Below are 55,353 nucleotides of genomic sequence, written 5' to 3' on the forward strand. Positions count from 1 at the left end.
GGGGTCCGATCGTGCCTCCGCCCCAGGGTCGTGCAATGGGACCGCCGATCGCCCACGGACCACCAATCACGGACCCACGGATCACGGACCACGGATCACGGACCCGGAACACCACTGAACACGACGAAGCCCCCCGCCCGAAGGCGAGGGGCTCCGTCGTGCGGGTCACTCGTAGAGGACCGCGGCGATCTTGTCGTCGTCGATGTTGTTCTTGTCGTACCAGTAGGAACCGGTGTCGTAGAACTCCTCGACGTCGTCGCCGTTGGCCGCGTCGTAGGCCGCCTGCACGACCTGGGCGCCGATGCCGATCGGGTCCTGCGTGATGGCGCCGGCCATCGTGCCGTCCTTGATGGCGTTGATCTGGGCTGCACCGGAGTCGAAGCCGACGATGGTGATCTTGCCCTTCTCCAGGCCGAGCTCGTTCACGGCGTTCACGACGCCGATGGCCGAGCCCTCGTTGGTGCCGTAGATGCCCTTGAGGTCGGGGTGCGCCGCGATGAGCGTCTTGGCGATGTCGGCCGACTTCAGGTGGTCGCCGTCACCGTACTGGATGTCGACGATCTCGATGTCGGGGTAGTCCGCCTCGATCTTCTCGACGAAGCCGTCGCGACGCTCGACACCCGTCGAGTTGATCTGCGAGTGACCGACGATGGCGACCTCGCCCTCGCCGCCGATCAGCTCGGCCATGTGCTCGGCCGCCAGCGCGCCGGCGACCTTGCTGTCCGTCGCGGAGAGGCTGAGTCCGACGTCGCCGTTGCACGGGGCGTCGAAGTAGACGACGGGGATGTCCTTCGACTTCGCCTGCTCGAGCGGGGCGACGCACGCCTCGGGGTCGAGGGCGGCGTAGGCGATGGCGTCCGGGTTCTTGTCGATCGCGGCGGTCAGCATCTCGAGCTGCTGCGCGATCTCGGTCTCGGCGGCCGGGCCCTCGAAGGTGATCTTGACGCCCAGCTCCTGGGCCTTCTCCTCCGCACCCTTCTTGACGGCCTGCCAGAACTGGTGCTGGAAGCCCTTCGAGACCATGGCGATGTACATCTCGCCGTCGCTGCTGCCGGTGTCGCCGCCCGAGCCCTCTTCGATCACGTCGCCGCCGCCGGCACAGCCGGCGAACACGAGCGCGGATGCGGCCACGAGTGCCGCGAATGCGGTCTTCTTGCCGAATTTCATGGAAACTCCGTTGTTCTGTGTGGGTGCCGGCCAGGACCGGCGGGTGGACATTCGTGGTGCCTGTGCGGAGGGTTCCGCGGGGTCCGGCCGGAGCCGGGGACGGCGGCGGGCACGGGTTTCGCCGCCGCCGTGTCTCAGGTCCGCTGGCGGTTGCGCAGCGAGTCGAGGAAGACGGCCAGCAGGACGACGACGCCGACGACGATGTTCTGCCACTCCGGCTGGATCGACATGATCCGGAGGCCGTTGACCAGGACGCTCATGATGAGCGCACCGATCACGGTGCCGAGGATCGAGCCGCGGCCGCCGAGCAGCGAGGTGCCGCCGATGATCACAGCCGCGATGGCCTGCAGCTCGTAGCCCGTGCCGATCTGCGGCTGGGCCGAGTCGAGGCGGGCGGCGATCACGATGCCGGCGATGCCGGTGAAGGCGCCGGCGAACATGTAGATGAGGATCGTCCAGCGGCGCGTGTTGACGCCGGAGAGGCGCGTGGCCTCCTCGTTCGATCCGATCGCGAACGTGTACCGCCCGAGGAGCGTCTTCGACAGCACGAGCCAGGCGACGATCGCGAGGGCCGCGGTGATGAGCACCGCGTTCGGGATGCCGGGGATGAGCACGCCGAGCGCGATCTTCTTGAAGTCGGGAGCCGAGGTCGAGAAGTAGATCGGCGCGACGTTCGAGATGACGAGGGCGAGGCCGCCGGCGATCATCATCATGGCCAGCGTCGCGATGAACGGCGGCAACCGCAGGAAGGTGATGTTGACGCCGTTCACCAGACCCATGAGCACACCGGTCGCGATGCCGCCGAGTACGCCGACCCACACGGGCAGGCCCAGGTTGGTGATGAGCACACCCGTCATCACGGCGCAGAGCGCCATGCCGGTGCCGATCGACAGATCGATGCCGCCGGTGATGATGACGAACGTCGTGCCGAGGGCGAGGATGCCGATGACCGCGGTGGACAGCAGCACCGTGGCGATGTTGCTGAAGGTGAAGAAGTTCGGGCTGGCGATCGAGAAGAAGATGACCAGGACGATCAGGGTGCCGAACGCGAGCGACTGCTGGAACTGCCGCTTGAGGAACCCGGCGACGTCGCGCTTGTCGGTGTCCTCGTTGACGGCCGTCTGGATGATCGTCGTCGTCGACGATCCGGACTGCTGTGGGGTGCTCATCAGTCTTCCTCCCCGTGGGCTGCGAGTTGCATGATCTTCTCCTGGCTGGCTTCCTCGTTGCGGAGCGTCCCGGTGATGCGGCCGTTCGCGAACACAGCGATGCGGTTCGCGACCCGGAGGATCTCGGGGAGCTCCGACGAGATGACGATGATGGACTTGCCCGCGTCGGCGAGCTGCTGCATGAGGCGGTAGATCTCCTCCTTCGCACCGACGTCGATGCCTCGCGTCGGCTCGTCGAAGATGAGGATGTCGCAGTCGCGCATCAGCCACCGGGCGATGACGACCTTCTGCTGGTTCCCTCCGGAGAGGAGCTTGACGACCTGGTTGACCGAGGGGGTCTTCACCCGCAGCTGCTGGACGTATTCCTTGGTGCGGTTCTTCGCCTTGCTGTCGCCCATCCAGCCGATGCCGTTGGCGTAGGAGCCGAGCGACGCGAGCACGGTGTTGAAGGTCACGTCCTGCTCGAGCATGAGGCCGAGCAGCTTGCGATCCTCGGAGAGGTAGCCGACGCCGTGCTTGACCGCGTCCGCGGGCTGCGCGATGCGGACGGTGCGCCCGCCGATCGTGATCGTGCCGCCGTCGCGGTGGTCGGCGCCGATCACGGCCCGTGCGGTCTCGGTGCGTCCGGCGCCCATGAGGCCGGCGAATCCGAGGATCTCGCCCTTGTGCAGCTGGAACGACACGTCCTTGAGGAGCTTCCGCGTGGAGAGCCCCTGCACGTCGAGCACGATGGGGTCGTTGAGATGCTCCCGCGCCTGCGGACGCGTGCCCTCGTCGATCACGCGGCCGACCATCATCTCGATGATCGTCGGAATCGTGATCTCGGACTTGTCGAGTGATCCGATGTATGTGCCGTCGCGGAGCACGGTCACGCGGTCGGCGAGGCGGCGCAACTCGTCCATGCGGTGCGAGATGTAGACGATGCCGGTGCCCCGCGCCTTGAGCTGCTCGATGAGGACGAAGAGGGTCTCGACCTCGCTGTCGGTGAGGGCCGACGTCGGCTCGTCCATGATGAGGACCTTGGCGTTGAAGGACAGCGCCTTGGCGATCTCGACCATCTGCTGCTCGGCCACCGTCAGCTCTCCCACGCGCTGGCGGGGGTCGAGGTGGATGTCCAAACGCTGCAGCAGCTCGGCCGTCTGCCGGTTGAGCTTCCGCTCCGACAGGAACGGGCCCGTCGTGGGCTCGCGGCCGACGTAGATGTTCTGCGCGACCGTGAGGTCGGGCATCAGGTTGAGCTCCTGGTGGATGATCGTGATCCCCAGCTCCTGCGCCTGCAGCGGGCTGGTGAGCTCGACCTCCTGCCCCTCGAACGTGATCGTGCCCTCGTCCTTGGTGTAGATCCCGGAGAGGATCTTCATCAGGGTGGATTTGCCGGCACCGTTCTCACCCACGAGGACGAGCACCTCGCCGGCGCGCACCTCGAGATGCACGTCCTTCAGCGCCTGGACACCGGGGAATCCCTTGCTGATCCCCTCGACCCTCAGGATGGGTCCACTCATGCGCTCACCTGCTTCCTTGAAGGTTCTGTCGCGATTTCGGCGGACCGTTCCGCCGTAAACATCGGATCAATTCTGCGTCCTGCACCCGGGTCAGTGCAAGTTGTATCTAAATGTATCTAACGATCGGCGGCGGGGGAAGACCTGTAATAACATCTTGATCTCGAAGCGCCCGCGGGTCTCAGTGGAGACGGATGGAATCGACCGCCACGAGCTTGTCGCGGATGTAGGCGTTCGCGTGCGCCCCGAGTTCGTCGTTGTCCGTCCAGAGGTTGCGCCAGATGCCGAGCATGCGGCTGAGGTCAGGCGCGACCACGGCCGAGGAGAACGACTCGAACACGATGGGGCCGTCGTAGCCGATGCGTCCGAGCGCCTTGAAGAACGTGTCGAAGTCGACCGTCCCGGTGCCGAGATAGCCGCGGTGGCTCTCGCCGATGTGCACGTACCGCAGGGCCGGGGCCGCATCGAGCACCGGCCCGAACATATCCGACTCCTCGATGTTCATGTGGTACGTGTCCAGGTGGATGCCGAGGTTCGGACGGTCGACCTCAGCGAGGTACGCCAGCGCCTGCCGCGCGGTGTTCAGCACGTTGGTCTCGTAGCGGTTGACGACCTCGAGGGAGACGGAGACTCCCCGGTCGGCGGCGTGGTCCGCCACTCGGGCGATCGTCCGACGGCTCGAGGCGAGACCCTCGGGCGTGACCGGATCCATGTACTTCTTCATCGCGCTGTAGATCACGCCGCAGAAGTGCGTGCCCCCGAGCTCGGCGAGCACGTCGACCGCGCGGAGCAGGAGCGCCTCGCCCGCGGCCACCACGGCGGGGTCACCGCTGGTGATGTCGGTCTCGTCGGAGAGCCCGAGCGAGGCGCTGACCGCGAGTCCATGCTCCGCGAGGGCGGCCTTCGCGGCGGCGACGTCGAACGAGAACGGATCCATCAGCGGGAACTCGATGAGGTCGAAGCCCGCCTGCTTCGTCTTCTCGACCGCGAGCCGGATGCCGTCCGCGTCGAAGGTCCCCGTCCAGACGAGTCCGTGGCAGCCGATGTTCATGAGCGCTCCTCCGGCGGGTGTCCGGCACCGTCGCCGCGCGGACTTGGCACGTTACAAGTCCGGTGTGCGAGTCACGCTACGTCGCCGTCGACCGGGGTGTCAAGAACTTTCTTGGCACGTTACAAGTCCTCCGCTAGCCTGGGCCTCATCCGGCCGCACACCGACGGCCCCACCGTCGAAGGAGACCCATGTCCGCGAGCGTGAAGGACGTCGCGGCTCTCGCGGGGGTCTCGGCATCGACCGTGTCGAACTACCTCAATCACCCGCACGTCCTCGGCGCCGCCAGCCGCGAGCGGGTGCGCGCCGCGATCGCCGAGCTCGGCTTCGTGCCGAACGAGTCGGCTCGCCAGCTCCGCGCGGGATCGAGCAAGGCCCTCGCCCTCATCCTCCTCGACGCCTGGCTGCCGTACTTCAACGACCTCTCCCGCGGCGTCGACGACGTGGCGCGGGAGGGCGGCTGGTCGCTCTTCTTCAGCGACAGCGCCCGCGACGTCGCCCGCGAGGAGCAGAACATCGACATGTTCGAGGCCCACCGGGTGCAGGGCATCATCATCTATCCGCGCGGCGATGTCGTGCCGCGGCTGGAACAGCTCGCGACTCGCGGGATCCGCTCGGTGGTCGTCGGCCCCATCCGGGATTCGCCCTCCGTCGCCGCGGTCACCTTCGACGACCGCGGCGGCGGACGGCTGGCCGGCGAGCACCTGCTCTCCCTCGGCCGTCGCCGCATCCTGTTCCTCGGAGCCCCGACGGTGAGCCAGTCGAACGATCGTCTCGCCGGGCTGCGCGACGCGGTGGCGGGGACCGACGCCCGCATTTCCGTCCTCGACGTCGAACACCTCACGACCGAAGACGGCCTCCGGGCCGGGGCGCACCTGACGGATCTCCCGGCGGAAGAGCGCCCCGACGCGGTCTTCGCCGCGAACGACGGAGTGGCCCTCGGTGTGCTCACGCCGCTGCTCCGCCACGGCATCCGCGTGCCGGAGGAGATCGCGCTCGTCGGGTTCGACGACATCGCCGCCGCGCACCAGGGCGTGGTGCCGCTGACGAGCGTCCGGCAGCCCGGCTACGAGATCGGCCGCGCCGCCGGGGCCGCGCTGCTGCAGCTCCTCGCCGATCCGACCGCCGCGCCTCCGGCGCCGACGCCGTTCCCGGCCGAGCTCATCGTGCGGGAGTCCACCGTCGGGCGGTGAACCCGGCGTTCACAACTCAGGAGAAGAGCGCGGCTCCGCGTCGGAACGGCCCGTCCAGCCGCTTTCGCCGACGCAGCTCCTGAGTTGTGAACGGAGTCAGGCCGAGGGGTGGCCGACCACGCCCTTCCGGAGCAGTGCGTTGCCGTACTTGCGCGTCTCCCCCGTGCGCACCATCAGGTACGCCTCCTTCGCGACCTCGTAGTACGCGAAGCGCTCGACGAAGCGCGTGGTGTCGAGCTCCGTACCCGCCGCGGCCATGAGCTCGCGTTGCACATCCAGCACCTCGCCGTCGGCCGAGGTCATCAGGTCGATGCCGGGCGCGTCGTCGAGTGGCAGCACGCTGCGGATCGCGGCCACGACCTCCGGCGTCGTGGTCCCGGGAAGGTCGACCACCCGTGCGCCCAGTCCCCACGCCGGGAAGTGCGCGTCGGCGACGACCACCGCGTCGGAGTGCCCCATCCGGTCGAGATGCAGCAGCAGCTCCCCGGTCAGCAGCGGGTGGATTCCTTCGAGCACGGCGGCTCCTCTCGATCGGGGGGTCAGGACGCGGGGATCAGGCCCTCGGCGGCGAGGTTCTCCCACAGCGCGGAGGGGATCTGCAGCGAAGCGTACTCGGCGTTCTGCCTGAGCTGGGCCGGACGGCTGCCCCCGACGACCACCGAGCGCACCACGTCAGACTGCAGCGGGAACCGGATCGCCGCGGCCGGCAGGGGCACATCGTGATCGGCGCACACCGCGGCGATGCGCACGAGGCGGTCCCACAGCTCGTCGGGGAGCTGCCCGTACTCGTAGCGGCCATCGCGTCGCGGCTCGTTCGAGGCGAGCAGGCCGGAGTTGAACACCGACGCCGCGACGATCCCGGTCCCGGTCTCGCGGCACGCGGGCAGCACGTCGACCGCGGCGGGCTGCTCCAGCAGCGTGTACCGACCGGCCACCATCACGAGGTCGAGGTCGGCCGAACGCACCGATGCCGCGAGGGCGTCCGACACCATCGAGCCGATGCCGATCGCGGTCACCTCATCGTCGGCGCGCAACTGCTCCAGGGCGGGAAGGGCCTCGGCGAGCGCGAGGTCGAGGTCGTGCCGCTCCGGGTCGTGCAGGTAGAGGAGGTCGATGCGCTCGATGCCCAGGCGCTCGCGCGACTCCTCCAGGCTCGCCCGGATGCCGTCCGCCGAGAAGTCCCACACGCGCTGGAGGTCGTCCGGCACGTGGAAGTCGTTCGCGGTGTCGAGGCCGCCGGCGTGGTCGGGGTTCGGGCGCAGCAGACGGCCGACCTTGGTCGAGAGCACGTACTCGTCGCGCGGCTTGGTCTGCAGGAAGGCTCCGAGTCGGCGCTCGGACAGCCCGAGGCCGTAGTGCGGAGCGGTGTCGTAGAAGCGGATGCCGCTCTCCCACGCCGCGTCCAGCACCGCCCACGCGTCGTCGTCGGACAGCTCACGGAAGAGGTTGCCGACGTTCGCGGCACCGTAGCCGAGGGTCGGGACGGTCAGGCGCTCAGGCGTGGACATGCGCACCCGTCCAGGTGTACTCCGCGATGCTGTCGGCCTTCATCTCCATGCCCGTACCCGGCGCGGTCGGAGCCATGTAGGAGCCGCCCTGGATGTCGGTCGGCACGACGAAGTGCTCGTGCAGGTGGTCGACGAACTCGATCAGGCGGCCCTCGCGGGTCCCGGAGACGGCGACGAAGTCGAACATCGACAGGTGCTGCACGGCCTCGCACAGCCCCACGCCGCCGGCGTGCGGGCACACCGGCACGTCGAACTTCGCCGCGAGCAGCAGGTTGGCGATGTTCTCGTTCACTCCCGCGACGCGGACGGCGTCGATCTGCATGACCGAGATCGCGTCGGCCTGCAGGAGCTGCTTGAAGATCATCCGGTTCTGTGCGTGCTCCCCCGTGGCGACGCGGATGGGAGCGACGCCGCGGGCGATCTCGGCGTGCCCGAGGATGTCGTCGGGGCTGGTGGGCTCCTCGATCCATGCGGGGTGGAACTCGGCGAGCGCGTTCACCCACTCGATCGCCTCGGAGACCTCCCAGCGCTGGTTCGCGTCGATCGCGATGGGGAAGTCCGGGCCGCACACCTCCCGGGCCTTCCGGAAGCGGCGGATGTCGTCGTCGAGGTCGGCGCCGACCTTGAGCTTGATCTGCGTGAACCCGTCGGCCATGGCCTCGCGGGCGAGGCGCTCGAGCTTCTCGTCGGAGTAGCCCAGCCAGCCGGGGCTGGTCGTGTAGCCGGGGTAGCCGGTGGCGAGGAGCTGCTGCTCGCGCTCGGCCCGCCCGGGCTCCGCCGCGCGCAGGATCTCCAGCGCCTCCTCGCGGGTGAGGGCGTTGGTGAGGTAGCGGAAGTCGACGAGGTCGACGAGCTCCTCCGGGGCCATCCGGGCGAGGAGCTGCCAGAGCGGCAGGCCCGCGCGCTTGGCCTTGATGTCCCACAGCGCGTTGATGACGGCGCCGATGGCCATGTGCATGACGCCCTTCTCCGGCCCCAGCCAGCGGAGCTGCGAGTCGCCGATGATCTCGCGGAACGTGCCGCCCATGTCATCGAGCAGCGGTTCGATCTCCCGCCCGACGAGGTGTCCGGCGAGCGCGTCGATGGCCGCGACCTGCACGTCGTTGCCGCGGCCGATCGTGAAGACGAAGGCGTGCCCCTCGATGCCGTCGCCGGCGTCCGTGCGGACGATGACGTACGCGGCGGAGTAGTCGGGGTCCGGGTTCATCGCGTCGGAGCCGTCGAGGCTCAGCGACGTGGGGAAGCGGATGTCGGTGGTGTCGAGGGCGACGATACGGCTCACGGGGTTCCTCTCCATGCGCGGGTCGTTCTTCCGCGCGGATCTCTTGGAGTGTAAACATCCGATGTCTATACTGTCAACGAGACCGGCCGCTGAGCAGCGGCCTCCCGAACGATCAGGAGAATCATGAAGTTCGCGCGGCTCGGCACCCCGGGGGCGGAGATCCCCGTCCTCCTGGAGGGTGACCGCTACCTCGACCTCCGCCCGGTGACATCCGATGTCAACGGCGACTTCCTTGCGGGAGACTTCGTCGCCCGCGTCGCCGCCGCCCGCGACGCCGGGGAGCTCCCCGAGCTGCCGGACGCCGCGACGATGCGCATCGGCGCCCCGATCGCCCGCCCGAGCGCGGTGATCTGCATCGGGATGAACTACGCCGCGCACGCCGCGGAGTCGGGGTCGGAGCCGCCGACCATCCCCATCATCTTCCTCAAGACGCCCAACACGGTCGTCGGCCCCAACGACGCGGTGACGATCCCGCGCGGGAGCGAGAAGACCGACTGGGAGGTCGAGCTCGGCATCGTCATCGGCGCCCGCACCGCCTACCTCGACTCCCCGGAGGAGTCGATGGCGCACGTGGCCGGCTTCGTCGCCGCGAACGACGTGTCGGAACGGGACTTCCAGATGGCGGTGTCCGGCGGGCAGTGGTCGAAGGGCAAGATCGCCTTCGGCTTCAATCCCACGGGTCCCTGGCTGGTCACCCCGGACGAGGTGGACCATCAGGCGCTCGGCCTCCGCAGCTTCGTGAACGGCGAGCCGCGGCAGGACTCGAACACGAGCGACATGATCTTCACGGTCGAGCAGATCGTGCACCACCTGTCGCAGTACGTGACGCTCGAGCCCGGTGACCTGATCCTCACCGGCACCCCGCAGGGCGTGGCCCTGTCCGGCACGTACCCCTACCTGGCCGCGGGCGACGTGGTGGAGATCGAGATCGACAGCCTCGGACGCCAGCGCCAGGACTTCATCGCATGGGAGGCAGAGAAGTGACCCTTCGAACTCAGGGAACCGACGCGGAAGGCCTCGTGGCCATCGTCACCGGAGGAGCCTCCGGCATCGGCGCGGCGATCGCCGACCGTCTGCACGAGGACGGCGTCATCGTCGCGGTCCTCGATCGTGACACCACGCACGCCGACGAGCGGTTCGCCGCGTTCACCGCCGACGTCTCCGACCGCGCGAGCGTGGACGCCGCCGTCGCCGCCGTCGCCGAGCGCTTCGGCCGCATCGACATCGTCGTCAACAACGCCGGCGTCGGCGCACAGGGCGACATCGCCGCGAACGACGACGACGAGTGGGCCCGCGTCCTCTCCATCAACGTCACGGGCATCGCTCGGGTGACCTCGGCGGCGCTCCCCTGGTTGCGGACGTCCCCCGCCGCCGCCGTATGCAACACGGCCTCGATCGCCTCGACCACCGGACTCCCGCAGCGGGCGCTGTACTCCGCATCGAAGGGAGCCGTGTCGGCGCTGACCCGCGCGATGGCCGCCGATCATCTGCGCGAGGGCATCCGCGTCAATGCGGTCAACCCCGGCACGGCGGACACCCCCTGGGTCGGACGACTGCTCGACTCCGCGGCCGACCCCGCCGCCGAGCGGGCCGCGTTGGAGGCACGGCAGCCCCACGGACGACTCGTGAGCCCCGACGAGGTCGCCGCCGCGGTGGCCTACCTCGTGAGCCCCGCCGCGGGCTCCACCACGGGCACCTTCATCGAGGTCGACGGGGGGATGGCGCAGCTCCGCCTCCGCCCCGAGTGACTCGGTCTTCTCCGACGGCCCGGTGTCTCCCCGCGAGGCCCCGGGCCGTTCTCGTCCCGTCCCGCCCCGTCCCACCCCAGCCGGGATCAATTCCGCTCCCTCCTCCCGCCCCGCACGCCCCTTTCTCATCCTGCACGCCGCCTCGCCGCGCGGGCGGGATCAGAATCGCCCCCCGACGCCGCGGCCGCGGACCGTTTCCCATCCCGCACGCCACGAGGCGCCCGGAGGGACGAGCGTGAGCGGTACGGTACCCATCCGGCCGGGATCAAAAGCGGGCCTGGACGGGGCTCCGAAGGTGGCATATTGCACTCGCCCCGCGTAAGGGGGGGGGAGGGGGACTAGAGGGAGTAGAAGGAGGTGGCGGTGGCGTGGAAGAGGGCGTCGTGATCGATGCCGCGGGACGTGGCCCAGGCCGCCACGGCGTCGGCCCAGCGGCTGCGTGCGGACGGCTGATACACCGGAGAGCCGTCGGCGGAAGCGCGGGGATCGTCCGGCACCGCGGGGCCGACCGCCGACACGGGCCAGTCGCTCCCCCACATCAGGCGCTCGGGACCGAAGACGTCGGCCGCGATGTCGAGGAAGGGTTCGAGCTGCGCGAGGCTCCAGTCCCCTCCGGCCTCCGCGGGCAGTCCGGACACCTTGCAGAACACCCCGGGGTGTCGCGCCAGCTCGGCGAGGTCGCGCTCCCACTCCACAGAGGGCGTGCGCGGAGCAGAAGCCGTCCCGACCTCCGGCTTGCCGAGGTGATCGAGCACGATCCGCAGCTCGGGGATCGCGCCGGACAGTCGTGCGACGTCGGGGAGCTGCGCGGCACGCACGCACGCGTCGAAGGTCCACCCGTGCGCCGCGACCTCGCGGGCCCCGGAGATGAAGACCGACGAGAGCATCATGCCGTCCGGCTCCCCCTGCAGCAGATGACGCACGCCGACCACGAGGGGCTCCGCGGTGAGGCTCTCCAGGTGCACCGTGGTGTCGGTGCCGCGATCGAGCCGAGCGCCGGCGACGATGCCGACCACCCCGAGTCGTTCCGCCTGCCCTGCCACCCACCGCACCTCCGCGAGGAAGTCGTCCTCGGCGGTCTCGGCCTGCACGAACACGGCCCGCTCCTCCGTGGCCCGCTCCACCCGCGCATGCTCGAACTCGCCGGCAGCGAAGCGCCGCGCGAGCGGTCCCTCGAGCCACGTGTACCCGAGGGCCTCCGGGTCCCACAGGTGCAGGTGCGAGTCGAGGATGCGCATGCCCCCATCCTGCCGCAGACATCGGATGTTGTGCGAGGATGAGCGCCATGGCAGTGACGGACGAGGCGATCGAGAAGATCAAGGCGATGATCGTGTCGGGCGAACTGGCCCCCGGCGATCGCCTGCCCCCGGAGAAGGAGCTCTCCGAGCGCCTCGGCCTCTCCCGCAACTCGATGCGCGAAGCGGTCAAGGCGCTGGAGGTCATCCGCGTGCTCGACGTCCGTCGTGGTGACGGCACCTATGTCACGAGCCTGGAGCCGCACCTGCTGCTGGAGGCGATCGCGTTCGTCGTGGACATGCACGACGACGACTCGATGCTGGAGATGTTCGCCGTCCGCCGGATGCTCGAATCGCAGGCCACCGGGCTCGCGGCGACCCTGGGCACGGACGAGGCGATCGCGGCCCTGCAGGACGAGGTGGAGGCCGTCGACGCCTCCGTCGGCATCGAGGAGCTCGTCGACCACGACATCCGCTTCCACCGCGAGATCGTGGGCATGGCGGGCAACGCCTACCTCGCGAGCCTCATCGAGCACCTGAGCAGCCAGACGGTCCGGGCCCGGGTGTGGCGGGGGCTCACGGAGGGCGGCGCCGTGGAGCGCACCCTGTCGGAGCACCGCGCCATCGCCGACGCCATCGCCCAGCGCGACTCGGCACTGGCCACCTCCCTCGCCACGGCCCACATCGCGGGTGTCGAGCGGTGGTTGCGGCAGGCCGCCTCGGCCTGACCCGTCAGGCGCCGAGACGCTCCATCGCGGCGTCGAACTCGGCCGCCGAGCTGTCGCTGACCTCGTGGAACAGCACCTGGTCGAGCACGCCGGGCGCGGCGGTGAAGTAGGGGACGCCGGCAGCGCGCAGCCCGGTGATGTCATCGGCCGTCCGCAGCGACGCGGCGAGGACGTTGGAGGCGCTGCCCGCGCACATCTCCTGCATCCGGGCGATGAGGGCGTCGCCGTCCATGCCCGCGTCGCGCATGCGCCCGAGGTAGGGCGCGATGTACTGGGCACCGATCGAAGCGCACGCGAGCGCCTGCGCGACGGAGTAGACCGCCGTGACGAGGACCGTGGCCCCGTCACGGATGAGGGCGGAAGCGGCGGCGAACCCGGCTGCGGTCGCGGGCACCTTCACCGCGACGCGGTCGCCGAGCGCGCGGATGCCCTCCGCGTTCCGGAGGAAGGAGGCGGTGTCACCACCCCACGTCTGGAAGAACACCTCCCGAGCGCCCTCCTCGACCCAGCGGGCGTAGAGGTCGGGGATCTCCCCAGCCGTCCGCCCGCCACGCTCGAGGATCGTGGGGTTCGTCGTGACACCGTGCACGACCCCCGCGGAGAGCAGCCGCGCGACACGGTCGGTGTCGGCGCTGTCGACGTACAGGCGGGGCGCGATCGCGGTCATCGGGGTCTCCTCGCGGGCAACCTGTCGTTACAGGTGGGGCTTCGGCTAATGTAATGACAGCTCCCGAACCTTGTCAAAGACCGGGAGTCCCGCGCTGTCGAGGAGGATCAGGAGCGAGATGACACCCGCACACCCCGGCGACCGCTCCGGCGTCGTCATCGTCGGCAGCGTGACGGCCGACGTCACGACCTTCTCCCAGCGGCTCCCGGCCCGCGGCGAGACCATCCTCGGCGACGAGTTCACGCTGATGCTCGGCGGCAAGGGCGCGAACCAGGCCGTCGCGGCGGGACGCTCCGGCGCCCGCACGAGCTTCGTCGGCTGCGTCGGCGACGACCTGTTCCACGACCTCGTGGTGGACGGTCTCACCGCCGCCGGCGTCGACCTCGCGCACCTGCGCACCGTCCCGGGCCCCACCGGAATCGCGCACATCCGCGTCGACGCCTCCGCGCAGAACGACATCGTCATGGTGCCGCTCGCGAACGCCGCTCTGAGCACCGAGCAGATCGACGAGGCCCTCGCAGCGCTCGCCCCCACGACCTCGGTGCTGCTCACCCAGCTCGAGACCCCGTCCGCCCTGACCGCCCACATCACCGCGCGGGGACGCGAGCACGGCATGACCGTGATCCTCGATCCGGCACCGGCGGCGGAGCTGGCAGCGGAGATCTGGCGGAGCATCGACATCGTCACCCCGAACGAGACCGAGGCATCGCTCATCAGCGGCATCCAGGTGACCGACGCCGCCTCCGCCGAACGCGCCGGACACTGGTTCCTGGAGCAGGGTGTGGGCGCCGCGGTCATCACGTTGGCCGGACAGGGGTCGTGCGTCGTCACCGCCGAGGGCGCCACCGTCGTCCCGCCGTTCCCCGTGGAGGCCGTCGACACCACCGCCGCGGGCGACGCCTATGCCGGCTACCTCGGCGCCGCGCTCGCGAGCGGAGCGGCCCTCACCGATGCGGTGCGGCTGGCGACCGCCGCGGGCGCCCTCACCGTCACGAAGCAGGGGGCCTCGCCCAGCCTCCCCCACCGCGCCGACGTCGAGGCCTTCCTCGCCGCGCGCACCGCGGCCCCCGTCGCGAACTGAACCAGGAGCACACGATGCGCAAGACCTCGACCACGATCAACCCCGCGCTCTCCCGCGTCATCAGCGAGACCGGGCACACCGATCTGATCGTCGTGACCGATGCCGGGCTGCCGATCCCGCCGGGCGCCGAGCGCATCGACCTCGCCTACCGTCCCGGCGCCCCCGCCTTCCTCGACGTGCTCGACACGGTGCTCGCGGAGCTCGTCGTCGAGGGCGCGACGGTGTCGGCCGAGGTCGCCGAGAAGAGCCCGGAGGTGCTCGACGCCCTGCGCGAGCGCTTCGCCGATGCGGGGTTCGAGATCGAGCTGGTCCCGCACGTCGAGTTCAAGCGGCGCACGCACGCCGCCCGCGCCTTCGTGCGCTCCGGGGAGTTCACCCCGTACGCGAACGTGATCCTGCACGCGGGGGTGGCGTACTGATGTCCCTCATCGAGGACGCCATCGACCGCCACAGCGCGGCGCCCATGTACGACCAGCTCCGGCAGCTCATCATCGACGGCATCGCCCGCGACGGTCTGCAGCCGGGCGATCCTCTTCCCGGCGAGCACCGGCTGTGCGAGCGCTACGGCATCTCCCGCACGGTCGTTCGGCAGGCGCTGGCGCAGCTCGAGCACGAGGGACTCGTCGAGCGCGTGAAGGGCAAGGGCACGTTCGTCTCCCGCCCGCGCACGAGCGAGAGTCTCGTGCACACACTCGTCGGGCTGTACGACGACGTCGAGCGGCGCGGTGGCCATGTGCACAGCGACGTCCTCCGCCACGAGCAGACCGTCGCGGACGAGGAGGTCGCCCTGGCCCTGGAGGTGCCGGTCGGATCGCCGGTGATCGTGCTGGAGCGGCTGCGACACGTGGACGGCGAGCCCTGGTCGCTCTCGACCACGTGGATGCCCGAGGCGGTGGGGGCGGTGACGCTCGGCGCGGATCTCACCGAGGCGTCGCTGTACCGGCTGCTCGCCGACCACGGCATTATCGCCACGCACGGCGTCCGCTCGGCCGAGGCGACCGTCGCCACGCACGAGCAGGCTCAGCACCTCGGTGTGAGCGCCGGCTCCGCCCTCCTCCGTCTGCGCAGCATCAGCCGCAGTGAGGACGGCGTGCCGATCGAGTACTTCATCGCGTACCACCGCGGAGACCGCTCGCGCTTCGAGTTCCAGCTCCAGCAGGAGCAGTCCCAGGCCTCGTTGATGCACGTGGACGGATCGGGCGGCGCCTCCCCCGCGGGCACGGTGGGCTGACAGCGGCCCCGGTACGCTCGAGGCATGAGCGACTGGACCAGCACCGCGATCGCCCTGCTGGAAGCCGATGCCAACCGCAGCGCCGACACACACCTGCACCTGTTCCCGCTGCCGCCGGAGTGGGGCATCGACCTCTACCTCAAGGACGAGTCGGTGCACCCGACCGGCTCGCTCAAGCACCGCCTCGCGCGCTCCCTCCTCCTCTACGGGCTCGTCAACGGGCGCATCCGTGAGGACACGACCCTCGTGGAGTCCTCGAGCGGATCGACCGCGGTGTCGGAGGCCTACTTCGCCCGCATGCTGGGGCTGAAGTTCATCACCGTCGTGCCCCGGTCGACGGTGCAGGAGAAGATCGACCTCATCGAGTTCTACGGCGGAACCTGCCACTTCGTCGACCGCCCGGAGGACATGTCGTCGGAGGCCCAGCGCCTGGCGGCGGACTGCACCGGGCACTACCTCGACCAGTTCACGTTCGCGGAGCGCGCGACCGACTGGCGCGGCAACAACAACATCGCCGAGAGCGTGTTCAGCCAGCTCGCCCAGGAGCGGCATCCGATCCCCCGCTGGATCGTCACGGGCGCCGGCACCGGCGGCACCAGCGCGACGTTCGGCCGCTATGTGAAGTACCGCCGCCATGACACCCGGATCGCGGTCGTTGACCCCGAGGGCTCGGCCTTCTACGACGGCTGGGCGGGGACGGTCGACCCGCCGGCCGGGCGGCCCAGCCGCATCGAGGGCATCGGGCGGCCGCGGGTGGAGGCCTCGTTCGTGCCGTCCGTGATCGACGAGATGATCCAGGTGCCGGACGCGGGCTCCATCGCCGCGATCCGCCTCCTCCGCGAGCGCACCCTGCACTGGGCGGGCGGCTCCACCGGCACGAACCTCTACGGCGCGTTCCAGCTCATCGCCCGGATGCGTGCCGCCGGCGAGACCGGCAGCGTCGTGACCCTCATCTGCGACAGCGGTGTGCGCTACGCCGGCACGTACTACTCCGACGAGTGGGTGGCGCAGCAGGGGTGGGACCTCGCCCCGCACCGTGCGCGGCTGGAGCGGTTCCTGGAGACCGGGGTCTGGGCGGAGTGATCCCCGGGTTACGCTGACCCCATGACCACGCTCATCCTCACCGTCGCGGGTGCCGATCGTCCTGGCCTCGTGGCCGCCGTCGCCGATGTCGTCGATGCCCACGGCGGCAACTGGGAGAACAGCTCCCTCGCCGAGCTCGCCGGCACGTTCGCGGGTGTCATCGAGGTGTCCGTGCCGACGGAGCGCACCGGGGAGCTCGAGACCGCGCTCCGGGCGATCCAGGGCCAGGGGCTGCTCACGCTGTCGGTGCTCACCGGCACGCCGGGGCCGTCGGAGGACGAGGAGCAGCTGATCGTGATGCAGGTGCTCGGCAACGACCGCCCCGGCATCGTGCGGGAGGTGTCGGCGGTGCTGAACGCGCACGCCCTGAGCATCGAGGAGCTCACGACCGAGACCCGGGAGGCCGCGATGGCCGGCGGGCGACTGTTCGAGGCCTCGGTGATCGCGAAGGTCCCGCCGACGGTCGACCTCGACGCCCTGCGCGCCGACCTCGAGCGCCTCGCGTCGGAGATCCAGGTCGACATCACCCTCGGCTGACCCCGTTCGAATCGCCTGAATGGCTCTATCCGGCCGCCGGATGGGACCGATCGCGCGATTCGAACGCAGTCAGAGGCCGGAGTATCGCCGCACCCAGTACTCGGTGTAGGCGACGTGGGCGGACGCGGCGGCGGAGGCTGCCACCGGATCCGCAGCGGCGAGGCCGCGCAGGATCGCGCGGTGACCGGCATCGGAGTGGATCTTGAGCTCCGCGGCGTCCTCCGGGTCGGATATCCGGTAGGCCCGGGAACGGGAGCGCAGCACGTCGATCAGGCTGGTCAGGGCCTCGTTGCCCGCGACCGATGAGATCGCCATGTGGAACTCGTGGTCGAGGCGGGACTGCGCCTCGAAGTCCGTCGTCGACTCGATCTCCGTGAGCACCTCGTCGAGCGCGGCCACCGTGTCGTCGTCGATACGGGCCGCGGCGAGCGCCGCCGCATGGGGCTCGAGCACCCGTCGGAGCTCCGTCAGTTCCAGCACCCCGGCCATCGGCAGCAGTCCGACCGTGAGGGACAGGCTGCCGATGAGGTCGGCGGCGCGGAGCTCGCTGACGTAGCTCCCGGAGCCGTGCCGCGTCTCCAGCACGCCCAGTGCGGCGAGGGTGCGGATGGCTTCGCGGAGCGATCCCCGTGAGACGCCGAGCCGTTCGCACAGCTCTCCCTCGCTCGGCAGCCGGTCGCCGGGGCGCAGAGCGCCGTCGGCGATGAGGGCCCGCAGCCCGTGCAGCGCCGTGTCGAGTGCGCTCATCGTCATCCTCTCCGCCACTACCCCACCCCTCGTGAAGTCTGTCGGACACACCGGCGGCCGCAAACTCGTATGACAACTATGTTTCATCTTCGCGCTTTCGTAGCCAAAACCGAAGGCGTGTGGCAAAGTTGTGCAACAACTCGCCCCCACTCACCGATGAGGTCCGATGCCCGCTCCGCAGTTCCCCGCTCCGCTCACGCTGAACTCCGGCCTGCGGGCGCGCGACGCCTGGCCGCTCGACCCGATCGTGATCCACCTCAACCACGGGTCCTTCGGGGCGGTGCCGTCGGTGGTGGTCGCCCATCAGGACGCCCTGCGCCGCCGCGCCGACCTGAGCCCCGTCGAGTGGTTCCCGCGCATCGCGGAGCGGGTGCAGGAGGCGAGGCAGCGGACGGCTCCGTTCGTCGGCGCCCGCGCGGAGGACAGCGTGTTCGTGCCCAACGCCTCCGCCGCGGCCACCGTCATCTACAACGCCCTCCAGCTCGAGAGCGGCGACGAGATCCTCGTCACCGACCAGGGCTACGGGGCCATCACCATGGGAGCCGAGCGCCTCGCCCGCCGGTTCGGCGCCGCCGTCCGCACGGTCGCCCTGCCCCTGCTCGCCGATGACGACGAGATCGTGCAGCTGTTCGCTGACGCCCTCACCCCGCGCACGCGGCTGCTCGTCGTCGACCAGATCACCTCGCCCACGGCTCGCCTGCTGCCGACCCGCCGCATCGCCGACCTCGCGGCCGAGCGCGGCGTGCGCACCCTGGTCGACGGCGCCCACGCCCCCGGCCTCATCCCGGACGCGGCGGCCGTCGCCGGCGGCGACTGGTGGTTCGGCAACCTGCACAAGTGGCCCTGCGCCCCGCGCGGCTCCGCCCTCCTGGTCACCACCGCCCCCGACCGCGACGAGCTCTGGCCGCTGATCGACTCCTGGGCCGCGCGCGAGCCGTACCCCGAGCGCTTCGACACGCAAGGCACGATCGACGCCACGACGTACCTCGCCACCCCCACCGCGATCGAGTTCATCGAGGCCGAGTTCGGATGGGCGGCCGCCCGCGAAGCCATGGCAGCGCGCGCCGACGCGGGGGCCGAGCTCATCGCCGAGGCCCTGCGCCCGTTCGGCGACGAGGACCCGCTGACCCCGCTCCCCTCCCCGGTGCCGTCCATGCGCCTCATCCGGCTGCCGCTCGGCCTCGGCGCCACCCGCGAGGAGGCCGACGCGCTGCGCATGGACCTCCTCGACGAGGTCGGCGTGGAGACCGCGTTCACGAGCTTCCGCGGCGTCGGCTACTTCCGCCTCTCCGCGCACCTGTACACCGAGGCCGCCGACGTCGAGGCGTTCGTCGAGCGCTGCGTCCCGGCGATCCTGCACCGCGCGGGCATCCGCCCCGCCGACGCCCTCATCCTCCCCTGACCCGCATCACCTCCCGCACGACCCACCCGAACACCCACCCACCCCCACCGAGAGGCACATCGTGAAGAACAAGATCTTGACGACCGCAGCCGGAGTCGGCACCGTCGCCGTCCTCGCACTCACCGGATGCTCCGGAGGCTCCGGCTCGTCCGGCGGCGACGGCAGCGTCACACTCCAGATGGTCGAGAGCCTGACGAACCCGGCGCGCACCGAGCTCCTGCGCGGACTGCTCGACGAGTTCGAGAAGGACAACCCCGACATCACCGTCACCCTGGTCTCCCCGCCCACCGAGCAGGCCGACCAGAAGATCCAGCAGATGCTGCAGTCCGGCAAGGGCGTCGACGTGCTCGAGGTGCGCGACATCACCGTCGGGCCGTTCGCGAACAACGGCTGGCTGTACGACCTGGGCGACGATCTGAAGGAGTGGGACGGCTGGGACGCCCTGACCGAGAACGCGCAGTCGGCATCGGTCGCGGAGGACGGCAAGAGCTACTTCGTCCCCTACGGCTTCTACGGCCTGTCGCTGTTCTACCGCACGGACCTCGTCGAGCAGGCCGGCTTCGACGGCCCGCCGCACAGCTGGAAGGACCTGCTGGAGCAGGCGTCCGCCATCCAGGACCCGTCGAACAACATCTACGGCTACGCCTTCCGCGGCGGGCAGAACGCCAACAGCAACGTCGTCGCGGCGATCGAGGCCTACACGATCGACGGCCTCGACACGGAGGACGCGTTCCTCATGGAGGACGGCTCGACGATCTTCGCCGCGCCCGAGGCCCAGGAGGCCGTCGACGACTACTTCGACCTCTTCAAGGAGGCCTCGCCGCCGTCCGCCGTCTCGTGGGGCTACCCCGAGATGGTCGCCGGGTTCACCAACGGCACCACCGCGTTCCTGCTGCAGGACCCCGAGGTCATCGCGACGGTGCAGGACTCCTCGCTGACCGAAGACCAGTGGGACACCGCCCCGCTGCTCGTCGGCCCGTCCGGCAAGGCCGCGCAGCCCCTCGCCGTCGCCGGCTGGGGTGTCGCGGAGAACAGCGAGCACAAGGAGGCGGCGGTCAAGCTCGTCGAGTTCCTGTCGTCGGCCGAGCCCGCCACCGAGTTCGCGCAGGCGAACAGCCTCGTCCCGATCATCGCGGCCGCCGCGGACGACGAGTTCTACTCGACCGGCCCCTGGACGAGCTACGTCACCATGACCGAGGACCCGGAGACCTACGTCAACGTGCGTCAGCCGCGCGGGGTGAGCTGGTGGACCGAGTGGATCCAGAAGTCCGACCAGGACGTGCAGAGCGTGCTGCTCGGCAACATGTCCACGAAGGACCTCCTCGCCTCGTGGGACGCGTTCTGGACCGAGAAGTACGCCGCGGAGAAGGGTTGATCCGTGGCCCGCACCATCCGTGAAGGGGGCTCCGTCGGCACCGCCGGCGGGGCCTCCCCGGCATCGCGTCGTCGCCCCTTCCGGGGTCGCACTGCGCTCACCCTGCTGGCGTTCCTCGCGCCGGCGATCGTCTTCGTCTGCTGGTTCACGTACTGGCCGATGCTGCAGGGCGCCCGCATGGCGTTCCACGACTGGAACCTGTGGGACCTCACGTCGACCCCGTTCGTCGGCATCGACAACTTCCTCGCCGTCTTCCGGGACCCGGCGTTCCCGACCGTGGCGTGGAACTCCGTGCTCTGGGTGGTCGGCTCGCTCGTGCCGCAGCTCGTGATCGGCTTCCTCATCGCTCTCGCCCTGCGCAAGCGATTCCGCTTCCGCGGGCTCTACCAGGCGCTGGTGTTCTTCCCGTGGGCGGTGTCCGGCTTCCTGATCGGCATGCTGTTCCGCTGGATGTTCAACGCCGAGTTCGGCGTCGTCAACGACCTGCTCATGAAGGCGGGTCTGATCGACGCGCCGCTGCCGTGGCTGGCCGATCCGAAGCTCGCGATGTTCGCCGTGATCGTCGCGAACATCTGGTACGGCGTGACCTTCTTCGCGATCATGATCCTCGCGGCCCTGCAGTCGGTGCCGGACGAGATGCTGGAGGCGGCGAGCCTCGACGGCGCCGGCAAGGTGCGGCAGCTGTTCTCGATCATCATCCCGTACATCTCGATGACGTTGCTGCTGACGATCCTGCTGCGCGTGATCTGGATCTTCAACTTCCCCGACATCATCTACGCGATGACGAACGGCGGCCCGGCCAACCAGACCCACATCATCACGACGTGGATGATCAACTACACGCAGCAGGGCAACTACGGCATCGCGAGCGCCATCGGGCTCATCGTCGTGGCCTTCCTCATGGTGTTCTGCGCGTTCTACCTGATGGCGATGCGGAGAGTGCAGCGATGACCATCACCTCATCCGTCCGGACCGGCTCCTCGGTCACCGAGACGCGCCGCATCACGGTGCCCGACCCGAAGGCCGCCCCGCACCCGAAGCCCCGGGTGACGGTGGGCGGCGTGGTGCGTGTCGTCGGCCTGGGGCTGTGGCTGCTCATCACGCTGTTCCCGCTGTACTGGATCACGCTCACCGCGTTCAAGTCGCCGGGCACGATCAACCGCTTCCCGATCGAGTACTGGCCGAGCGAGCCCTCGCTCGACAACTTCACGAGCCTGTTCGAGAAGAGCTCGTTCGGGACGTTCCTGGCCAACTCGGCCATCGTGGCGGTGTCGGCCGGCGCGGTGGCGACGCTCATCGCCCTGCTCAGTGCGTACGTGCTGGCGCGGTTCGAGTTCCGCGGCAAGGGGGCGGTGCTCATCGCGTTCCTGCTGACGCAGATGATCCCGGCGTTCATCGCCCTGGGACCGCTGTACTCGATGATGACCGACCTGGGACTCGTCGACACCAAGCCGGGGCTCATCCTCGTCTACATCGCGATCTGCATCCCGTTCTCCACGGTCATGCTGCGGGGCTTCTTCGAGAACGTCCCCGACGCGCTGGAGGAGGCGGCGATGATCGACGGCTGCTCGCGCCTTGGTGCCCTGTTCCGGGTGCTCGTGCCGGTGATGACGCCCGGCATCATCGCGGCGTTCATCTTCAACTTCGTGAACTGCTGGAACGAGCTGTTCCTGTCGGTCGTGCTGATGAACACCGACGCGAACCGCACCGTCCCATCGGCGCTGAACGGCTTCATCTCCACGTTCAACATCGACTGGGGCTCCATGAGCGCCGCGGCCGTGCTGACCATCCTCCCGACGATGGTGATGTTCGCCCTCGCCAGCCGCTGGATCGTCCAGGGCCTCACGGCCGGGGCCGTCAAGGAGTAACCCGCCCGAATCGCGCACATGGTCCCATTCCGCGACGGAATGGGACCATTTGCGCTCTTCGAAGGCTTAGACGAGCCGGGACTTCGGCGACACCGAGTACGTGTGCTCGGCGTCGCGGTTGACCGTGTCGCCGAGAGCCTCGTCGATCGCGGTCATCGTGTCGGCGTCGAGCTTCACGCCGGAGGCCTTGACCGTGTCGGCGAGCTGCTCCGGGCGGGAGGCGCCGACGAGGGCCGCCGCGACGTTCGGGTTCTGCAGTACCCACGCGATCGCGAGCTGCGGCATCGACAGCCCCGCCTGCTCGGCGATCGGCTTGAGGCGCTGCACCGCGGTGAGGATGTCGTCCCGCAGGAAGCTCTTGATGAAGCCCGCGCCCGAGTTCTGGTCGGTCGCCCGCGAGCCCTCCGGCACCGGCTGCCCCGGCAGGTACTTGCCGCTGAGCACGCCCTGCGCCATCGGCGACCAGACGATCTGCGAGATGCCGAGCTCCTCCGACGCGGGGACGACCTTGCCCTCGATGACCCGCCACAGCATCGAGTACTGCGGCTGGTTCGAGATGAGCTGGATGCCGAGCTGCTTCGCCAGCGCGTGCCCGTCGCGGAGCTGCTCCGCGGTCCACTCCGAGACGCCGATGTAGAGCGCCTTGCCCTGCCGCACGATGTCGGCGAAGGCCTGGAACGTCTCCTCCAGCGGGGTCTCGTGGTCGAAGCGGTGCGCCTGGTACAGGTCGACGTAGTCGGTGCCGAGACGCTGCAGCGAGCCGTTGATCGACTCCATGATGTGCTTGCGGCTCAGGCCGGTGTCGTTCGGACCCTTGGGACCGGTCGGGAAGTAGACCTTCGTGAAGATCTCGAGGCTCTCGCGACGCTGACCCTCCAAGGCCTTGCCGAGCACGACCTCGGCGGCCGTGTTGGCGTACGTGTCCGCGGTGTCGAACGTGGTGATGCCGGCATCCAGGGCGGCGTGCACGGTCTTGACCGCGGCGTCGTCCTCGACCTGCGAGGCGTGCGTGACCCAGTTGCCGTAGGTGATCTCCGAGACCTTGAGACCGCTGTTGCCGAGATAGCGATAGTTGACCATGGACCAACGCTAGTCCCGCCAGGGGGACCGGCGGGCCGGATCGGCCGCGATCATCAGGCAGTGGCGGGCGAAGGTTCGCGGCGGCGGGACGTGACCGCGGCCCCGACCAGCACCCCGACCGCGGAGAGCGCGCTGACCGCGTACAGGGGCAGCGCCCACGGGGAGGCATCGGCGCCGCTGATGCCGAAGGTGTCGGCGAGCCCCATGCCGGGGCCGAACGACGCGACGAAGTAGGCCGGCGCCCCGCCCATGAGCAGCGCGAGGAAGGTCATGCCGGCCACCACCGCCGGAGCCCGCGTGAGGAGGCAGACGACCGCCGTCCCGACTCCCAGGCACACACCCGCGCCGAGGATGCCGAGGACGGTCTGCGGCATGAGGCTCTCTCCGGCGTTCGACATCGCGGCCCTGACCTCATCGAGGGAGAGGCCGCCCGGCGCCGCGGCGAGCGGGTTCAGCACGAGGATCTGCACGGCGGCGAGCGCGGCATACGCGGTGACGGCGAGCACGCCCGCGACGCAGATCCAGAGGGTGGGGCGCGGCACCGGTGTCATGCGGTCACCCTAGGCAGGGCTGCTGAGAGTCTCCCGGTACTCGCGCCAGGCGTCGCCCAAGCGGCGCACCCCCTCGGTGAGCACGTCGTCCGGCGCGGTGAACGGCAGACGCACGTGGTCGTCCGGCGCGGCGGCCGAGACCGCGAAGGCCCCGGTGCCCGCGATCGAGACCCCGTGCGCGGCAGCGACGCGCGCGAGAGCCGCCGCAGAGCCCCGAGGCAGCCCCGCCCACAGCGAGAGTCCGCCCCGCGGAGCGTCGTAGGTCCAGTCGGGGAGGTGCGCGGCCATCAACTCCTGCAGCAGGAGGAGGCGTTCCCGGTGCACGCGACTGTTGGCGCGGCGGAGCTCCGTCGCATGGGCGATGAGGTCGAGGGCGAGGAGCTGGCCGGGCACGCTCGTGGACTGGTCGGCGAGCTGGCGCGCACCGCGCAGCCGTCGGACCAGGACGGGGTCGGCGCGCAGCCACCCGATCCGCAGCCCGGCCCAGGCCCACTTCGACACGGACTCGACGACGAGCACCGGGGCGTCCGGCCGTTCCGAGGCGAGCGTGGGCGGCACGATCCCGTCGAACGAGATGCCGGCGACGACGCGGTCCTCGATCACGGGCACCCCGTACTGCGCGGCGAGTTCGGCCACGCGATGCCGCGCCGCCCCGGGCAGACGCGTCCCCGTCGGGTTCTGGTGGTGCGGGTTGAGCGCGACGAGCACGGGACGCAGTCGGGCCATCGCCTGCTCCAGCGCATCGACGTCGAGGCCGTCCGCCCCCATCGGCACGCCGTGGACCGTCCCGCCGCGCAACCCCACGGAGTCGGTCACGCCCGGCCACGTGATCTCCTCCGCGAGGACGACGTCCCCCGGCTCCACGAGCGCGTTGACGACGAGGCTGATGGCCTGCTGCGCGCCGTGGGTCACGAGGATCTGCTCGGGCGTGGTCGGCGTCCCCTCGGCGCGGTACATGTCGGCGATGAGTTCGCGGAGGGCCGGGAGACCCGCGGGGTCGGTCTCCGGGAGCAGGGCGAGGTCGAGCCGCGGCTGGTGGTCGCGGATGAGCTGCACACCCAGATCCGGGATCTGCGGGACCGTGCGGAGCAGGTCGATCGCGTTGGGGAGTGCCGAGAACAGCGCCTCGCCACGTCCCGGACGGCGGTCGGCCGCGGGCGCCGTCCTCGCCCCCGACACCCTCGTCCCACTGCCCTGCCGGCGCTCCACGAGACCCTGCTCCGCGAGGGACGCATAGGCGGACACGACCGTGCCCCGCGAGACCGCGACCACCGCGGCGAGGGCGCGTTCGGCAGGCAGGCGGTCGGCGGGGCGCAGCTCACCACTGCCGATCAGGGCGGCGATCCCTGCAGCGAGTCGGGTGGAGAGGGTGCCGTCGCCATGGGCCCAGCGGCCGAGGCGTGCGGCGAGCGCGGCCGCGGAGACCTCCCCGCCCTGGACGAGAGGGCCGGGGGCCGATCCGTGGGCCACCGGCGTCGCATTGGCCCTGTCGAGGGTGTCCATGAGACCCGATTCTGGACCAATGACAGTTCCCACGACCAGCTTCGGGCTCGATCTCGGTCCAATCGACCGGGATTGGACCATGGGCGAACTCCTCGACTGGCTCGGCGACGACGCCCGCACCCACGACCCCACCCTCCTCGGACCGCTCGCTCTCATCGAGGCCGGCGTGACCGGCACCCCGTGGCAGACCACCCCGTCCACGGTCGCCCTGACGCGTTCTCTCGCGCTGGCGTCCCGGTCCGGGGACCTCTCCCGCGTTCGAATCGCCCACTTTGTCCCGAACCCGGCCGGGATGGAGCACAGTGAGCGATTCGAAAGGAGTCAGGTGGCCTGAGCCCCGGGGGTGGTGACGATGTCGGCGCGGTCGCGGAAGCCCTCCGCCGTCACCCTGTCCAGGGCGACCTGCTTGCGGATGGCCAGCGCCTTCTCGTAGAGGCTCGGGTCGCCGTAGCTCGTCAGCACCTTCACCAGCACCGGCAGTAGCTCGATCATGAAGAAGAGCGCCGCGATGAGGATGTGCGCCCACAGGATCGTGGGCTCCTTCTCGCTCAGGCGGTTGAGGCCGCTGATCTGGCTCAGCAGTCCCACCGCCCCGGCGTTGCCCTGCGCCACGGAGTCCGCCCGGGCGTTGTAAGCCGCGAGCGCTTGCTCATACGTGTCGCGCGCGGCGGGGAGCTCGTCCTGCGCCTGCTGACGGTTCTGCGACTCCGACGCCGTGGTGTTCTCCTTGGCGGCGCTTCCGGCAGCGGCGAGCTCCTCGTTGGCCGTGCGGAGCTGGGCGGCCAGTGCATCGTAGGTCTGCTGGGCCTCGGCGAGCTGGGCCTGCGCGGCCTGCGAGCTCGCACCCTCGCCGTTCACACCGGTGCAGCCGGGAACGGTGCCCGCGCCCTCGCCGGTGAGCTCGCACTGATACAGCGTCCGCGCCTGGTCGATCACCGCCTGCTGCTCCGTGAGCTTGGCCGTCAGATCGTCGACCGTGGACTGGGCGGCCGACTCCGTGGCCGATGACGACTCGGTCCCGGCGACGATGCCCGTCGCCGCCTGGTTCTCGAGCGCCGCGACGCGCTCGGACGCCGCGTCCAGCGCCTTCTTCTCCGGACCGGTCTCGAGCGCCTCCTGGTCGGACTGCGCCTGCACGATGTTGGTCGCGGCGACCTCCCGGGAGATGTCGTTGCGGAAGATCTGCAGCACGAGCGGCTCCGCGACGACGAACCCGATGATCGCCGCCATGATGACGCGGGGGATCGCGAGGCCGATGAGCTTCCAGACGTTGCGGGTCGACGTCATGGTCGAGGTGAGGAAGCGGTCGAGGTTGAAGATGATCAGTGCCCACACGATCGCGAGCGGGATGGCCAGCCAGACCGCCGCGCGCACCCCCGTCGTCAGGGCGAAGAGCATGGAGATCGCGCTGACCAAGGCGGTCCCGGCGAGCACGAAGAACATCTGCACGAAGCGCGGGGTCTCGCCGGGGACCCTGTCGAGGATCTCGCCCTCCGCCCCGCCGAGGATCGCGAGAGCACGGAGGCGTTCGGCGGCGGTGCGTCGGCGACGCGACTTCCGGACGCGCTGCGGGCGCGCCGGACGGTCGGGGGCGGGCTCCGCGTCGACCGGGGCGTCGGGCGCCGTCACCGGCTCGGACGTCGGGTCGTCGGACGCGACGTCGGGCTGCGCGGGTGTGTCGCCGGTCGGCTCGTACTCGCGCAGGAAGTCGAGGTCATCCGTCTCGGCGTTCGGGTCGCCGTCGATGATGATCCGACCCTGCGAGTCGAAGCGACCCGGGCGGTGGGCGGAATAGGGCATCCCGACAATCTACGAAACTCCGCCTGTGCATACCGTGGAAGACCGGGGCGAGAACCCTTCGAATCGCGCAGATCGCTCCATCTCGGCCGGGAATGGAGCAAGGTGCGCGACTCGAAAGAGTCAGCGGGTGAGAGAGGCCGCGTAGGCGGACAGGGCGTCGTCGAGCGTGAAGTGGCCGGCCGCGGCGAGGGTGCCCAGGCCGTGCATCAGCCCCCACAGCGACACGACGTCCGCCGGGCGGTCGAGCCCCGCCGCGGCGGCCGCCTCCGCGAGCACGCCCTCGAGCGCCTCGATCAGCGGGGCCATGGTCTCGGTAGGAGACCCCGGTACGCACACGGTGGGGTCGTAGACGGCATCGAACGCGTGGGGATGCTCGACGGCGAAGCGGATGTAGGCCGATCCTCCGGCGACGAGGGCGTCGTGCGGCGTCGCGGCACCCTGGGCCGCCACACGCACCTGCCGGAGAAGGTCGGCCATGCTCCGCTCGGCCAGGGCCTTGAGCAGCCCGAGGCGATCGGAGAAGTGGTGATAGGGGGCGTTGTGGCTGACGTTCGCCGCGCGCGCCACTTCGCGGAGGCTGATCTCGGCGGCCGGTCTCGTCTCGAGCAACCGCATCGCGGCGTCCTCGAGCGCACGCGCCAGATCACCGTGGTGGTAGCCGTCCTTCGAACTTGACATAAGCAACATTGTTTCCTATGTTGACACTGTCCAACCAGGTTGACACTGTCCAGATAGGAACCGCATGTCCGCACTCGTCATCGACGGCCACCCCGACGCCCGCTCGCTCACCGCCGCCCTCGCCCGTCGTTACGCGGACGGCCACGGCGATGCGCGCCTGCTCGCGCTGCGCGACCTCGACTTCGACCCGAACCTGCGATTCGGCTACCGGGAGCGCATGACGCTCGAGCCCGACCTCGTCGACGCGCGGCGCGCGCTCCACGAAGCCGATGCGCTCGTGGTCACCACCCCGCTGTGGTGGGGCTCGGTGCCCGCACTGCTCAAAGGGTTCTTCGACCGCACCCTCCTCCCCCAGCAGGAGTACCGCTACACGAAGCGCGGACTCCCCCAGGGGCTCCTCCCGGCGCGGCACGGCCGGCTGCTCCTGCTCGCGGACACGCCCTGGTACGCCGTGCCGTTCACCGGAATGCCCGCGCACACCCAGGTCGCCCGCAACACTCTGCGCTTCTGCGGCATCCGCGCCGTCCGCACAACGCGGATGCTGGGCGTGAAGCACGCCCGCCCTGCGACCATCACCGGATGGCTCGACCGGGCCGAGCGACTCGGCGCCGCGGATGCGGCTCGCGACCGCGCGCGTCAGGCCAGGGCAGCGGCAGCAGCCTCGTCCTCGGTCGTCGCCACGAGCTGACCGCAGGCGCCGTCGATCTCCTTGCCACGGGTGTCGCGGAGGGTCGTCGGGATGCCGGCGTCGTTCAGCCGCCGCACGAACTCGTCCGTGACGTCCTTCTCCGACGACGTCCAGATCGAACCCGGCGTCGGGTTCAGCGGGATCGGGTTCACGTGCACCCACCCGCGACCGCGCTGGTTGAGCTTCTCCGCCAGCAGGTCGGCCCGCCACGCATGGTCGTTCATGTCCTTGATGAGTGCGTACTCGATGGACACCCGACGACCGGTCTTGGCGTAGTAGTCGTAGGCCGCATCGAGCGCCTCGTCGACCTTCCACCGCGAATTCACGGGGATGAGCTCGTCGCGAAGGTGGTCGTCGGGGGCGTGCAGCGACAAGGCGAACGTGACGGGGATGTTCTCGTCGGCGAGCTTCCGGATCGCGGGCACGAGACCCACGGTGGACACCGTGATGCCACGCGCGCTCATGCCGAGACCGTCGGGCTGCGGGGCGACCATGGTGCGCACCGCGTCCATGACGCGCTTGTAGTTGGCGAGCGGCTCTCCCATCCCCATGAAGACGATGTTGGAGACGCGCTCCATGCTGTGGTCGTCGCGCTTCTTGCCGCCCAGCTCACCGTTGGCGATGGCCCGGTTCGCCCGGACGATCTGCTCGATGATCTCCGCGGTGGACATGTTGCGGGTCAGTCCCGCCTGCCCGGTGGCGCAGAACGGGCAGTTCATGCCGCAGCCGGCCTGGCTCGACACGCACAGCGTGATGCGGCCGGGATAGCGCATGAGGACGGACTCGACGAGAGCACCGTCATGCAGACGCCACAGGAACTTGATGGTGTCGCCGCGGTCGGTCTCCAGTCGTCGAACCTCGGTCATGAGGGGCGGAAGCATGCCGGCGACCAGCTCGTCGCGGATACCGGCGGGGAGGTCGGTCATCTCCGCGGGGTCGGACGTGTAGTGCCGGAAGTAGTGGGTGGCGAGCTGCTTGGCACGGAAGCCGGGGAGCCCGAGTTCCTTCACCTTCTCGATGCGCTCGGCCGGGGTGAGGTCGGCGAGGTGGACCGGCGGCTTGCCGCGCTTCGGGCTCGCGAACTGCAGCAGGGGGCGCCCTTCCGCGTCTTTCTTCTGGGTCCAGCCCTCGGTCGCGGGGCGCACCTGCGGGGTACGGGTCTCGCGGATCGCCCCCGAACGGGACGACGCGGGCGCTGTCGCGGAGCGCGTCTCGGGTGTGCGGGGGTTCTCGGCCATCCCTCCAGGGTACCGGGATGCGGGTGGGAGGCACCTGGGCACGACCCCTCTTCGCTCGCCGCTCCACGGCTACTTGTAATGACAAGTTGCGGTGCGGAAGAATGGGCCCGTCCCCTCGATCAAGGAGCAGTATGTCCGACCGTCTCGCCCGCGCCCGCACCACCGGCATCCTCGCCGTCCTCCGCGCCCCGTCGCCGGAACTGGCCCTGGAGGCCTCGGAGGCGATCATCCGCGGCGGCGTCTCCGGCATCGAGGTGACCTTCTCGACTCCGGACGCCCCGGCCGTGATCCGCGAACTCATCGCCCGTCACGGAGACGCCGCGTACATCGGCGCCGGCACCGTCACGACGGCGGAGCAGGCGACCCAGGCCGCCGACGCGGGTGCCGCCTTCCTCGTCAGCCCGGGAACCCTCCCCGACCTCACGCGCGCCATGCTCGACACCGGCCGCGTGGTGATGACCGGTGCGATGACGCCGACCGAGGTCATGGGGGCCCTCGAACTGGGCGTCGACGTCGTGAAGATCTTCCCCGCCTCCCTCGGCGGCCCGTCCTATCTCGGGGCCCTGCGCGGACCGTTCCCCGACGCCCCGCTGATGCCCACGGGCGGCGTGAAGCCCGACAACCTCGCCGACTGGTTCGCGGCCGGCGCGGTCGCCGTGGGGGCCGGTGGCGACCTTGCGAACGGCGCCGCGATCGCGAACGCGGACTGGGCGGACATCGAGCAGCGGGCCTCGCGGTTCGCGGCCGCGCTCGCTGCCACGCGGGGCTGAGCCGTCGACCTCCGGGATCATTTGGTATACCGGATGCATGCGGATGCGACGGGTGGCGACGACCGTCGTTCTCGCGGGGGCACTGCTTCTCGCCTCGGCATGCACCGCCGCGACCTCGTCGCATCCCTCGCCACCGATCCCGGAGGTTCCTATGACCGACGCCACGCCCGACCTGCTCGCCGCGGCCGCCGCGGGGGACGCTGACGCCGTCCGCCGCGCGCTGGACGCGGGTGCCGACATCGAAGCCCGTGGCGACGGCGGCATGACGCCCCTGATCGCGGCCACCAAGGCGAACCATGTCGACGCAGCACGGCTCCTGATCGAGGCCGGCGCCGACGTGAACGCGAAGGACGACATCCAGGACTCCGCCTACCTCTACGCCGGCGCCCGCGGGCATGACGAGATCCTGCGGATGACCCTGGCGCACGGCGCCGACCTCCGCAGCACGAACCGCTTCGGCGGCACCGCGCTGATCCCCGCGTCCGAGCGCGGCCTCCTGCAGACGATCGAGATGCTGCTGGACGCGGGCGTCGACCCGGATCACATCAACAATCTCGGCTGGACCGCCCTGCACGAGGCGATCGTGCTCGGCGACGGCTCCGCCCGCTACGTCGAGGTGGTGCGCGCGCTCCTCGACGGCGGCGCCGATGCGACCATCCGCGACGGCGACGGCGCGCTGCCGCTGGACCTCGCGACCGACCGCGGGTACGACGCCATCGCCGCCGAGCTCCGGCGGTGACAGCGCTCGATCCCTGGGCCTGGGCCGCGCTCTGCGTGGCCGCGGTCGTCATCGGGATCTCGAAGACCGCTCTTCCGGGCGGCAGCATCCTCGCGATCGCCCTGTTCGCCGCGGTCCTTCCCGCACGCACCTCCACGGCCGCGACGCTCCTGCTGCTGATGGTGGGCGACGTGTTCGCGCTGCTGGCCTATCGACGGCATGCGCACTGGCCCACGCTGCTGCGGCTCGCACCGGCGGTCGTGGCAGGACTCCTCTTCGGCTTCGCGTTCCTCGCGCTGACCGGAGACGGGGTCGTTCGCCGCGCCATCGGCGTGATCCTGCTGCTCATGATCGCCGTGACCCTGTGGCGCCGGTGGCGGAAGGCCAGGGCGGAGGAGGAGGCGGCGGCCAGGGGCGGTGCGGTGCTGGCCGGGGTCTACGGGACGCTGGGCGGCTTCACGACCATGGTGGCCAACGCGGGCGGGCCGGTGATGTCGATGTACTTCCTCGCCACCCGCACGCCCGTCCAGGTTTTCCTCGGCACCTCCGCCTGGTTCTTCGCGATCATCAACGTGATCAAAGTGCCGTTCCTCGCCGGGATCGGGCTGTTCACCGGCCCCGTGCTGCTCACCGATGCGATCCTCGCGCCGCTCGTGGTGCTCGGCGCGCTGCTCGGCCTGCGGGTGGCGCGGCGCCTGGACCAGCGGCTCTTCGACCGCATCGTGATCGTGCTGACGGTCCTCGGTGCCGTGTACCTGCTGCTCTAGCCCTTCGACGGGCTCAGCGACCTTCGACGGGCTCAGGGACCCACCCCTTCGACAGGCTCGGGGACCCAGCGGTGGGTCGCCGAGCCTGTCGAGGCGCGTCAGTCGAGGAAGATGTCGGGGAACAGCGCGCTGTCCGGAGTGCCGGGGACGGCGGCGTAGCCCGAGAAGTCGGTGACGCCGTTCGCCTCGAGCACATCCTCCACGATCAGCGACTGCCCCGTGTACGTGCGCGCCGGCTGGGTGAGCACGGCATAGGCGGCGTCGGCGTAGATGTCCGCCGTCCGGCTCGCGGCCATCACCTTGTCCCCGCCGAGGAGGTTCTGCACCGCGGCCGTCGCGATCGTCGTGCGCGGCCACAGTGTGTTGGCGGCGATGCCGTCGGCCGCGAACTCCGCCGCGAGTCCGAGCGTGACCATCGTCATGCCGTACTTCGCCAGCGTGTACCCGGTGTGGGCGCCGAGCCACTTCGGGGTGGGGTTCAGCGGCGGCGAGAGCGAGAGGATGTGCGGGTTCTCGGCGTCCCTGAGGATGGGCACCGCGGCCCGGGAGAGCATGAACGTCCCGCGGACGTTCACGTCCTGCATCAGGTCGTACTTCTTCGCGGAGAGGTCGAGCGACCGGGAGAGGTCGATGACGCTGGCGTTGTTGAGGACGATGTCGATCCCGCCGAACTCGCCCTGCGTCTTCATGACGGCCTCGGTGATGTGGTCGTCGTCCCGCACGTCGCCCACGATCGGCAGCGCCTGGCCGCCGGCGGCGCGGATCTGCTCGGCAGCGCTGTGCACGGTGCCCTCGAGCTTCGGGTGCGGGGAGTCGGTCTTGGCGAGCATCGCGATGTTCGCGCCGTCCGCGGCCGCGCGCAGGGCGATCGCGAGGCCTATCCCGCGGCTGCCGCCCGACATGAGGATGGTCTTTCCGGCGAGTGTGCTCATGGTTCTCGTTTCGAATCGCGTGATTGGCTGGATTTCCGGCTCGAATCGGGTCATTCAGGCGATTCGAACGCCGGGAGGGGTCACCGCGGGGCCATGCGGATGGCACCGTCGAGGCGGATGGTCTCGCCGTTGAGGTAGCCGTTCTCGACGATCTGCTGCACGAGGGCGGCGTACTCGTCGGGGCGTCCGAGGCGAGCGGGGAACGGCACCTGCTGACCGAGCGAGTCCTGCGCCTCCTGCGGCAGCCCCATGAGCATCGGCGTCTCCATGATCCCGGGGGCGATGGTGCACACCCGGATGGCGTGGCGGGCGAGCTCGCGGGCGATCGGCAGGGTCATCGCGTGCACCCCGCCCTTGGAGGCCGAGTACGCCGGCTGCCCGATCTGCCCGTCGAACGCGGCGACGCTCGCCGTGTTCACGACCACGCCCCGCTCCTCGTCGTGCAGCTCGTTCGCGGCGATGACGGCGGCGGCCTGGGAGATCACGTTGAACGTGCCGACGAGGTTGATCCGGACGATCCGCTCGAAGTCGGCGAGGACGGCGGGGGCGCCGTCCCGGTCGAGCACCTTGGCGGGCGGGGCGATGCCGGCGCAGTTCACGACGACCCGTAGCGGTGCGGCGGCCTGTGCGGCGGCGATGGCGGCCTTGACCTCGTCGACGCTCGTCACGTCGGCGGGGATGAAGAGACCGCCGAGCTCCGCCGCGACCTCCTCCCCCTTCGACGAGGCGAGGTCGATGATGGTGACGTGCGCGCCCGCGGCCGTGAGCCGACGGGCGGTCGCGAGTCCGAGTCCGGAGGCGCCCCCGGTGACGAGGGCCCCCTGTCCGCTGATCTGCATCTGATGTTCTCCTTCGAACGTCGTCGTGCGACATGCATGGAACGCAGTCCCAGCCTATGCGGTTCTTGGTGTCACCGCAGGCCTGCCGCGTCGCCCCCGAGCCTACGACACCGGCGTTCCGGCAGGATGGACGGGTGAGCATCCCCGCAGCGTCCGTCGAGGTCCCCGCCCGGGTGCGCGAACTCGCCGCCGGGCCCGCACTGACCCCCGCGTGGCGCAACGCGCTCGGCGGCCTGACCTTCCGCACCGATGACGGCCGCTACATCAAATGGGGTCCCCTCGATCCCGAGGCGAACATGCGTGACGAGGCCGAGCGGATGCGCTGGGCCCGCACCTGGACCACCGTGCCCGAGGTGATCTCCCAGGGCCAGGACGAGGCGTACGAGTGGCTCGTGACGACAGCCCTCCCCGGCAGCAGTGCGGTGGATCCGCGCTGGGCGTCGTCTCCGGAGACCGCCGTGCGCGCGGTCGGGGTCGGTCTGCGCCTCCTGCACGACGCCCTCCCCGTCGCGGAGTGCCCGTGGACGTGGAGCCCGGCGGAGCGCATCGCGAACGCCGCCGCCCGCGGCACGACGGTGCCGACGGACCTGCTCGAGCCGCCGTCGATCGACCGGCTCGTGGTCTGCCACGGCGACGCGTGCCTCCCCAACACCCTGCTCGACGACGACGGCCGTCCGGTCGCCCACGTCGACCTCGCCGCGCTCGGGGTCGCCGACCGGTGGGCCGACATCGCCGTGGCCGCCATGAGCACGCTGTGGAACTTCGGTCCCGGGTGGGAGGACACGCTCATCGCGGCCTACGGCGTCGACCCCGACCGCCCGAGGCTGGAGTACTACCGACGGCTCTGGAACGAGTCCTGAGCCGGGCTCACGCCTCCGGGTGGGCGTCGCTGAGGAGGCTCCCGTCGGCCGGGCGCCGATCCCACGACGGTTTCCGCAGCGCGTAGAACAGCAACGGCGGAGCGCCGAGCACGACGATCACGACACCGACGATCCACGGGTACGCGGCGGCCGGGAACGCGGTGAAGCCGTCGGGCGGGATGAAGGCGAGCAGGAACGCCGCGAGGCAGGCGAAGAACCCGACGCCGGCGACGAACGGGAGAGCCTTCACCCGGTAGGCACGGGGGACGTCAGGCGCCTTCCGCCGCAGCACCATCGCCGAGGCGAACATGAGCATGTACATGATGAGGTACAGCGCGGCGGCCATGTCGATGAGCGCCACGAAGGCGGCGCTGACGTTGGGCACGATGATGAAGATCGCCGCGAGGATCGTCACGATGGTCCCCTGGAGCATCAGGATGCCGGACTGCACACCGGCCTTGTTCCGCTTCTGCAGCAGCGGCGGGAGCAGTCCCGTCTCCGCCGCCGCCAGCACACCCTTGGAGGGACCGGCGACCCACGTCACGACCGAGGCGAGGGCACCGGCGGCGATGAGCGCGGACACGACGGCCGTCGCCCATCCCATGTCCCAGTGGTCGAAGTACTCCCCGAACGCGAGCATGATGCCGTTCGTCAGCCCGAGCTCCTTCTTGGGCACCGCGACCGCGATCGCGATGGTGGGCAGGATGAAGACGAGCAGGATGAGGCCGGCGGCGAGGAACACCGAGCGCGGGTAGCCCTTGCCGGGATCCTTCATCTGATTCACGTGGACCGCGTTCACCTCCATACCGGCGTAGGCGAGCACGTTCGAGACGATCAGCACGATGGACGCGAGACCCGTGAACGGCGGGATCACCGCCGAGGCCTCGAGCGGTACCTGGCTCTTCTCCCCGCTGAAGACCCACACCGCCCCGAACACGATGAGCAGCACCGCCGGGAACAGCGTGCCGATGATGCCGCCCCACGAGCCCAGCTTGGCGAAGAGGTCGCCGCCGCGGAGCGTGACGAGCGTGGCGCCCCAGTAGCAGACGATGATGATGACGGCCGTGAAGAAGCCGGAGCTGGACAGCGAGGGGTCGAGGAAGACGAAGGCGAGGGCGCCGGCCACGAACGCGAGCTGCGTGGGGAACCAGACGACGTTCTGGATCCACTGCAGCCACACCGCGGTGAATCCCCAGCGGTTGCCGAGGGCCTCCCGCACCCAGACGTACACCCCGCCCTTCCACCCCGTCGCCAGCTCCGCGGCGACGAGGGCGGTGGGGACGAGGAACAGCACCGCGGGGATGAGGTACAGCATGATGCTGCCGAGGCCGTAGATCGCCATCGCGGGCAGCGACCGCAGGCTCGCCACGACGACGAGGGTGAGCAGGGCGAGCTGGCCGATGCCGAGGACGGCGACGGCGGGACGGGAGACGCGCGGCGCGGGCGCGGCGCCGGTCGGACCGGACTGCGGAGCGGACATCTCGGCCCCCTAGTGGTGGAACGCCGAGTCGGGGTGGTCGGACGGCATGGGGGCCGTGAGCGCGTCGAGGTGGGCCACCTCGGCGGTGATGGCGTCGAGCAGTTCGGCGGCCAGGTCCATGCTGAGCCCGTTGCGCACGACGATGCGCTGCACTGTGAGGTCCTCCAGATCGGCGGGCATCGGGTACGCGGGGACGAGCCAGCCGCGCATCCGGAGCCGATCCTGCAGGTGGTAGAGCGTCCACTTGTCGGTGTGCCCGTCCTTCAGGCGCCAGGCGAACACCGGGATGTCGCTGCCGTCGTTCCACAACTCGAACGCGTCGAGCTTCGCGATGCCCGCGGAGAGGAACTTCGCCACGTCCTGCGAGGCCTGCTGCACCGCGCGGTAGCCCTCGAACCCGAGGCGGAGGAACAGGTAGTACTGCAGCAGCACCTGAGCACCGGGGCGGGAGAAGTTCAGGGCGAAGGTAGGCATCTCCCCGCCGAGGTAGCTCACCTGGAAGACGAGGTCCTCCGGCAGCCACTGCGCGTCGCGCCAGACCACCCAGCCGAGGCCGGGGTAGACGAGACCGTACTTGTGTCCCGAGGTGCTGATCGAGTGCACACGCTCCAGTCGGAAGTCCCACACGAGGTCCGGCTGGAGGAACGGAGCGATCATGGCACCGGAGGCGCCGTCCACGTGGATCGGGATGTCGAGGCCGGTCTTCTCCTGGATCGCGTCGAGCGCCGCGGCGATCTCCGCCACCGGCTCGTACATGCCGGTGTAGGTGACGCCCATGATGGCGACGACCCCGATGGTGTTCTCGTCCACGTACTTCTCGAGATCGTGGCCGTCGAGCGTCTTGTGCTCCTCGCTGATGGGCACGTAGCGCGGCTCGACGTCGAAGTAGTTGCAGAACTTCTCCCAGCACACCTGCACCGCGCTCGACATCACGAGGTTCGGCGTGGAGGCGTCCTTGCCGGCGGCACGGCGGGCCTGCTGCCAGCGACGCTTGAACGCGAGACCGCCGAGCATGCACGCCTCGGAGGAGCCGATCGTCGACGTGCCGATGCTGCGCGCCGCATCCGGGGCCTTCCACAGGTTCGCGAGCATGTGCCAGCAGTTGTCCTCGATGGCGGCGGTCTGCGGATACTCGTCCTTGTCGATCATGTTCTTGTCGAAGGAGGCCATGTAGACCTGCTTCGCCTCGTCGTCCATCCAGGTGCTGACGAAGGTCGCGAGGTTGAGGCGTGCGTTGCCGTCGAGGATCGTCTCGTCCTCGACGATCTGCTTCGCCGTCGCGGGGAGCGACTCGGTGTCGGGGATGACGTGTCGTGGTGCGACGGTGGCCTCGCCCGGCCGCGTGAAGAGCGGCTGGTCGTCGGCGGAGGAGATGCTCATGGGACGTCCCTTTCGGTCGGTGTCGATTGCCACTGTCTCCTGCGGACGCTAGCCCCGCCTCCGACCGACCTCCAGGGACCCTCGTCCGAAACGGGTGAGGGTCAGGACGGCCCGAGGATGAAGTTCCAGGCGCCGGTCGCGACCGCGGCGGCGATCGCCGTCCCGGAGATCGCCGCCCCCACGGCGAGCAGGATCCACTCGGACGCACCGAAGCGGGACTCGCGCGCCCAGGTGCGACGACCGGGGGCGCCGAAGCCCCGCGCCTCCATCGCTGTCGCGAGCTTCGCGCCCCGGCGGATCGACAGCACGAGCAGGGCGAAGGCCATGCCGAGGAAGCGCCGGATGCGCCCGCGGTCGGCCACGCCGCGCGCGCGACGGGCGAGTTCGAGAGCACGCCAGTCGTCGAGGAACAGTCCCACCATGCGCAGGCCGGCGAGCGCGCCGAGGACGAATCGGGCCGGAAGCCGCAGGATCTGCCCGAGGCCGTCGGCGAGATCCGTGGGATCCACCGTGATGAACAGGACCACGGAGGGCAAGGCGATCGCGAGCACGCGCAGCATCGTGGCGACGGCGAGCGCGAGCGACCCCTCGCTGATGCGCAGCACGAACCAGTCGACGTAGACGGTGCCGCTCGTCTCGCCGTAGAGGGCGATGGTGAGACCGGTCAGCGGCGCCGCGAGCCAGACCGGCCACGTGCGCACCCAGAACTCCCGCCAGCCGATGCCCGCGAAGAGGAACAGCACCGCTTCGAGTGCCAGGGCGACGGCCGCCGACACCGGGTCGAGCGTGAGGACCAGCGGCACGGCGATGAGCGCGCTCACCCCCAGCTTGGCGACCGGATTGATGCGGGCGACGACGCCGGTGCGGGCGGGGGCGGGGGCGAGCGCCGTCATGCCGGTGCCCCCAGGACGAACCGGGTGGCGTGCAGAGCGCGCGCCACATCGAGATCGTGGGTGATGGTGACGATCGCCGATCCCTCGTCCCGGAGGGTGGCGAGCATCGCCACGAGCTCGGCCCAGGTCCGGGCGTCCTGGCCGAAGGTCGGCTCGTCGAGGATCAGCACCCGGGGTCTCGTGGCGATCGCGGCCGCGACCGTCAGGCGGCGCTTCTCCCCGCCCGAGAGCGTGTACGGATTCGCCGCACCGAGGTGCGCGAGCCGCAGGCGGGTGAGCAGCTCGTCGACGCGGGCAGACACCTCGTCATCGGGGACGCCCAGGGCGCGGGGACCGACCGCGAGCTCGTCGCGCACGGTCTGGGCGAGGAGCTGGTGCTCCGGTTCCTGGAACACCATCCCGATCCGCGTGAGGAGCTCGCGAGACGCCCACCGGATCGGAGATGGATCGGCCCCCTGCGCGAGTGACGGCGCCGCGATCACGGCTCCCCCTGCGGGAGGGAGGAGCCCCGCGAGGGTCAGGCCCAGCGTGGACTTGCCCGCGCCGTTCGGCCCGGTGATCGCGAGGGCCTCGCCGGCACGCACGTCCAGGTCGATGTCGTGCGCCACCGGACGCCCCTTCACCCGTGCGACAGCCAGCCCGTGCGCCGAGAGCAGCACGTCCCCGGGCGCCGCGCGTGGTGCGGGGGGCTCGGCCGGCGGGCGGCCGGGTACCCACACGCCGTCCGCCGCCAGGCGCTCCCCCTCCGTGCCGAGCACCTCCGCGGGAGGGCCGTCCGCGACGACCCCGCCGGCGCCGATCACGATGACCCGCGTGAGGAGGGGCAGCCACACCTCGAGACGATGCTCCACCACCACGAGGGTGGCGGGACGCGCGGCGAGCATCCGCTCCACCGCATCCCTCACCTCGCGCACGCCCTCCGGGTCGAGGTTCGCCGTCGGCTCGTCCAGCAGCACGAGTCCGGGGCGCATCGCGAGCATGCCGGCCAGGGCGAGGCGCTGCTTCTGGCCGCCCGAGAGCGCCGCGGTCGGATGGTCGAGCGGCACGTCGAGGCCGACGGCCGCCATGGCCGCCTCGACACGAGGCCAGATCTCCGCCCGCGGCACCCCGAGGTTCTCGCAGCCGAAGGCGACATCGTCGCCGGCTCGGGCGAGGATCACCTGCGAGTCGGGATCCTGGAGGACGAGCCCGGCCCGACCGCGGGTGGCCACGGCGGGGCCGCCGTCGATGAGCAGCTCCCCCTCGCTCTCCCCCTCCTCCTCGCCGCCGAGCACACCGGCGAGGCCGTGCAGCAGCGTGGATTTGCCCGCGCCAGAGGCACCGAGCACGAGCACCCGCTCGCCGGGCTCGATGCGGAACGAGACGTCGCGCAGCGCCCAGGCGAGGCGACTCGCGTGTCGCCACCCCCACCCCCGGGCCTCGACGCCGGCGGGAGCGACCTGCTCGGACGACATCAGACGCGCACGCGCGCCTCGCGCCCGGAGCCGAAACGGTCGAGAGCCCCCGTCGCCGCGATGCCGCGCGCGAGCACCCAGGACAGCGCACCGGCGATGACCGCCCCGGAGATCACGGTGCTCACGAGATAGATCGCGGTGAAGGCAGGACCGGAGCCGGCGTACCAGAGGACGAGGTTGTTGATGCCGCCCGCGAGCGCGGCTCCGGCACCGGCGAGGATCGCGACGGGCAGCGACCAGCGGCGGTAGAAGAACAGCAGGAAGATCAGCTCGGCACCGAGGCCCTGCACGAGGCCCGCCTCGAGCGTGAGGAAGCCGCCCCACTGGTTGCCGATGAGCGCCGAGACGACGGCGGCCAGCAGCTCGACGTAGATCGCGGCGCCCGCCTTGCGGATGATGAGCCCGCCGAGCACGCCCGCGAAGAGCCATGGGCCGTCGAGGAGCCCTTGGAGGCCGGGAAGCAACGGCTCGAGCAGGGCCTTCGGCCCCAGGTATCCGACGTTCCAGGCCAGGAAGATCAGACCGGCGGCGACGCCGAGGACGCTGGCGACGACGATGTCGACGACGCGCCAGCGCAGATAGCCGCGCGCCGGAACGGCCGTGCTCTTCGCAGACGCGGATGCGGACGTGGACGTACTCATGTGAACTCCTCCCTGCGCTGGCATGACCCAGATCAGGTTCGACGGTCGAAGCGCGATTCGCTCCCTCTCAGCCCGGCTCGCCGGACTCCCGTGGTTGTGCTGTCGATCCTACCCCGTTCCGCCCGCGCGTCCCGAGCCGCGCACGGCGGATTCCGGGCGGTATTCGGTACCGTAAGCGAGTGACCGCTTCCGATCCCCCTGAAGAGGCGTCCGGCGGCGTCGACGTCGACGCGCGGCCCGAAGACTCCGCACCCGTGTCCGCCGAGCCCGCGCTCGACCCTCCGGTCACGGAAGCGGTGTCGTGGGCCGATGCCTCGGCTCCGGCGACCGCGCTGACCTGGGTGGACCCGTCGCTCGTCGCCGCGGAGTCGTCGACGCCCGAGTTCGACGCCTCGGCCGGCACGGAGGACGAGGCGGGATTGCTGCGCGACGCGAAACTGCGACCCGCGATCGCCGGCCCCGGACTGCTCGTCCCGCTCGGTGTGCTCGTCGGCCTCGTCGCCTCCTACGCCGGCACCACGCTGCTCTGGCCGCTGCACGAGGTCGCCCCGACCGTCCAGGCCGTCGAGTTCACCCCGGTCGCCGCCCCCACCGCCGCGCTCGCCTGGCCCGCGGTCGGCGACGGCGCTGTCGGGATCGCCGGGATGACGACCGCGGCGTCCACCACCGCTCCGGTGAGCATCGCGAGCATCACGAAGGTCGTCAGCAGCCTCATGGTGCTGGATCGTCTGCCGCTGGCCCCCGGGGAGCAGGGTCCGGAGTTCGCCTTCACGTACGCCGACAGCATCCGCTACTGGGACTACCGGATCGCCAATCAGTCCGCACTCGATGTCCCCGTGGGTGGAGTGCTGACCGAGTACCAGCTTCTGCAGGGCACCCTGCTCGGCTCGGCCAACAACTACATCGACCGACTGGCGTCGGAGATCTGGGGGTCCGACGGGGAGTTCGCCGCCGCGGCCGAGGTCTGGCTCGGCGAACGCGGGCTCTCCGGCATCACGGTGGTGACGCCGTCGGGATTCGATGAACGCAACGTCGCCACCCCCGAGGCCCTCGTGGCCCTGGGCGAGATGGCCATGCGCAACCCGGTGTTCGCCGAGATCGTGGGAACCCGGTCGGTCGACCTGCCCGGGGCAGGCAAGGTCGAGAACACGAACGGGATGCTCGCCGATCCGGGTGTCGTCGGCATCAAGACGGGCACCCTCGTCGGGTGGAATCTGCTGACCGCCAAGGACGTCGCCGTCGGCGACTCGACGGTCCGGCTCTACGCCGCGGCGCTGAACCAGGAGGACGACGAGGCGCGTCTCGCCCTCACCCGTGCGCTGTTCGCCCAGACGGAGGCGGCGTTGCAGGCCCAGGGCCCGGCCGTCCCGGCGGGCACGGTGGTCGGGCGCGTGGTCACCGCCTGGGGTGAGCGCGTCGACGTGGTCGCGGGCGAGGACGCCGACGTCGTGCTGTGGAACGGGGCGAGCGCGACCGCATCGACGGTGTTCGACCTCGGGGAGGAACGGGAGGCGGACGGGACGGTCGGCACCCTGACCACGACCGGCCCTGTCGACAGCACGGAGACCGCGCTCGTCCTCGACGAGGACCTGGACGGTCCGAGCCCGTGGTGGCGGCTCACCCACCCGCTCGAGCTCTTCGGCATCTCCGGGGACGACTGAGTCCTGACGCACGATGCCCCACTCCGGATCCGGAGTGGGGCATCGTGCGTGAAGCGGGTCAGGCGCGGGGCGTGGAGCCGTCCGCGCCGTCGTCGAGAAGCGCCTGCGCTGCTGCGGACTCGGCCGCCGGAACCTGGGCGCCGACGGCTGCTCCCGCCACGGCGTCCGCCGCCTGCTCCTCGGCACTGGCTTCCGCGTCCGCCTCGCCGGTCACGACCACCGGAGACGAGCCGGTGAGAGCCGCTTCCGCATCGAGGTCAGTCGCCGCTTGCTCGAACTGCGACTGGTACAGCCGCCAGTACGCGCCCTGCGCCGCGATGAGCTCGTCATGCGTGCCCTTCTCCACGATGTCGCCGTGCTCCATCACGAGGATGAGATCGGCGTCGCGGATGGTCGACAGACGGTGCGCGATGACGAACGAGGTCCGTCCGTGCCGGAGCGCCGCCATCGCGTTCTGCAGCAGCAGCTCGGTGCGGGTGTCGACCGCCGAGGTGGCCTCATCCAGGATGAGGATCGACGGCTGCGCCACGAAGGCCCGCGCGATCGTGATGAGCTGGCGCTCACCGGCCGAGACGTTCGACGCGTCCTCGTCGAGCACGGTGTCGTACCCGTCCGGAAGCGCGTGCACGAAGCGGTCGACGTAGGTCGCCTTCGCCGCGGCCAGCACCTCCTCGTCCGTCGCGGTCGAACGGCCGTAGCGGATGTTCTCGCGGATGCTCCCGGCGAAGAGCCAGGGGTCCTGGAGCACCATGCCGGTGCGGGAGCGCAGCTCGTCGCGCGTGATGGTCGAGATGTCCTGACCGTCGAGCGTGATCCGTCCGCGACTGAGCTCGTAGAACCGCATGATGAGGTTCACGAGCGTCGTCTTACCCGCACCCGTGGGGCCGACGATCGCCACGGTCTGCCCCGGTTCCACCCGGAAGGACAGATCGGTGATGAGGGGACGCTCGGGCGAGTACGAGAAGGAGACGTTCTCGAACTCGATCACACCCTCGCCCTCGCGGAGCGCGGGGGCGTCAGGGGCGTCGGCCTCCTGCTCGTCGGAGTCGAGCAGATCGAACACCCGCTCCGCCGACGCCGTGCCGGACTGCACGACCGCAGCCATGCCACCCAGCTCGGACAGCGGCTGCGTGAACTGCTGCGAGTACTGGATGAACGCCTGCACGTCGCCGAGGCGCAGCTGCCCGCTCGCGACCATGAGGCCGCCGAGCACCGCGATGCCGACATAGGTGAGGCTGCCGACGAAGGTCATCGCCGGCATGATGATGCCCGAGAGGAACTGCGCCTTGAAGCTCGCCTGGAACAGCTCCTCGTTCTCGGCCTTGAACTTGTCCAGGGCGTCCTGCTCGCGGCCGAACACCTTGACCAGGGCGTGCCCGGAGAAGGCCTCCTCGACCCGGGCGTTGAGCCGCCCGACCTTGCGCCACTGCGTGCCGAAGGCCTTCTGCGATCGCGGACCGATGACGCCGAAGATCACTCCCATGAGCGGAAGCGCCACGAGGGCCACGAGCGCGAGCTGCCACGAGATCGAGAACATCATCACGAGCACGCCGACCACCGTCAGCACGGCGGTCAGGGCACCAGACAGCGACTGCTGCATGGTCTGCGTGATGTTGTCGATGTCGTTCGTCACGCGGGAGATCAGCTCGCCGCGCTGCACCTTGTCGAAGTACGCCAGCGGCAGCCGGTTGATCTTCGCCTCGACGGCCTCACGCAGGCGCCACATGGTGCGGACCATGATGACGTTGATGACGTACCCCTGCAGCCAGCTGAGGAACGCGGCCACGACGTAGATCGCGAGAACTGCCGCGATGACCCAGCGCAGGGCGTCGAAGTCGATGCCGTCGCCGACCCGGAAGTCGCCGAGCGCTCCCACCTGGTTCGCGAAGTCGGTCTGTCCGGCATCACGCAGCGCGTCGACCACCACGTCCTGCGGCGTCCCCGCGGGGAATCCGGGGAAGTCGCCGCTCGGCTGGCCGAGCTGGATGGAGATGAAGCCGCGGTAGACGATGTTCGTCGCCTCGGCGAGCACCTTCGGCGCGGCGACGGTCAGCACGACCCCGATCGCTCCGAGGATCGACACGAAGACGAACCAGACGGCAGAGGGCTTGAGCAGCCCGATCATCCGGGCGAAGCTCTTGCCGAAGTTGTCGGCCTTGCCCGGTGCGACGCTGTCCCAGTCGCCGGAGTGCTGCCGAGCCTGCTCGGCGAGCTCCGCCTCGTACTGCTCCTCGGCGGTGAGCTCCCGCTCGGCCGTGGGAGCCGGGGCCTTCCCTCGCCCGCGGCGCCGCGCCGCTGCCCCCTGGGTCCCTGAGCTTGTCGAAGGGCCCGCACCCTGGGTTCCTGAGCTTGTCGAAGGGCCCGCACCCTGGGTCCCTGAGCCTGTCGAAGGGTCCTGCTCGCTCATGCGTCCACCCCCAGCTGCGACTCGACGATCTCCCGGTAGGTCTCGCTGGTCTCCAGCAGCTCCTCGTGGGTGCCGACTCCGACCATCGTGCCGCCCTCGAGCACCACGATGCGGTCGGCGTCGGTGATCGTGGAGACGCGCTGCGCGACCACGATCTTCGTCACGTGCGGAAGCTCCCGCCACAATGCCTGCCGCAGACGGGCGTCCGTCGTGAGGTCGAGTGCGGAGAAGGAGTCGTCGAACACGAGTACCTGCGGCCGGTGCACGATGGCCCGCGCGATCGCGAGGCGCTGTCGCTGACCGCCGGACACGTTCGTTCCGCCCTGGGCGATGCGGGAGTTCAGGCCGTCCGGCATCTCCTCGACGAAGTCACGGCCCTGAGCGATCTCGAGAGCGTGCCAGAGCTCCTCGTCCGTCGCGTCCTCGCGGCCGTAGCGCAGGTTGGAGGCCACGGTGCCGGTGAAGAGGAAGGGCCGCTGCGGCACGAGGCCGATGCTGTCCCACAGCGCTTCGACGTCGGCGTTCCGCACGTCCGTGCCGCCGACGTGCACGGAGCCGCCGGAGACGTCGAACAGGCGCGGGATGAGAGAGACGAGCGTGGTCTTGCCCGACCCGGTGGAGCCCACGACGGCGACGGTCTCGCCCGGCTCCGCGGCGAAGCTGATGCCGGTGAGGACCGGGGCGTCGGCACCGGGGTAGGTGAACGACACGTCGTCGAAGGCGACGGCACCCGGCGTCGGGAAGACAGTGACGCCGTCCGCCGGACGGGTCATCGTCGACTCGGTGTTCAGAACCTCGCCAATGCGCTCGGCCGAGACGGCGGCGCGCGGGATCATCATGGCCATGAAGCTCGCCATGATGACGCCGCCCATGATCTGACCGATGTACTGCATGAAGGCGAACAGCGTGCCCACCTGCACGGTGCCGTTGTTGACCTCGATGCCGCCGAACCAGATGACGGCGACCACGGTCACGTTGAGGATGAGCATGAAGAGCGGGAACAGCAGCACGAACAGCGAGCCGACCTTGCGGCCGACGACCATGATGTCGGTGTTCGCGCCGCGGAAGCGCTCTTCCTCGATGCGCTCGCGGACGAAGGCCCGCACCACGCGCACGCCGGTGAGCTGCTCGCGCATGATGCGGTTCACGTTGTCGAGCTTGCCCTGGTAGCTGCGGAACAGCGGGACCATGCGGCCGATGACGAGTGCCGCGAGGAGGAGCAGCACCGGGACGGAGACGGCGATCAGCCAGCTCAGCCCGGCGTTGGTCTGCACGGCGAAGATGATGCCGCCGATCGCGAGCAGCGGCGCGGTGACGAGCATCGTCGCGCCCATCATCGCCAGCATCTGCACCTGCTGCACGTCGTTCGTGTTGCGGGTGATGAGGGAACCGGCGCCGAACTGCGAGACCTCGCGCTCGGAGAAGCCGCTGACCTTGCCGAACACGTCGGCACGGATGTCACGACCCGCCCCCATCGCGGCGCGGGCGGCGAAGAAGGTCGCGATGACCGAGGCCACGATCTGGCCGAGCGACACGGCCAGCATGAACAGGCCGGTGCGCCAGATGTACGCGGTGTCGCCCTGGGCGACGCCCTTGTCGATGATGTCGGCGTTGAGGCGGGGCAGGTAGAGGGTCGCGGCCGCGCTGGCGAACTGGAAGACCAGCACGGCGACGAGGAGCCACTTGTAGCGAGACAGATATCGGAGGAGGAGTTTTCCCAGCACAGGCGGACTTTCTAGGAAGGAGGAGGCGGCGGGTCTCCCGGCAGACGGATGCCGACCGACGACCGGCCATAGGACAGGGTGCCACGAAGCGGCGACATTCGGATCCCCCTCCGGGAGGACCTTCGCTCACAGCGAACCACTCCCCCGTCTCGCCGCCCATTTCTGCACGCGGGCGATCAAGGACTTCCCGGTCGTGACCGGGGCCGTGATCGTCAGAACAGCGCGGGCTGCGGAACGTAGTCCCGCGCGGCCGCCCCGGCGTCGGGGCCGAGCTCGGCGAGGGAGGCCGGCTGCCACTTCGGGTTGCGGTCCTTGTCGACCACCTGCGCCCGGATGCCCTCCACCAGGTCGGGGTGCTCGTTCACGAACCACAGCACCCGGCGGTACTCGCCTTCGAGCGCGGCACGAAGCCCACTCATCCCCCGCGCCTCCCGCACGGCGTCGAGGGTCACGACGAGGCCGGTCGGGGCCAGTCCGTCGAGCAGGTCGGCGACGGCGGCCGCTTCATCGGTGCCGAGCGCACGCAGCCGCTCCAGGATCTCGGGCACGGTCGAGGCGGCGAAGACCTCGTCGATCCACTCCCGCGCGTCGGGGAGCGCGGACGGCTCCGGCGTCTCGTCGAAGAGCAGGACGATCTCGCTCGGGCTCGTCGGATCGGCGCGGTACGCCAGAGCCTCGCGCAGCGCGTCGAGGCGGTCGGAGGGGACGAAGTGGTCGGCGAAGCCCGCGTACACGGCGTCGGCACCGTTCATCGTGGCCCCGGTGAGACCGAGGTATTCGCCGAGCCGTCCCGGCGCCCGCCCCAGCAGCCACGTGCCGCCGACGTCGGGCGTGAAGCCGATCCGGGTCTCCGGCATGGCGAGCTTCGAGCGCTCGGTGACCACGCGGATCGCGGCGTGCCCCGCGAGACCGATGCCGCCGCCCATGGTGATGCCGTCGGCGAGCGCGACCACGGGCTTCGGGTACTCCGCGATCATGGCGTTCATCGCGTACTCCCGGCGGAAGAACTCTGCGGACTGCTCCGGATGACCCGACGTGATCTGGCTGTGCAGGCGGCGCACGTCGCCGCCCGCGCACATGCCGCGCTCACCCTCGCCGTCGATGAGGACGATCTGCACGTCGGAATCGTCGCGCCACGCGACGAGCGCCGTCGTGATGGCCGCGATCATGTCCTCGTCGAGCGCATTGATCGCCTCAGGGCGGTTGAGCGTGAGCCGCCCGAGCGCTCCTTCGGTGCGGATGAGGACACGGGGCGCGGCGAGGGTATCGGTCACGGGTGCCAGGCTACCCCGTCGCATGCGGCCGGATTCCGCACGAAATGCGGGTTCCGGGGCGGTTTTCCGGCAGGATAGGAGGAACTGTTCATCGCAACGAGAGGTCCCGGATGCCCGAAGGACAGGTGCTCGAGTTCACGAATGTGACGAAGCGCTTCAACGAGGTGACGGCCGTCTCGGACTTCTCCGCACGGGTCGAGCCCGGCGCGGTCACCGCTTTCCTCGGCCCCAACGGCGCGGGCAAGACGACGACCCTGCGCATCCTGCTCGGCCAGGTGCGCCCCACGTCCGGCACCGCCACGATCGGCGGCGTCGCGTACGCGGAGCTGCGCCAGCCACTGCGCACCATCGGCGCGGTCCTGGAGGAGACGGCCTACCGGCCGCGCCGCACCGCGAGTCGTCAGCTCACCATCGCCGCGAAGGCCAACGGCATCCGCCTCGCCCGCGTCGACGAGGTGATCTCCCTGGTCGGCCTGGAGGGCGAAGCGGACACGCGCATCGGCGGGTTCTCGCTCGGCATGCGCCAGCGCCTCAGCGTCGCCCACGCGCTGCTCGGCGACCCCGGAGCGCTCGTGTTCGACGAGCCGGCGAACGGTCTCGACCCCGAGGGCATCCGCTGGATGCGTCTGCTGATGCGTCGCCTCGCCGACGAAGGCCGCACGGTGCTGGTCTCGTCCCACGTGCTCAGCGAGATCGAGCAGGTCGCCGACCACGTCCTCGTGCTCTCCAAGGGACGCCTCGTGCTGTCGAGCGGCATCGAGACCCTCGCCGATCCGGCCGGCGGCTCGGTGGTCGTCGACTCCGTCGATCGCCCGGGCCTCACGACCGCGCTGGTCGCCGCCGGGTTCGACATCGAGGTGCTCCGCTCCGGCCTGACCGTGCGCGGCACCGACGCGAGCCGAGTGGGCGCCGTGGCTGCGGACGCCGGTATCGCTCTGAGCACGCTCGTGCAGCGAGGCCCGACGCTGGAGGACGTCTTCATCGACCTCATGCGCGGCGGCCGGTTCGACACCGCTCCGGCGGTCGAACCGTCGGAAGACGCTTCGACCGGGACCGAGACGGTCACGACAGGCGATGCGGCCGCCGGTGCCGCCGCCTCCGCGCTCGCGGCCGGCGGTGCCGCGGCTCTCGCCGATGACCTCAGCACGGAGATCCCCGGCGACGCCGCGGCCACCGGGTCCGGCGACGATGACGAGACGGCGGGAGCCGAGGGCCCGGTCGACGACGAGACCACCCGGCTCGTGACCGTGGTCGAGACCGCTGCGGGCGACGAGACCGTCCAGGTCATCCCCGTGGTCGAGGAGACCGCGGCGCTGACGTTGAGCGATGCCGAGGAGGAGACGGATGCGGAGCCCGACACCGCGTCCGACGCGGAGTCCGACTCCTCGCGTTCGTTCGACGACATCCTCTTCGGCGCTCCCGCGCCGGTGCCCGCGACCGAGTCCCCGCGACGCTCTTTCGCCGCCCTGTTCGCGGCATCCTCCGCCGAGATGGCGGACGAAGACACGGCGGAGGCGCGCACGTCGCCCGAGCAGTCGGCGGGACAGGACGCTCCCGCCCCAGGGGAGTCGGACGAGACGACACCCGACGCGTCCGTCCCCGCAGCGGGCGCCGAGATCGAGGGCCCCGAGGCTCCGTCTGACATCGACGCCGCCGACGACACGACCGACGCAGAGGACGCGGAGTCCGCGGCCGACGAAGCGGAGCCCGCGGGCGTGGAGTTCTTCTCCGAGCTCGACGCCGCGTCCGCCGCGAACGACGAGACCGCGACCGCCGACACGACGCAGCCGGCAGAGGCATCCGACCCCGCGACCGACGACGAGGACCCGCGATCCGCGGCCGTGAGCTCCATGCTCGCCGCCGCCGCCCGCGCCTACTACGAGGACGAGCCCAGGGACTACCCGCTCGCGTCCGCGGAGGGCGACGCCCCCGCCGAGACCGCATCGTCCGAGGAGCAGCCATCCGCGGACGACGAGTCCTCGGAGGAGCCCGGTGCGCACGCTCCAGGTCAGGAGCAGGCACCCGACGCGCAGGCGGACGAGGACCACGGCGCGCGCTCCGACGAGAACCACGGCTGAACCGCACACACGAACGCCCTCCCGATCGGGAGGGCGTTCTGCGTCTGAGGTCAGGCCGGACGGGGCCGGATGACGGGCCGGCGACTGCCCTTCGAGACGGGAGTCGGGGCCGTGGCGACGATCTCCTCGACCGTCGCGGGCTCCTCCGACACGGGGAGACGGAGAGCCTGCGTGAGCGCGAGGCCGTGCCGGGTGGTGAGGATCAGCCGGTTGTACTGCGGGTCGCCCTCGAGATCGACGACCACGCTGGGGCGACGGCGACGGATCAGCACGAAGTCGAGGCTGCCCGCGGCCTTCCAGCTCCCCGCCGCCAGCACGCCCGGGATGTGGGTGCCCGGGTTCGGGACGCCGCGGAGCCAGGTCCAGGCGTCATCGGTCAGCTGGACCTTGGTGATCGTGTCGCGCACGATGCGGACGTTCTCACGGTGGAAGGTGGCGGCACGTTCGATGGGCGAGAGCACGACCTCGAGTTGCGTCTGATCCAGCAACAACGTCACCATGCCCCCAGTCTGCCAGCGCCGCCCTCCCGGTTGGCTGGAAGTTGCTCACAGGAACGCAACGATCCCTTGTCGGAATCACCCACACGCCCACCCGCAGCAACCACCTCCCGCGAGGACAGGCGCTCACGCCGGAACAGGCCGCTACCGGGAGTGCAAGCCTGACTCCGCGCGAGCGCCTGATCTCGCCGACCTCGCGACCGCCGCTCCCTGCGCAGGCATCCGCGCGACATCAGGCAGCAGGGTCCAGGGGCCCCCGTTCCCGAGCGGGCGCCTGTCTTCGCGCGAGCGAGCGGCGGCGGAAGTCAGGGACGCGCGGTGAGGGCGGCCCGGGCGGCGTGCGGCAGGGCTTCCTCGATGCGCTGGAGCTCGTCCTCGCCGTGCGCGGCGGTGAGGAACCAGGCCTCGAAGACGCTCGGCGGCAGCGCGACCCCGTGCTCGCGCATCGCGTGGAAGAACGCGGCGTACCGGAAAGACTCCTGCGCCTGCGCCTCGGCGTAGTCGCGCGGAGCGGAGGCCCGGAAAGACGCGCTGAAGAGGTTGCCGGCGGACGCCAGAGCGTGGGTGACCCCGGCCTCGCCGAGCGCGCGGTCCAGCGCCGACGACACCCGAGCGGCTGCGGCGTCGACGGTCGCGTAGACCTCGGGCGTCGCGAGTCGCAGCGTGGCCAGGCCCGCGGCCACCGACAGCGGGTTCCCGGAGAGCGTGCCCGCCTGGTAGACCGGGCCGAGCGGCGCCAGAAGGTCCATGACCTCGGCACGACCGCCGAGGGCCGCCAGCGGCATACCGCCGCCGACGACCTTCCCGAAGGTGAGGATGTCGGGCAGGTAGTCCTCCCCCGCCTCCGCCTGGAGTCCCCAGAAGCCCGCCGGGTGCACCCGGAATCCGGTGAGGACCTCGTCGAGGATCATGAGGGCGCCGTGCGCGTGGGCGGTCTCCGCGATGAGGCGGTTGAAGCCCGGCAGCGGAGGGACGACGCCCATGTTCGCCGCCGAGGCCTCGACGATGACGGCCGCGATCCGCGGGCCGTGCTCGGCGAAGACGGCGGCGAGCGCCTCCGGGTCGTTGTAGCGGATCACGAGCGTCTGCGCAGCGATCGGCGCGGGCACGCCTGCCGAGCCGGGCAGCGCGAGGGTGGCGACCCCGGAGCCGGCCTCGGCGAGCAGGCCGTCGGAGTGGCCGTGATAATGGCCGGCGAACTTCACGAGCAGATCGCGGCCGGTCGCGCCGCGAGCGAGGCGGATGGCGGTCATGGTGGCCTCGGTGCCGGTCGAGACCAACCGGACACGCTCGACGGGACGGATCTCGCCGAAGCGGACGCGGTCTGCGATGAGCGCGGCGAGCTCGACCTCCCCCTCGGTGGGAGCGCCGAACGAGAGCCCGCGGGTGGCGGCTTCCTGCACCGCGGCGACGACCTCGGGCTGTGCGTGGCCGAGCAGGGCGGGGCCCCACGACGCGACGAGGTCGACGTACTCGTTGCCCGCGGCATCGGTCACGGTCGCTCCCCGCGCCGAGGCGAGGAACCGCGGCGTCCCGCCGACCGACCCGTAGGCGCGCACCGGAGAGTTCACCCCACCGGGGATCACCGCACGGGCGGCAGAGAAAAGGTCGTCATTGCGGTCGGTCATCGAGGCTCCTCCGTGGATGCACGGAGCTCTCCCGGCATCCCTTCCAGGCTAACCCGCCGCCTGCCCTTCGAAGGCCGTCTGCGGACAGGAGGGAGGCTCAGCCGCGCAGCCAGCGGGCGGCTTCCGTGGCCCAGTAGGTCAGCACCGCGTCGGCACCCGCGCGACGGATCGAGAGCAGCGACTCGAGCACCGCGGCACGCCGATCGATCCACCCGTTCGCCGCGGCGGCCTCGATCATCGCGTACTCGCCCGACACCTGGTACGCCCAGACCGGGACGGTCACGGCGTCGCGCACCTCGCGGAGCACGTCCAGGAAGGCCATCGCCGGCTTCACCATGACGATGTCCGCGCCCTCGTCCTCGTCGACCAGGGCCTCCCGCACGCCCTCGCGGCGGTTGCCGGGGTCGAGCTGGTACGTACGGCGGTCGCCCTGGAGCTGCGAGTCGACGGCTTCGCGGAACGGGCCGTAGAACGCGCTCGCGTACTTCGCGGCATACGCCAGGATCAGCGTGTCCGTGAACCCCTCGGCGTCGAGCGCCTGACGGATCACGGCGACCTGGCCGTCCATCATCCCGGACAGCCCGAGCAGCTGGGACCCTGCGCGCGCCTGGGCCAGGGCCATCGAGGCGTACCGCTCCAGGGTCGCGTCGTTGTCCACAGAGCCGTCGGCGGCGAGGACGCCGCAGTGACCGTGGTCGGTGAACTCGTCGAGACAGAGGTCGGTCTGCACGACGAGGGCGTCGCCGACCTCGGCCGCCAGCGCTTCGGTGGCGACGTTCAGGATGCCTTGCGGGTCGTCCGCGCCGGAGCCCCGGGCATCGCGCACCGCGGGAACGCCGAACAGCATGACGCCGCCGACCCCGGCCTCCGCGGCCTCCGCGGCCGCAGCGCGCAGCGAGTCGATCGAGTGCTGGGCGACACCGGGCATCGAACCGATGGCGACCGGTTCGCTCAGGCCCTCGCGGACGAAGAGCGGGAGCACGAGCTGCCGGGGCTCGAGAGAGGTCTCGCGCACGAGGTCGCGGACGGCGCGCGACTGGCGAAGTCGGCGCAGGCGGATGTCGGGGAAGCTCACGGCGCGAACTCGTCTGCCGCGTGCGGAAGGGTGAACTGCGAGACGGCTTCGATCAGCGCATCGATGGTCTGCCGGTCGGCGACCACCGAGACGGGGAGACCGGCGCGCTCGGCGTCCTTCGCCGTGCGGGGACCGATCGCCGCGAGCAGCGTCTCGTCCGGGATCTCGGGGAACTGTTCCCGCACCTGCTCGGCCACCGAACCGCTGGTGATGAGGATCGCGTTGATCCGGCCGTTCTCGACATCGCGGCGGATGCGCTCCGTCACCGGGACACCGACCGTGCGATAGGCGACGACGCCGTGCACGTCGTGCCCCGCGTCGGAAAGGAGGAGGCTGAGGACGGGCTTGGCGATCTCGCTGCGCAGCGCCAGGATCCGGCGCGGCTCGTGCTCCAGGGCGATGAGCTGCTGCGCCATGCCCTGCGCGGAGTTGTCCTGTTCCGGCACCAGGGCGACCTCGTAGCCCACGGCCTGCAGCGCCGTGGCCGTCGTCTCGCCGACGGCCGCGATCTTCGTGGTCTTCGGCACGACGGCGCGGTGGGCGAACAGCACGTCCACCGTGGTCGCGCTCGTGACGGTCAGCCAATCGAACTCACCGGCCGCGAGCTGCTCCAGCGCCCGGTCGAGCGTCGCCTGGTCCGTCGTGGGCGCGAAGTTGATGAGCGGGGCGACGACGGGAACGGCCCCGAGGTTCCGGAGACTCGCGGCGACGCTGTCGCCCCAGGGTCCGCCACGGGGCACGAGGATGCGCCAGCCGTCCAGCGGTCGGTCCTGCTTGCTTTCAGAAGTGGTCATGACAATTCGGATTGCTCTTGAGGGACGAGGTCGGCCGCCCCTTGATCGAGCAGCCGACGGGCAACAGCGAGCCCGAACTCACGCGCTGCGTGCATCGGGTCTGCACCATCGGCAGCATCCGCACCATTGCCACTGCCGTTCCGATGAATATACTCCCCGTTCAGGGCTTCCGTGACGTCCAGACCGATCCGGCGCCCCCCGTCCGGGGCGTAGACCACTGTCCTGACGCGGATCTCGGCCCCCTGGACGACGGCGTGCGCCGCCATGGGGGCTTGACAACCGGCGTCCAGGCCCTCCAGGATGGCTCGCTCGACCGTGATCGCGAGCCGCGTCTCGCGGTGGTCCAGCGCGGACAGCGCCGCGCGCAGCTCCTCCGGGGCATCCGCCCGCGTCTCGACTGCCAGCGACCCCTGGCCCGGCGCCGTCGGCCATTCCGCGAGACCGAGCTCCTCGCGATGCAGGGGCGAATCGGTGCCCAGCCGCGAGAGCCCGGCGGCGGCGAGGATCACGGCGTCCAACTCGCCGGACGCGACGCGGGAGAGCCGGGAGTCGACGTTGCCGCGGATGTCCACGACGTGAGCGCGGGGCGCACGGCGGTGGACCTGCGCGATACGGCGGGGCGACCCGGTGCCCACGGCGCTCCCGGCCGGCAGCTCGTGCAGCGGGATGCCGTGTCGGGTGAGCACCACGTCGCGGGCATCCTCCCGTCGGGGCGTCGCGGCGATGACGAGCGACTCCGGCACCGCGGTCGGGAGATCCTTGAGGGAGTGCACGAGGAAGTCGCACTCGCCGGCGAGGAGGGCCTCACGGAGACGGGTGGCGAAGATGCCGAGGCCGCCGATCTCCGACAACGAGGCGCGATTGGTGTCGCCCTCGCTGGTGATCGGGACGAGCTCGACGCGCCGGCCGGTGACCTTCTCGAGCGCTGCGGCGACGTGGCCCGACTGCGCCTGCGCGAGCGCGCTGCGACGGGTGCCGAGACGGATGGGGGTGCTCATGGCGCTTACTGCAGCACGTCCGCGATCTCGTCGAAGCGCAGGCGGCGCCCCGTGTAGAAGGGCACCTCCTCCTTCACGAACATGCGGGCGTCGGTGTAGCGGAGGTCGCGCATCATGTCGACGAGATCCGTGAGTTCATCCGCCTCCATCGGGAGCAGCCACTCGTAGTCGCCCAGCGCGAAGGCTGCGACGGTGTTCGCGATGACACCGGTGAACGCGGCGCCCTTGCGACCGTGGTCGGCGAGCATCGTGCGGCGCTCCCCCTCCGGCGCGAGGTACCACTCCGGGGTGCGGACGAACGGGTAGAGGACGAGCCAGTCCTTGGGCTCGATGCCTCGGAGGAACCCGGGGACGTGCGCGCGGTTGAACTCGGCGTC

General features: G+C 70.5%; 53 protein-coding genes and 1 riboswitch (1 of these 54 only partly in view). Of the genes, 21 read left to right on the plus strand and 32 right to left on the minus strand.

The window, feature by feature from the left end; translation table 11 throughout:
- Positions 1 to 165: 165 nt before the first annotated feature.
- The 4 genes from M4D53_RS12690 to M4D53_RS12705 form a co-directional block, all read right to left on the minus strand.
- Positions 166 to 1,167 (minus strand): ABC transporter substrate-binding protein, encoded by a 1,002-nt coding sequence (locus tag M4D53_RS12690; protein ID WP_071329175.1) that lies wholly within the window; start codon positions 1,165 to 1,167, stop codon positions 166 to 168.
- 134 nt (positions 1,168 to 1,301) lie between these two features.
- Positions 1,302 to 2,336, minus strand: coding sequence for an ABC transporter permease (locus tag M4D53_RS12695; protein ID WP_025105378.1), 1,035 nt, complete (start codon positions 2,334 to 2,336; stop codon positions 1,302 to 1,304).
- A complete protein-coding gene (locus M4D53_RS12700) occupies positions 2,336 to 3,838 on the minus strand; it encodes a sugar ABC transporter ATP-binding protein (RefSeq protein WP_025105377.1) in 1,503 nt (500 codons plus the stop codon). Before M4D53_RS12700 ends, M4D53_RS12695 begins: the two co-directional genes overlap by 1 nt.
- 178 nt (positions 3,839 to 4,016) lie before the next feature.
- On the minus strand, positions 4,017 to 4,886 hold the full coding sequence (locus M4D53_RS12705) for a sugar phosphate isomerase/epimerase family protein (RefSeq protein ID WP_259954347.1): 870 nt from the start codon (positions 4,884 to 4,886) through the stop codon (positions 4,017 to 4,019).
- A gap of 188 nt (positions 4,887 to 5,074) precedes the next feature.
- Here M4D53_RS12705 and M4D53_RS12710 point away from each other — a divergent pair, with 188 nt between their 5' ends.
- Entirely contained in the window at positions 5,075 to 6,076 is a 1,002-nt protein-coding gene (locus M4D53_RS12710) for a LacI family DNA-binding transcriptional regulator (RefSeq protein WP_259954348.1), read from the plus strand.
- Between the two features lie 96 nt (positions 6,077 to 6,172).
- Here the strand turns inward: M4D53_RS12710 and M4D53_RS12715 are convergent, their stop codons facing one another.
- Genes M4D53_RS12715 through M4D53_RS12725 form a run of 3 tightly spaced genes read right to left on the minus strand, consistent with a single transcriptional unit; the run spans position 6,173 to position 8,866 of the window.
- On the minus strand, positions 6,173 to 6,592 hold the full coding sequence (locus M4D53_RS12715) for an RbsD/FucU family protein (protein WP_025105374.1): 420 nt from the start codon (positions 6,590 to 6,592) through the stop codon (positions 6,173 to 6,175).
- Between the two features lie 23 nt (positions 6,593 to 6,615).
- Positions 6,616 to 7,584, minus strand: a complete 969-nt coding sequence (locus M4D53_RS12720; RefSeq protein WP_259954349.1) for an aldo/keto reductase — start codon at positions 7,582 to 7,584, stop codon at positions 6,616 to 6,618.
- Complete coding sequence (locus tag M4D53_RS12725; RefSeq protein ID WP_259954351.1) at positions 7,571 to 8,866, minus strand: L-fuconate dehydratase; 1,296 nt, start codon at positions 8,864 to 8,866, stop codon at positions 7,571 to 7,573. The genes M4D53_RS12720 and M4D53_RS12725 overlap by 14 nt, the downstream gene beginning before the upstream one ends.
- Positions 8,867 to 8,989: 123 nt before the next feature.
- On the opposite strand from M4D53_RS12725, the gene M4D53_RS12730 reads away from it, so the two are divergent.
- Together M4D53_RS12730 and M4D53_RS12735 are read left to right on the plus strand one after the other, a co-directional pair.
- Positions 8,990 to 9,850: a fumarylacetoacetate hydrolase family protein gene (locus M4D53_RS12730; RefSeq protein ID WP_187662524.1), complete on the plus strand. Its 861-nt coding sequence runs from the start codon at positions 8,990 to 8,992 to the stop codon at positions 9,848 to 9,850.
- Positions 9,832 to 10,614 (plus strand): SDR family NAD(P)-dependent oxidoreductase, encoded by a 783-nt coding sequence (locus M4D53_RS12735; RefSeq protein ID WP_259954354.1) that lies wholly within the window; start codon positions 9,832 to 9,834, stop codon positions 10,612 to 10,614. The genes M4D53_RS12730 and M4D53_RS12735 overlap by 19 nt, the downstream gene beginning before the upstream one ends.
- Before the next feature lie 338 nt (positions 10,615 to 10,952).
- On the opposite strand, the gene M4D53_RS12740 is transcribed toward M4D53_RS12735, so the two are convergent.
- Positions 10,953 to 11,852: an amidohydrolase family protein gene (locus M4D53_RS12740; protein WP_259954357.1), complete on the minus strand. Its 900-nt coding sequence runs from the start codon at positions 11,850 to 11,852 to the stop codon at positions 10,953 to 10,955.
- Positions 11,853 to 11,899: 47 nt separating this feature from the next.
- On the opposite strand from M4D53_RS12740, the gene M4D53_RS12745 reads away from it, so the two are divergent.
- Positions 11,900 to 12,577, plus strand: coding sequence for a FadR/GntR family transcriptional regulator (locus tag M4D53_RS12745; RefSeq protein WP_187662527.1), 678 nt, complete (start codon positions 11,900 to 11,902; stop codon positions 12,575 to 12,577).
- A 4-nt stretch (positions 12,578 to 12,581) separates the two neighbouring features.
- On the opposite strand, the gene M4D53_RS12750 is transcribed toward M4D53_RS12745, so the two are convergent.
- Positions 12,582 to 13,244 (minus strand): transaldolase family protein, encoded by a 663-nt coding sequence (locus M4D53_RS12750; protein ID WP_259954358.1) that lies wholly within the window; start codon positions 13,242 to 13,244, stop codon positions 12,582 to 12,584.
- A gap of 118 nt (positions 13,245 to 13,362) precedes the next feature.
- On the opposite strand from M4D53_RS12750, the gene M4D53_RS12755 reads away from it, so the two are divergent.
- Genes M4D53_RS12755 through M4D53_RS12775 form a run of 5 tightly spaced genes read left to right on the plus strand, consistent with a single transcriptional unit; the run spans position 13,363 to position 17,176 of the window.
- The gene (locus M4D53_RS12755; protein WP_259954360.1) at positions 13,363 to 14,325 is read left to right on the plus strand and encodes a ribokinase; all 963 of its coding nucleotides are present in this window, start codon (positions 13,363 to 13,365) and stop codon (positions 14,323 to 14,325) included.
- A gap of 14 nt (positions 14,326 to 14,339) precedes the next feature.
- The gene (rbsD, locus tag M4D53_RS12760; RefSeq protein ID WP_187662530.1) at positions 14,340 to 14,744 is read left to right on the plus strand and encodes a D-ribose pyranase; all 405 of its coding nucleotides are present in this window, start codon (positions 14,340 to 14,342) and stop codon (positions 14,742 to 14,744) included.
- Positions 14,744 to 15,556, plus strand: coding sequence for a GntR family transcriptional regulator (locus M4D53_RS12765; RefSeq protein ID WP_187662531.1), 813 nt, complete (start codon positions 14,744 to 14,746; stop codon positions 15,554 to 15,556). Before rbsD ends, M4D53_RS12765 begins: the two co-directional genes overlap by 1 nt.
- A 24-nt stretch (positions 15,557 to 15,580) precedes the next feature.
- A complete protein-coding gene (locus tag M4D53_RS12770) occupies positions 15,581 to 16,639 on the plus strand; it encodes a PLP-dependent cysteine synthase family protein (protein ID WP_187662532.1) in 1,059 nt (352 codons plus the stop codon).
- 21 nt (positions 16,640 to 16,660) lie between these two features.
- Positions 16,661 to 17,176, plus strand: coding sequence for a glycine cleavage system transcriptional repressor (locus M4D53_RS12775; RefSeq protein WP_187662533.1), 516 nt, complete (start codon positions 16,661 to 16,663; stop codon positions 17,174 to 17,176).
- Between the two features lie 69 nt (positions 17,177 to 17,245).
- On the opposite strand, the gene M4D53_RS12780 is transcribed toward M4D53_RS12775, so the two are convergent.
- Positions 17,246 to 17,923, minus strand: coding sequence for a FadR/GntR family transcriptional regulator (locus M4D53_RS12780; RefSeq protein WP_060922368.1), 678 nt, complete (start codon positions 17,921 to 17,923; stop codon positions 17,246 to 17,248).
- 166 nt (positions 17,924 to 18,089) lie between these two features.
- On the opposite strand from M4D53_RS12780, the gene M4D53_RS12785 reads away from it, so the two are divergent.
- From M4D53_RS12785 to M4D53_RS12800, 4 genes are all read left to right on the plus strand, one after another.
- Positions 18,090 to 19,325 carry an aminotransferase class V-fold PLP-dependent enzyme gene (locus tag M4D53_RS12785; RefSeq protein WP_259954362.1) on the plus strand — a complete coding sequence of 412 codons (1,236 nt, stop codon included), beginning with the start codon at positions 18,090 to 18,092 and terminating at the stop codon, positions 19,323 to 19,325.
- Positions 19,326 to 19,386: 61 nt separating this feature from the next.
- Positions 19,387 to 20,700, plus strand: coding sequence for an ABC transporter substrate-binding protein (locus M4D53_RS12790; protein WP_259954363.1), 1,314 nt, complete (start codon positions 19,387 to 19,389; stop codon positions 20,698 to 20,700).
- Between the two features lie 3 nt (positions 20,701 to 20,703).
- Positions 20,704 to 21,651, plus strand: a complete 948-nt coding sequence (locus M4D53_RS12795) for a carbohydrate ABC transporter permease (RefSeq protein WP_187662536.1) — start codon at positions 20,704 to 20,706, stop codon at positions 21,649 to 21,651.
- Positions 21,648 to 22,568, plus strand: coding sequence for a carbohydrate ABC transporter permease (locus M4D53_RS12800; protein WP_259954364.1), 921 nt, complete (start codon positions 21,648 to 21,650; stop codon positions 22,566 to 22,568). Before M4D53_RS12795 ends, M4D53_RS12800 begins: the two co-directional genes overlap by 4 nt.
- A 66-nt stretch (positions 22,569 to 22,634) precedes the next feature.
- On the opposite strand, the gene M4D53_RS12805 is transcribed toward M4D53_RS12800, so the two are convergent.
- From M4D53_RS12805 to M4D53_RS12815, 3 genes are read right to left on the minus strand one after another with little or no spacing between them, the layout of a single operon-like run.
- Positions 22,635 to 23,648: an aldo/keto reductase family protein gene (locus M4D53_RS12805; RefSeq protein ID WP_259954365.1), complete on the minus strand. Its 1,014-nt coding sequence runs from the start codon at positions 23,646 to 23,648 to the stop codon at positions 22,635 to 22,637.
- A gap of 53 nt (positions 23,649 to 23,701) precedes the next feature.
- Positions 23,702 to 24,199: a hypothetical protein gene (locus M4D53_RS12810; protein ID WP_259954366.1), complete on the minus strand. Its 498-nt coding sequence runs from the start codon at positions 24,197 to 24,199 to the stop codon at positions 23,702 to 23,704.
- A 9-nt stretch (positions 24,200 to 24,208) separates the two neighbouring features.
- Entirely contained in the window at positions 24,209 to 25,702 is a 1,494-nt protein-coding gene (locus M4D53_RS12815; RefSeq protein ID WP_259954367.1) for an aminotransferase-like domain-containing protein, read from the minus strand.
- A gap of 19 nt (positions 25,703 to 25,721) precedes the next feature.
- On the opposite strand from M4D53_RS12815, the gene M4D53_RS12820 reads away from it, so the two are divergent.
- Complete coding sequence (locus tag M4D53_RS12820) at positions 25,722 to 26,036, plus strand: hypothetical protein (RefSeq protein ID WP_259954368.1); 315 nt, start codon at positions 25,722 to 25,724, stop codon at positions 26,034 to 26,036.
- Here the strand turns inward: M4D53_RS12820 and M4D53_RS12825 are convergent.
- Entirely contained in the window at positions 26,024 to 27,502 is a 1,479-nt protein-coding gene (locus M4D53_RS12825) for a DUF4407 domain-containing protein (protein WP_259954369.1), read from the minus strand. The two genes, M4D53_RS12820 and M4D53_RS12825, sit on opposite strands and share 13 nt — an antisense overlap.
- Positions 27,503 to 27,622: 120 nt before the next feature.
- Positions 27,623 to 28,180, minus strand: coding sequence for a TetR/AcrR family transcriptional regulator (locus M4D53_RS12830; RefSeq protein ID WP_187662542.1), 558 nt, complete (start codon positions 28,178 to 28,180; stop codon positions 27,623 to 27,625).
- 64 nt (positions 28,181 to 28,244) lie between these two features.
- Here M4D53_RS12830 and M4D53_RS12835 point away from each other — a divergent pair, with 64 nt between their 5' ends.
- Entirely contained in the window at positions 28,245 to 28,868 is a 624-nt protein-coding gene (locus tag M4D53_RS12835) for an NAD(P)H-dependent oxidoreductase (RefSeq protein ID WP_187662543.1), read from the plus strand.
- Here the strand turns inward: M4D53_RS12835 and rlmN are convergent.
- Positions 28,817 to 30,106, minus strand: a complete 1,290-nt coding sequence (gene rlmN, locus M4D53_RS12840; RefSeq protein ID WP_232089110.1) for a dual-specificity RNA methyltransferase RlmN — start codon at positions 30,104 to 30,106, stop codon at positions 28,817 to 28,819. The two genes, M4D53_RS12835 and rlmN, sit on opposite strands and share 52 nt — an antisense overlap.
- 131 nt (positions 30,107 to 30,237) lie before the next feature.
- Between rlmN and M4D53_RS12845 the strand changes: the two genes are divergently transcribed.
- The 3 genes from M4D53_RS12845 to M4D53_RS12855 all read left to right on the plus strand — a co-directional run bounded on the left by M4D53_RS12845 (position 30,238) and on the right by M4D53_RS12855 (position 32,361).
- Entirely contained in the window at positions 30,238 to 30,876 is a 639-nt protein-coding gene (locus M4D53_RS12845; RefSeq protein ID WP_060923635.1) for a bifunctional 4-hydroxy-2-oxoglutarate aldolase/2-dehydro-3-deoxy-phosphogluconate aldolase, read from the plus strand.
- A gap of 151 nt (positions 30,877 to 31,027) precedes the next feature.
- Positions 31,028 to 31,615, plus strand: coding sequence for an ankyrin repeat domain-containing protein (locus tag M4D53_RS12850; RefSeq protein ID WP_259954370.1), 588 nt, complete (start codon positions 31,028 to 31,030; stop codon positions 31,613 to 31,615).
- Positions 31,612 to 32,361, plus strand: coding sequence for a sulfite exporter TauE/SafE family protein (locus M4D53_RS12855; protein WP_259954371.1), 750 nt, complete (start codon positions 31,612 to 31,614; stop codon positions 32,359 to 32,361). Before M4D53_RS12850 ends, M4D53_RS12855 begins: the two co-directional genes overlap by 4 nt.
- A 98-nt stretch (positions 32,362 to 32,459) precedes the next feature.
- Here M4D53_RS12855 and M4D53_RS12860 read toward each other — a convergent pair whose 3' ends face one another.
- Together M4D53_RS12860 and M4D53_RS12865 are read right to left on the minus strand one after the other, a co-directional pair.
- Positions 32,460 to 33,293: an SDR family oxidoreductase gene (locus tag M4D53_RS12860; RefSeq protein WP_259954372.1), complete on the minus strand. Its 834-nt coding sequence runs from the start codon at positions 33,291 to 33,293 to the stop codon at positions 32,460 to 32,462.
- Positions 33,294 to 33,373: 80 nt separating this feature from the next.
- A complete protein-coding gene (locus M4D53_RS12865) occupies positions 33,374 to 34,132 on the minus strand; it encodes an SDR family NAD(P)-dependent oxidoreductase (protein ID WP_259954373.1) in 759 nt (252 codons plus the stop codon).
- Positions 34,133 to 34,266: 134 nt separating this feature from the next.
- On the opposite strand from M4D53_RS12865, the gene M4D53_RS12870 reads away from it, so the two are divergent.
- On the plus strand, positions 34,267 to 34,992 hold the full coding sequence (locus tag M4D53_RS12870; RefSeq protein WP_259954374.1) for an aminoglycoside 3'-phosphotransferase: 726 nt from the start codon (positions 34,267 to 34,269) through the stop codon (positions 34,990 to 34,992).
- Between the two features lie 7 nt (positions 34,993 to 34,999).
- Here the strand turns inward: M4D53_RS12870 and gadC are convergent, their stop codons facing one another.
- From gadC to M4D53_RS12895, 5 genes are all read right to left on the minus strand, one after another.
- Complete coding sequence (gene gadC / locus M4D53_RS12875; RefSeq protein ID WP_259954375.1) at positions 35,000 to 36,472, minus strand: glutamate/gamma-aminobutyrate antiporter GadC; 1,473 nt, start codon at positions 36,470 to 36,472, stop codon at positions 35,000 to 35,002.
- A gap of 9 nt (positions 36,473 to 36,481) precedes the next feature.
- Positions 36,482 to 37,852 (minus strand): glutamate decarboxylase, encoded by a 1,371-nt coding sequence (gene gad, locus M4D53_RS12880; protein WP_259954376.1) that lies wholly within the window; start codon positions 37,850 to 37,852, stop codon positions 36,482 to 36,484.
- Between the two features lie 101 nt (positions 37,853 to 37,953).
- On the minus strand, positions 37,954 to 38,745 hold the full coding sequence (locus M4D53_RS12885) for an energy-coupling factor transporter transmembrane component T family protein (protein WP_259954378.1): 792 nt from the start codon (positions 38,743 to 38,745) through the stop codon (positions 37,954 to 37,956).
- A complete protein-coding gene (locus M4D53_RS12890; protein ID WP_259954380.1) occupies positions 38,742 to 40,199 on the minus strand; it encodes an ABC transporter ATP-binding protein in 1,458 nt (485 codons plus the stop codon). The genes M4D53_RS12885 and M4D53_RS12890 overlap by 4 nt, the downstream gene beginning before the upstream one ends.
- A complete protein-coding gene (locus M4D53_RS12895; RefSeq protein WP_187662552.1) occupies positions 40,199 to 40,840 on the minus strand; it encodes an ECF transporter S component in 642 nt (213 codons plus the stop codon). The genes M4D53_RS12890 and M4D53_RS12895 overlap by 1 nt, the downstream gene beginning before the upstream one ends.
- Positions 40,831 to 40,942: riboswitch (TPP riboswitch) on the minus strand. It overlaps the preceding gene by 10 nt.
- A gap of 77 nt (positions 40,943 to 41,019) precedes the next feature.
- On the opposite strand from M4D53_RS12895, the gene M4D53_RS12900 reads away from it, so the two are divergent.
- On the plus strand, positions 41,020 to 42,501 hold the full coding sequence (locus tag M4D53_RS12900) for a D-alanyl-D-alanine carboxypeptidase family protein (protein WP_259954382.1): 1,482 nt from the start codon (positions 41,020 to 41,022) through the stop codon (positions 42,499 to 42,501).
- Positions 42,502 to 42,559: 58 nt separating this feature from the next.
- Here the strand turns inward: M4D53_RS12900 and M4D53_RS12905 are convergent, their stop codons facing one another.
- From M4D53_RS12905 to M4D53_RS12915, 3 genes are all read right to left on the minus strand, one after another.
- Positions 42,560 to 44,908, minus strand: coding sequence for an ABC transporter ATP-binding protein (locus M4D53_RS12905; RefSeq protein WP_259954384.1), 2,349 nt, complete (start codon positions 44,906 to 44,908; stop codon positions 42,560 to 42,562).
- Positions 44,905 to 46,632: an ABC transporter ATP-binding protein gene (locus M4D53_RS12910; RefSeq protein ID WP_187662555.1), complete on the minus strand. Its 1,728-nt coding sequence runs from the start codon at positions 46,630 to 46,632 to the stop codon at positions 44,905 to 44,907. The genes M4D53_RS12905 and M4D53_RS12910 overlap by 4 nt, the downstream gene beginning before the upstream one ends.
- Before the next feature lie 212 nt (positions 46,633 to 46,844).
- Positions 46,845 to 47,906, minus strand: coding sequence for an enoyl-CoA hydratase/isomerase family protein (locus tag M4D53_RS12915; protein ID WP_259954386.1), 1,062 nt, complete (start codon positions 47,904 to 47,906; stop codon positions 46,845 to 46,847).
- 110 nt (positions 47,907 to 48,016) lie between these two features.
- Here M4D53_RS12915 and M4D53_RS12920 point away from each other — a divergent pair, with 110 nt between their 5' ends.
- A complete protein-coding gene (locus tag M4D53_RS12920) occupies positions 48,017 to 49,984 on the plus strand; it encodes an ATP-binding cassette domain-containing protein (RefSeq protein WP_259954387.1) in 1,968 nt (655 codons plus the stop codon).
- Positions 49,985 to 50,034: 50 nt separating this feature from the next.
- Here M4D53_RS12920 and M4D53_RS12925 read toward each other — a convergent pair whose 3' ends face one another.
- The 6 genes from M4D53_RS12925 to hemQ form a co-directional block, all read right to left on the minus strand.
- Complete coding sequence (locus tag M4D53_RS12925; protein ID WP_136052962.1) at positions 50,035 to 50,484, minus strand: hypothetical protein; 450 nt, start codon at positions 50,482 to 50,484, stop codon at positions 50,035 to 50,037.
- A 302-nt stretch (positions 50,485 to 50,786) separates the two neighbouring features.
- Complete coding sequence (gene hemL / locus M4D53_RS12930; protein WP_259954388.1) at positions 50,787 to 52,109, minus strand: glutamate-1-semialdehyde 2,1-aminomutase; 1,323 nt, start codon at positions 52,107 to 52,109, stop codon at positions 50,787 to 50,789.
- A gap of 97 nt (positions 52,110 to 52,206) precedes the next feature.
- Positions 52,207 to 53,184 carry a porphobilinogen synthase gene (hemB, locus tag M4D53_RS12935; protein ID WP_259954389.1) on the minus strand — a complete coding sequence of 326 codons (978 nt, stop codon included), beginning with the start codon at positions 53,182 to 53,184 and terminating at the stop codon, positions 52,207 to 52,209.
- Complete coding sequence (locus M4D53_RS12940; RefSeq protein ID WP_187662559.1) at positions 53,181 to 53,978, minus strand: uroporphyrinogen-III synthase; 798 nt, start codon at positions 53,976 to 53,978, stop codon at positions 53,181 to 53,183. Before M4D53_RS12940 ends, hemB begins: the two co-directional genes overlap by 4 nt.
- Positions 53,975 to 54,976 carry a hydroxymethylbilane synthase gene (hemC, locus tag M4D53_RS12945; protein WP_187662560.1) on the minus strand — a complete coding sequence of 334 codons (1,002 nt, stop codon included), beginning with the start codon at positions 54,974 to 54,976 and terminating at the stop codon, positions 53,975 to 53,977. Before hemC ends, M4D53_RS12940 begins: the two co-directional genes overlap by 4 nt.
- A gap of 5 nt (positions 54,977 to 54,981) precedes the next feature.
- Positions 54,982 to 55,353, minus strand: partial view of a hydrogen peroxide-dependent heme synthase gene (gene hemQ, locus M4D53_RS12950; RefSeq protein WP_370429007.1) — the 3' portion only. It continues 309 nt past the right edge of the window; 372 of the gene's 681 nt are visible here — the last part of the coding sequence; the start codon falls outside the window, past its right edge; it ends in the stop codon at positions 54,982 to 54,984.

This window comes from Microbacterium meiriae, from assembly GCF_025143875.1.
GTDB lineage: Bacteria > Actinomycetota > Actinomycetes > Actinomycetales > Microbacteriaceae > Microbacterium > Microbacterium meiriae.

Coding starts and splice junctions, on each gene's coding strand:
- M4D53_RS12690 (WP_071329175.1), bottom strand. CDS start 1,167: ATGAAATTCGGCAAGAAGACCGCATTCGCGGCACTCGTGGCCGCATCC.
- M4D53_RS12695 (WP_025105378.1), bottom strand. CDS start 2,336: ATGAGCACCCCACAGCAGTCCGGATCGTCGACGACGACGATCATCCAG.
- M4D53_RS12700 (WP_025105377.1), bottom strand. CDS start 3,838: ATGAGTGGACCCATCCTGAGGGTCGAGGGGATCAGCAAGGGATTCCCC.
- M4D53_RS12705 (WP_259954347.1), bottom strand. CDS start 4,886: ATGAACATCGGCTGCCACGGACTCGTCTGGACGGGGACCTTCGACGCG.
- M4D53_RS12710 (WP_259954348.1), top strand. CDS start 5,075: ATGTCCGCGAGCGTGAAGGACGTCGCGGCTCTCGCGGGGGTCTCGGCA.
- M4D53_RS12720 (WP_259954349.1), bottom strand. CDS start 7,584: ATGTCCACGCCTGAGCGCCTGACCGTCCCGACCCTCGGCTACGGTGCC.
- M4D53_RS12730 (WP_187662524.1), top strand. CDS start 8,990: ATGAAGTTCGCGCGGCTCGGCACCCCGGGGGCGGAGATCCCCGTCCTC.
- M4D53_RS12735 (WP_259954354.1), top strand. CDS start 9,832: ATGGGAGGCAGAGAAGTGACCCTTCGAACTCAGGGAACCGACGCGGAA.
- M4D53_RS12740 (WP_259954357.1), bottom strand. CDS start 11,852: ATGCGCATCCTCGACTCGCACCTGCACCTGTGGGACCCGGAGGCCCTC.
- M4D53_RS12745 (WP_187662527.1), top strand. CDS start 11,900: ATGGCAGTGACGGACGAGGCGATCGAGAAGATCAAGGCGATGATCGTG.
- M4D53_RS12750 (WP_259954358.1), bottom strand. CDS start 13,244: ATGACCGCGATCGCGCCCCGCCTGTACGTCGACAGCGCCGACACCGAC.
- M4D53_RS12755 (WP_259954360.1), top strand. CDS start 13,363: ATGACACCCGCACACCCCGGCGACCGCTCCGGCGTCGTCATCGTCGGC.
- rbsD (WP_187662530.1), top strand. CDS start 14,340: ATGCGCAAGACCTCGACCACGATCAACCCCGCGCTCTCCCGCGTCATC.
- M4D53_RS12765 (WP_187662531.1), top strand. CDS start 14,744: ATGTCCCTCATCGAGGACGCCATCGACCGCCACAGCGCGGCGCCCATG.
- M4D53_RS12770 (WP_187662532.1), top strand. CDS start 15,581: ATGAGCGACTGGACCAGCACCGCGATCGCCCTGCTGGAAGCCGATGCC.
- M4D53_RS12775 (WP_187662533.1), top strand. CDS start 16,661: ATGACCACGCTCATCCTCACCGTCGCGGGTGCCGATCGTCCTGGCCTC.
- M4D53_RS12780 (WP_060922368.1), bottom strand. CDS start 17,923: ATGAGCGCACTCGACACGGCGCTGCACGGGCTGCGGGCCCTCATCGCC.
- M4D53_RS12785 (WP_259954362.1), top strand. CDS start 18,090: ATGCCCGCTCCGCAGTTCCCCGCTCCGCTCACGCTGAACTCCGGCCTG.
- M4D53_RS12800 (WP_259954364.1), top strand. CDS start 21,648: ATGACCATCACCTCATCCGTCCGGACCGGCTCCTCGGTCACCGAGACG.
- M4D53_RS12805 (WP_259954365.1), bottom strand. CDS start 23,648: ATGGTCAACTATCGCTATCTCGGCAACAGCGGTCTCAAGGTCTCGGAG.
- M4D53_RS12810 (WP_259954366.1), bottom strand. CDS start 24,199: ATGACACCGGTGCCGCGCCCCACCCTCTGGATCTGCGTCGCGGGCGTG.
- M4D53_RS12815 (WP_259954367.1), bottom strand. CDS start 25,702: ATGGACACCCTCGACAGGGCCAATGCGACGCCGGTGGCCCACGGATCG.
- M4D53_RS12820 (WP_259954368.1), top strand. CDS start 25,722: ATGACAGTTCCCACGACCAGCTTCGGGCTCGATCTCGGTCCAATCGAC.
- M4D53_RS12825 (WP_259954369.1), bottom strand. CDS start 27,502: ATGCCCTATTCCGCCCACCGCCCGGGTCGCTTCGACTCGCAGGGTCGG.
- M4D53_RS12830 (WP_187662542.1), bottom strand. CDS start 28,180: ATGTCAAGTTCGAAGGACGGCTACCACCACGGTGATCTGGCGCGTGCG.
- M4D53_RS12835 (WP_187662543.1), top strand. CDS start 28,245: ATGTCCGCACTCGTCATCGACGGCCACCCCGACGCCCGCTCGCTCACC.
- rlmN (WP_232089110.1), bottom strand. CDS start 30,106: ATGGCCGAGAACCCCCGCACACCCGAGACGCGCTCCGCGACAGCGCCC.
- M4D53_RS12845 (WP_060923635.1), top strand. CDS start 30,238: ATGTCCGACCGTCTCGCCCGCGCCCGCACCACCGGCATCCTCGCCGTC.
- M4D53_RS12850 (WP_259954370.1), top strand. CDS start 31,028: ATGACCGACGCCACGCCCGACCTGCTCGCCGCGGCCGCCGCGGGGGAC.
- M4D53_RS12860 (WP_259954372.1), bottom strand. CDS start 33,293: ATGAGCACACTCGCCGGAAAGACCATCCTCATGTCGGGCGGCAGCCGC.
- M4D53_RS12865 (WP_259954373.1), bottom strand. CDS start 34,132: ATGCAGATCAGCGGACAGGGGGCCCTCGTCACCGGGGGCGCCTCCGGA.
- gadC (WP_259954375.1), bottom strand. CDS start 36,472: ATGTCCGCTCCGCAGTCCGGTCCGACCGGCGCCGCGCCCGCGCCGCGC.
- gad (WP_259954376.1), bottom strand. CDS start 37,852: ATGAGCATCTCCTCCGCCGACGACCAGCCGCTCTTCACGCGGCCGGGC.
- M4D53_RS12885 (WP_259954378.1), bottom strand. CDS start 38,745: ATGACGGCGCTCGCCCCCGCCCCCGCCCGCACCGGCGTCGTCGCCCGC.
- M4D53_RS12890 (WP_259954380.1), bottom strand. CDS start 40,199: ATGTCGTCCGAGCAGGTCGCTCCCGCCGGCGTCGAGGCCCGGGGGTGG.
- M4D53_RS12895 (WP_187662552.1), bottom strand. CDS start 40,840: ATGAGTACGTCCACGTCCGCATCCGCGTCTGCGAAGAGCACGGCCGTT.
- M4D53_RS12905 (WP_259954384.1), bottom strand. CDS start 44,908: ATGAGCGAGCAGGACCCTTCGACAGGCTCAGGGACCCAGGGTGCGGGC.
- M4D53_RS12920 (WP_259954387.1), top strand. CDS start 48,017: ATGCCCGAAGGACAGGTGCTCGAGTTCACGAATGTGACGAAGCGCTTC.
- M4D53_RS12925 (WP_136052962.1), bottom strand. CDS start 50,484: ATGGTGACGTTGTTGCTGGATCAGACGCAACTCGAGGTCGTGCTCTCG.
- hemL (WP_259954388.1), bottom strand. CDS start 52,109: ATGACCGACCGCAATGACGACCTTTTCTCTGCCGCCCGTGCGGTGATC.
- M4D53_RS12940 (WP_187662559.1), bottom strand. CDS start 53,978: ATGACCACTTCTGAAAGCAAGCAGGACCGACCGCTGGACGGCTGGCGC.
- hemC (WP_187662560.1), bottom strand. CDS start 54,976: ATGAGCACCCCCATCCGTCTCGGCACCCGTCGCAGCGCGCTCGCGCAG.